This window comes from Nitrospirillum viridazoti CBAmc (assembly GCF_000730165.1).
Lineage (GTDB): Bacteria > Pseudomonadota > Alphaproteobacteria > Azospirillales > Azospirillaceae > Nitrospirillum > Nitrospirillum viridazoti.
In genome coordinates this window covers 690178-746280 of the sequence record NZ_CP022111.1, presented here as the reverse complement: position 1 = coordinate 746280, position 56103 = coordinate 690178, and the positions used below count along the sequence as shown (strand labels likewise).

The following is a 56103-nucleotide window of genomic DNA, read 5'->3' as shown; positions in this document are numbered from 1 at the left end:
GCGCCACGGCAAGCGGGCGGGCAAGAGCCGCGCCATCCGCACAGGCTGCCATGCCGCCAAGACCGACTGGATCATGATGGTCGACGGCGACATGCAGAACGATCCCCGCGACATCGCGCCCATGCTGGCGGCGGTGGAACGGGACGCGGAGGTGAAGGTGGTATGCGGCATCCGCCGCCGCCGCGACGACACCCTGGCCAAGAAGATCACCTCGCGCCTGGGCAACGGCATCCGCCGCGCCCTGCTGCGCGACGGATGCCCCGATACGGGCTGCGGCTTCAAGCTGGTCCATCGCGCGGCCATGCTGGAACTGCCGCAGTTCGACGCGGTGCACCGCTTCATCCCCACGGTCGCCACCTACAGCGGTTGGAAGATGGCCAACGTGCCCATCAACGACCGCAAGCGTCACGCCGGCCGGTCCAAGTACACCAACATCGGCCGCGCCTTCGTCGGCTTCTTCGACCTCTTGGGCATGCTGTGGATGCTGCGGCGGAACACCATGCCCGGCACGGTGCGGGAGGTCTGAGCCATGGTGTGGGACCATATCGCGCAGTTCCTGATGCACTGGTGGCAGGCAGCGCTGGGCAAGAACGGCTGGATCGCCGCCTTCGGCCTGTTCGGCCAGGCCATGTTCATGTCGCGCTTCATCGTGCAGTGGATTTCCAGCGAGCGCGCCGGCCGCAGCGTCGTGCCCGTGACCTTCTGGTATTTCAGCCTGGCGGGCGGCGCCCTGGTGCTGCTGTACGGCCTGCTGAAGCCCGACCTGGTCATCATCGCCGGCCAACTGCCCGGCCTGGTGGTCTATGCCCGCAACCTGCACCTGATCCATAAGCACAAGCGCGCCGAAGCCGCCGCCGCGACCTGACGGGACGCCCGATCGATGAACGACACCTTCCGCCCCGCCGTCCTGCGGCCCGTGCACTATGTCATCCTGGCGCTGCTGGCGCTGGCGACCTTCCTGCCGGGCTTCACCACCATCCCACCCTTCGACCGGGATGAGAGCCGTTTCGCCCAGGCGACGCGGCAGATGCTGGAAACCCGCGACTTCGTGTCCATCCGCTTCCAGGATGAGGCGCGCAACAAGAAGCCGGTGGGCATCCACTGGCTGCAGAGCGCCACGGTCACGGCCGTGCAGGCCATCACCGGCGAGCATGACCCCGAGACCACGCCCATCTGGGCCTATCGCCTGCCCTCGCTGATCGGCGCCGTCGCCGCCGTGCTGCTGACCGCCTGGGCGGGACAGCTGCTGTTCGGCGCCACCGCCGGCTTCGGCGCCGCCCTGCTGATGTCCGTCTGCGTCCTGCTGAGCGTCGAGGCGCGCATGGCCAAGACCGACGCCGTGCTGCTGGCCTCCGTGGTGGCCGCCATGGGCGCGCTGGGCCGCATCTACCTGGACCGGCGCAAGCCCATGCCCCCCACCTGGGGCCTGACGCTGACCTTCTGGATCGCCCTGGGCGTGGGCATCCTGATCAAGGGGCCGGTCATCCTACTGCCCGTGCTGGGCAGCATCGTCACCCTGGGCTTCGCCGACCGCGACTGGTCCTGGCTGAAGAGCCTGCGCCCCCTGCCCGGCCTGGCCATCGTGCTGGCCATGGTGCTGCCCTGGGCCATCCTGATCGCTATCGCCACCAAGGGGCAGTTCTTCGCCGACGCCATCGGGCACGAGTTCCTGGGAAAGGTGAATTCGGGCCAGGAGAAGCACGCCGGTCCGCCGGGTTATTACCTTATCACCTTCTGGCTCAGCTTCTGGCCGGGCAGCTTGCTGGTGGGCCTGGGTGCCGCCTGGGCCTGGCGCCGCCGCCATGACGACGCCGTGCGCTTTTGCCTGGCCTGGATCGTGCCCACATGGCTGATCTTCGAGGCGGTGGCGACCAAGCTGCCCCACTACGTCCTGCCCACCTTCCCCGCCCTGGCCCTTCTGGGCATGGCGGCGCTGCTGTCGCGCATCGACGCCAAGGCGGCGGCGGAAAAGGCGGCCAACCGCAACGTTCCGCGGGAAGAGCGTGTCCGGCCCCCGCTGGCCGGCCGCATCGGCCGCTGGGCTGTCATTGTCCTCTACCTCGTCATCACCGGCGCGCTGGCTGTGCTGGGTGCCGGCGCGCCGCTGCGGCTGGAGGGCACCAACCTGCCGGCGGGCTTCGTCGCCGGCGGCCTGGCGCTGGCCACCGGCATCGCCTTCGTGGTGCTGGAGCGCATCGGCTGCCTGAAGCGGCTGACCCTGGGCGTCGCCGCGGGCGGGGCCCTCAGCATGATCTCCATCCTGGGGCTGGTCATGCCCAGCCTGAAGGCCATGTGGCTGAGCCCCGCCATCGCCCAGGCTGTGGCCGACCACCGCCTGTGCCCCACCACCGTGCTGGCGGCCACCGGCTATACCGAGCCGAGCATGGTGTTCCTGGTGGGTACCAAGACCAGGCTGGGTGAGCCCGACATGGTGGCCAACCACCTGGCCGACGACCCTGGCTGCGCCCTGGCCCTGGTGCGCGACAAGGAAGAGCCGGCCTTCGCCGCCCAGCTGGCCGCGCGCGGCCTGTCGCCGGAGCTGATCAAGCACTTCCGGGGCTTCAACTATTCCCGCGGCAACTGGGCCAACCTGGCCCTGTACCGCGCCGGCGCCCCCCAGAACGCGCCGGCGGCGACCGAACCCGCGCCCCAACCGCCGGCAGCGGAACAGCCCGCAGCGGCGACGCCGCAGCCGTGAACCGCAGGACGTTGATGGCCTGGGCCGGCTTCCTGGTGCTGGAGGCCGGCCTGGTACTATGGGTCGACCAGCCCTTCACCCGGTGGGCGGCCGATCTGCCACCCTGGGTCAGGGCCCTCAGCCATCACCTGACACGGGCGGGCGACAGTCTCTACAGCCTGGTACCCTTGGGCCTGGCGGCCATCGCCCTGGTGACCGCCCGCGCCCAGGCGGAGGGGGCGCAACGCGAGCGGCTGGGCCGCTGGCTGGGGGCCGTGGCCTTCGTCTTCCTGGCGGTCGCCCTCTCCGGTCTGGCAGTGGACGCCGTCAAGGCCGTGGTGGGCCGCCCCCGACCGGTGGTGTTCCTGAGCGAGGGCGCCATCTGGCCCCAGCCCTTCCACATGGGCTTCCGCTACTATTCCTTCCCCTCGGGCCACGCCGACACGCTGGTGGCACTGGCCCTGTCGGTCGGCATCCTCTGGCCGCGCGGGCGGCTGGGGCTGCTGGCGCTGGCCTTGGCGCTGGCCACCACCCGGCTGTGGGTGGGCGCGCACTATCCCTCCGACGTGCTGGGGGGTGCGGCCATGGCGGTGCTGACCACCCGGCTTTTACGCGATAGCTTCACACGCCGCGGCTGGCTGCCGGCGCCGGATGGCGCTATGGTCCGGCCCCGAGAACCGTTTCAATCGTAACGACCCACTGGAGGACACACCATGGCTGGCCGTATTGACGCCCGTCTTAAAGAACTCGCCATCGAACTGCCGACCCCGGCCATCCCGGTGGCGGCCTATGTGCCGGCCGTGCGCACCGGCAACACCCTGTTCCTGTCCGGCCAGGTGACCTTCTGGAATGGGGAACTGCGCTGCGTCGGCAAGCTGGGCGACAATTTCACCGTCGAGCAGGGGCAGGAAGCCGCCCGCCTGTGCGCGCTGAATCTGATCGCCCAGGCCAAGGCCGCCCTGGACGGCGACCTGGACCGCGTGGTGCGCGTGGTGAAGCTGGTGGGCTTCGTCAACTCCACCGCCGACTTCACCGACCAGCCCAAGGTCATCAACGGCGCCTCGGAAACCTTCGTGCAGGTTTTCGGCGATGCCGGCCGCCATGCCCGCTCCGCCGTCAGCGCCGCCTCGCTGCCCCTGGGCGTGGCCGTGGAAGTGGAAGCGATCCTGGAAGTGGCCTGAAGCCGCATACCTGTTCGCCCGCCCTTGTTAAATGCCCGTCGGCACCCGACTATTTACGTCGGGTGCCGGTGGAGCGGGATAGCGTGATGGCGGATGGAAGCAGCGACTGGACGACGGGTCTCAAGGTGGCCGTGGCGCCGCGCATCGGTGCGCTGGACGCGACGGACTGGGACCGGCTCGCGGCCAGTGACGCCTATCCCGGCCATCCCTTCACCCGCCACACCTTCCTGCGCATGCTGGAGGACAGCGGCTCCGTTGGGCGCAAGACGGGCTGGCTGCCCCAGCATCTGACGGTGCGCGACGCCCAGGGCCGTCTGGTGGGCGCCGCCCCGATGTACCTGAAGTCCCATTCCTATGGCGAATACGTGTTCGACCAGGGCTGGGCCAACGCCTATGAGCGCGCGGGCGGGGAGTATTACCCCAAGCTCCAGGTCTCCGTCCCCTTCACCCCCGTGACCGGACCCCGCCTGATGGCGGATCCCGCCTGCCCCGATCCCGACGGCGTGCGCCGCCTGATGGTGGCGGCGTTGCGCGCGGCGGCGGTGGACAACAAGCTGTCGTCCGTCCACGTCACCTTCCCCACCCCGGAAGACAGGGCCGCGCTGACGGGCGCCGGCTGGCTGGACCGCCACGGCATCCAGTACCATTGGGAGAACCGGGGATACCGCGACTTCGCCGACTTCCTGGGCGCCTTCAGCAGCCGCAAGCGCAAGGCGGTGCGCAAGGAGCGCCAGGCCGTGGCCGACAGCGGTGTGGAACTGCTGACGCTGACCGGCGCCGAGCTGCGGGAGGAGCATTGGGACGCCTTCTTCCGCCTGTACAACGCCACCAGCGATCGCAAGTGGGGCTGGGCCTACCTGACGGAGGATTTCTTCCACCGGCTGGGGGCGGAGATGGCGGACAGCGTCGTTCTGGTCATGGCCCGCGACCCCGCCCGACCGGATGCGAAAGGCCGCCCCACCTGGGTGGGGGGTGCCCTGAACCTGATGGGCGATGACACCCTGTACGGCCGCAACTGGGGCTCGGCCGGGGACTATCCCTTCCTGCATTTCGAGGCCTGCTATTACCGCGCCATCGAGTTCGCCATCGAGCGCAGGTTGAAGCGGGTGGAGGCCGGCGCGCAGGGGGAACACAAGGTGCAGCGCGGCTATCTGCCCGTCACCACCTACAGCGCCCACTACATCGTCGATCCCGCCCTGCGCCGCGCCGTGGCCGATTTCGTGGAGCGGGAACGGGAAGGCGTGGCTGCCGACATCGAGACGCTGATGGCCGAAAGCCCCTACCGCCAGGGCGACGGCGGATCCGAATGAATCAGGTCCACCGGCTGTCCGTGGGCGCCCACGGCCTGAGCGTCCTGGCCGCCGGGCCCGATCCGGTGGAACAGGCCGCCCGGCCCATCATCATGGTGCACGGCACGCCGGGCAGCGCCGGCGGCTGGCGCTGGTTCCTGGGGCATGGCCCCAAGGGGGTGTCGCTGCTGGCGCCCGACCGGCCCGGCTTCGGCCGCAGCGAACCGAAACAGGCGCTGATCGGGCTGAAGGCGCAGGCCGGCCGCCTGGCGCCGCTGCTGTCGCTAAACCCGGCCAATCCGCCGGCCATCCTGGTGGGCCATTCCATGGGTGGCCCGGTGGTGGCCCGGCTGGCCCTGGAGCAGCCCCACCGCGTGGCGGCACTGGTGCTGGTCGCGACTTCCTTCGATCCGGACCTGGAGCACCAGCACCCGCTACAGCCCTGGGCGGACCGGGAGCCGTGGCGCCGCCTGCTGCCCCGCCCCCTGCGCAATGCCAACCGGGAACTGTTGACCATCGTGCCGGAGCTGCGCGCCCTGGCGCGCGACCTGGGCCAGTTGCGTTGCCCCGTCGTCATCCTGCATGGCACCGCCGACCGGGAATCGCCCTACGGCAACGTCGCCTATCTGCAGCGCCACCTGACCCATGCCATGGTGGAGGTGCGCACGCTGGAGGGCGCCGGCCACTTCCTGCCCTGGACCCGGCGCCGGGACGTGCTGGCCGCCATCGAGCGGGCGCGGGCGCTGTGCGCCGCGTGATCAGAAGGGCGCCCGGTCCAGCACGCCGAAAGCCAGGCTGAACAGCAGGGCGGCGTTCAGCAGCATGAGGGGCGGTGTGATCCAGGCGGCCAAGCCGGCGAACTGCCGCCCCACGGCGCGCCCCGCCACCGCCACGGTCATCAGGCTGGGCACCGTGCCGACGGCAAAGGCCGCCAGCACCAAGGCGCCACCCGCGGCGGAGCCGCTGCTGACCGCCGCCGCCAGGGCGGCATAGACCATGCCGCACGGAATGAAGCCCAGCAGCACGCCCAGGAAATAGCCGTTGAGGCCGCGCGGGTCGGCGAAAAGGCCCCGCAGGGGCCGCGCCAGCAAGGCCGTCAGGCGGGCGGCCCCCGCCGTCCCCAGGCTGAACCGTCCCGCCGGAACCAGGCGCAGCAGGCGCGGCGCCACCCGGCCCAGGCCCACCAAGCCCTGGCGCAGGAACAGCAGCGCGGCGATGCCCAGGAACAGGGCCAGCAGCCAGCGATATTCCGTCGCCCGCACCACCAGGCCGGACAGGCCGCCCGCCACCGCGCCCAGGCCGGCGTAGGTGGTCAAGCGCCCAAGGTGATACGGCAGCAGCAGGGCGCCACCGGCCCGCGCCAGCGCCGGGCCGGGCGCCTCCCCCGCCGCGCCCACCTGGGCCAGCACGAAGGGACCGCACATGCCCACGCAATGGCCGAAGCCACCGGTCAGGCCCGCCATGAATACAGCGGCCATCAGCGCGGGCAGGCTTAGAGGGGCGGATTGCAGCATGGACAGATGGTCGTGCATCGGGCGATGTCCGGATCAAGATCTGCCTCCAGCCATAAACCATGCGCCGGCCGCATCACTTGATCCGGATCAGTTGAAACGCGTTTTTGCGGGCGCCCGGCCTTACGGCGCGATCAGCCGCAGTTGCACCGCCACCGCGATGGCGTGGTACTTGCTGTGCACCCCCAGCTTGCGCATGGTGTTGGTCAGGTGGAACTCCACCGTGCGGTCGGAAACCCCCATGATATCGGCCGTCTCCGCCCGCGTCTTGCCCCGGCAGGCCCACACCAGGCATTCCCTCTCGCGGTCCGTCAGCGAGGGTGGGACCAAGGGTGGCAAGGCCACCTCGCGGCGCAGGTTCAGCGCCCGCTCATGATAGAAGGACCCGGCCAGCCGCAGCCAGGCGGGGCGGTGTTCCGGCCGGTCCAGCAGATCCGGTTCCTGGCGCCAGAACAGGCTGATCAAGGCGGAAGCGGGGAAGCCGTGGCCATCCACCGCATGCAACGGCAGCACGAAGCCCTGGCGGTAGCCGAAGTCCCGGGCGATCTCCATGACCTGCCGCGCGCGGTTGCGCGCGCCCCGGCCGCCGCCCCTGGCCGGCCGGAATTCCGGAACATCGGCCCAGGTGAAGGGCGCGTTGGTGGTGGCGGCCCGGTTCACCACCGGGTCGTACCCCAGAAGATCCTCTGCCAGATAGGTCTCTAGAAAATCCTTCCGTAACGACGTTTGGTAGAACGGTACAGGCTCCTCGGCAATCGGCAGACGCCGCACATCAACGTAGCTGGCGGCGTCGAAGCCCAAATTAGCGACCTGCCTGTCCAGGGCGTTCTTCAAATCGTCCAGGGTTCCGGCGGACGTGAAGGCCGACAACATATCCTCGATCTTTCGCATGGCCATCTCTTCATCGCGGGTGGATGCCTCGACACGGCCGGCGCGAGGGAATACCTCGGCATATGCCCAGCTTTTTCGAGGCCCCTAACGATGTCGTACTGACCCCGGAAAAACGGGCGGAGTTGGACCATGTCATCGTTGCGCGTCGTGAATTTCTCAGGCCCGGACTCGCCGGAGCTGCTGGCCCAAGCCTGGCGGTTGCGGCACCGGGTTTTTCGTGAAGGCTTAGGCTGGGACGTGGCCTCGGTCGATCTGCTGGAATTCGACGGATTCGACCGGAAGGCCTGGCACTGCGCGGCCCTCCAGGGGGGCCGCATGGTGGGTTATTGGCGGGCGCTGCCCACCACCGAACCCTATCTGCTGGAACGCGACTTTCCCATGTTGCTGGGGGATAGACCGGCCCCCCACGCCCCGGACGTATGGGAAATCAGCCGCTTCGTCATTTGCCCCGACGTGGCCAACCGGCGTGACGTGGGCAAGGTGCTGGTGCAGGCCATCGGGGCCTTCGGCGTGGCGCGCGCCGCCAACCGTCTGATCGCGGTGGTGGAACCAGCCTTCGGCCGCTTTGTGCGCCTGTGCGGCCTGCCGGTGACGGAGGAGACCACCCCCATCCATGTCGGCCAAGGCCACAAGGGCGACATCCACGCCGTGATCATCGCCCTGGACGTGCCGGCCTACGCCACCAGCCCCTCATCCCGGACCACCGCCGGCGCCGACCCGCGCGCCGCCTGACGGAGACCAATCCATGAGCTTCATCACCAACCTGCGGCGCGCCGTGCTGGGCGACCTGCCCGATTTCGCCGCCGATCCCATCGGCTTCGTCGAGCGCCACGGCATCGGTGCCGATGTCCCCGTGGCCCTGCGCCTGGGCCCCAAGCCTGCCTTCCTGATCAGCCATCCGGCGGGTTTCCAGCGCGTGCTCGTGGAAAACCGCGACGCCTATGGCAAGGGGGCCGAACAGGCGCGCCTGCGCCCCCTGTTCGGCGAGGGCATGGTGACCGCCAGCGGTCCGCGCTGGGATGCGGCCCGCCAGGCCGCCAAGGCCGCCTTTTCACAAAGCCGCCTGAACCATGGGCTGGAGCTGGCCCTGTGCGTGCTGGCTCAGGAAGCGGCGGGCCTGGCCCAGACCAGCGGGTCCGAGATCGACTTGCACGGCCTGATGGGCCGGCTGACCATGCGCATGGTGATCGCGGCCCTGTTCCATGAACGGCTGGAGGACGCGGCGGCCGCCGACGCCATCTACCGGGCGGGCTGCGTCGCCCACCGTCATCTCAGCCTGTCCATGTGGCGACTGGTGGATCTGGATATGTACCTGCCCACGCGGGAAGGCCGTGCCTTCCGCGGCGCCATCGCGGAAATGGAGCGCCAGATCGCTGGCTTCGCCCAGGCCCCCAAGGGCTTCCTGGCGGCCTTGCACCCCCTGGTCGCGGAGTATGGGCCGGCGGTCATGCGGGACGAGGCCATCACCGCCCTGGTGGCGGGATTCGAAACCACGGCCACCGCCGGCTGCTGGCTGGCCTACGCCCTGGCCCGGCGACCGGATCTGGCTGCCTGGCTGCGTCAGGAGGTGGAGGAGAATCTGCCCGCCGACGGGGAGCTGCGCCCCGGCCTGCTGCGCGATCTGCCTCGCACCCGTGCCATGGTGCAGGAGGTGCTGCGCCTTTACCCCAGTGCCTGGTGGTTCGCCCGCACGGCCTTGGCCGACGACGTGGTATCGGGTGTGGCCATCCCCAAGGGCGCCTCGATCCTGCTGTGCCCCTGGGCCCTGCACCGCCGGCCGGACCAATGGGCGGACCCGCTGGAGCTGAAACCCGCCCGCTTCCTGGAGGGCCCGCAGCCGGACAAGTTCGCCTACGTGCCCTTCGGCGCCGGCCCGCGCGCCTGCATCGGGGCACAGCTGGCGACGGCGGAGCTGACGGCCCTGGCGGCCATGCTGGTCACCACCTTCGACATCGAGGCGCTGTCCGGGCCGCTGGCGGCCCAGGTGCCGGAGGGTGGCATCACCCTGGGCGCCCCCCGCGCCGGCATGAAGGTGCGCCTGTCGGTGCGTGAGCCCCTGCGCAAGGTGGCTTGACCGCCCCTTGAGCAGGTTACGGGCAAGATGCCGGAACCAGGCGATAGAGCCCGACATCGATCAGGCCGGCGCGGAACCCCGCCTCGCAATACGCCAGATAGTAATCCCATAGCCGGCGGAAGCGGGGCGGGAACCCTTGGGCCTGGATGTCGGCCCAGGCGGCATGGAAGCGGCGGCGCCATTCCGCCAAGGTGCGGGCATAGCTGTCGCCGAAGGTTTCCGCCCCGTCCAGTCGCAGGCCGGCCGCCGCCGCCTCCCGCGCCAGGCGGCCGGGCGGCGGCAGCATGCCACCCGGGAAGACGTGGCGCTGGATGAAGTCGACATTGCTGCGGTAATGCCCAAAGCGGGCGTCGTCGATGGTGATGACCTGCAGCACCGCCACCCCGTCATCGGACAGGCGCTGGCGCAGCGTCCGGAAGTACAGCGGCCAGTAGCGTTCCCCCACCGCCTCCAGCATTTCGATGGAAACGATGCGGTCGTAGGTGCCGGTGACGTCGCGATAGTCCTGCAGGCGCAGATCCGCGCGGCAGCCCAGATCGGCCTCGATCAACCGGTCCTGCGCCGCCGCCAGCTGGGCGGGCGACAAGGTCAAGCCGGTGACATGGCAGCCTTCGCGCGCGATCCGTTCCGCCAAGCCACCCCAGCCGCAGCCGATCTCCAGCACCCGTTCCCCGCCGCTGATGCCCAGCAGCTGGACGATACGGTCCAGCTTGACCGCCTGCGCCGCCTCCAGCGATTGGTCGGGAGACGTATAGAGAGCGGAGGAATAGGCCATGCCCTGGTCCAACCAGCGGGCATAGAAGTCGTTCCCCAGATCATAATGGGCAATGATGTTGCGGCGGCTGCCGGCCCGGGTGTTGGCGCGGCCACGATGCAACAGCCGGTTCACCATGCGGGCCAGCGGTGTGCCGGCCATGGCGCCATCCAACCGGGAAATATTACGCGCCGCCAGTTCCAGCAAGGCCGGCAGGTCGGGGCTGGACCAATCGCCATCGGCATAGGCTTCGGCGAAGGCGATGTCACCGCCCAGCGCCAGCCGCCGCACGGCGCGCCAGCGATGTAGTTCCAGCACGCCTTCGGGCCCAGGCTGCGCCGCCCGCCGCGTCAGCCGGGTGCCGTCCGGCAACCGCACCGTGATCTGCCCCACCGCTAGCCGCGCCATCATGCGCGACAGCAGGGCGGCAGGCAGCCGTTGCAGAGACAGCCGTTGCAGGGATGGGGATGAGGCCACGGGGGAGGGAGAGATGTCCAATGACATGGGTGGTGAAGTCCTAGATGCCAGGATCGGCGGAGGTGACGATGGTGACGGACCGGGGCGGCGGCGGCGGGCTGGGCCGGAAGCCGACGCCCTTCAGCCACAGCTTCAGGGCCTGCCAGTGGATCGCCGCCACGACCTTCCAGGTCAGCAGCGGCTGCGCCGCCCAGGCGATCAGGACGCCGGCATCATCCAGCGCCAGGCGCCGTCCGCTGAAGCAGGCGGACAGGATGGGCGCGGATCGCTCGTCCCGGTCATCGCCAGGGCGCACCTGGATGGCCACGGTCAAGCCCTCTGCGGGCGGGGACACGCGGAACTCATAACGCGCGTCCATGTCCAGGAAGGGGGAGACGTGGAGATGTTTGGTGCAGTGCTGGCGCACCACGCCGCCAGCGGCCGCCCGGGCATCCACCGGAATGACGTAGCTGTGCCGCAGCCCGAAGGTGTTGTTCACCTCATGCACCAAGGCGCAGAGCGTGCCGTCGCGGCGATGGCAGAAATAAATGCTGATGGGGTTGAAGGCGTAGCCCAGGACGCGGGGCATGCACCACAGCCGGATCGCACCGCCGTCGTAGCCGGCTTCGGCCTCGGCCAGCAGCCCCGCCACCTGGTCCGCCAGGGGCCTGCCGGAACCGTCCCCATGATCGGCGTCATGAAAGGACAGCAGGTTGAAACTGTTGTGGGAGAAAAGCCGAAGCCGCAGGTGCAGGGCCGGCAGCTCATCCAGGTCCAGCAGCATGGACCAGACGCGATAACGCAGATGGTGGCGGCGCGGCCAGGTGCGGCGGTGGGCCACCCAGCCTCGGTAGAGGGCGCTGTGGCCGGACATTGGGGCGCCGGGTTTCCCCATATCCGCCAAGTCCGCATCCATGTCTGACATCGGCCCCATGCCTCCCACGCCTGGCAGTAAAAGCTTGCGACCCCTATACGCGCCAGGGTGAATGCTGGATCAGTCAATACAGCGGCTGATCCAAATCCGCCGTGGTTCGTATAGAGTGACATGCATGACGCCCGCACCCTTCGAACCGCATTACCCCGTCGCCGGCCATCGACCGGCCGGCCTGGCATGTCCTGGGCCCGGCCGGGGGACGGCCGCGTGAGCAGCGGCGGGGATGGTATCCTTCCGGAAGGCCGTACCGCAGCCGGCGCCACGGCTGACACGGTCGTGTTGGAGGACGTGCACGCCCGCCACCTGCGGGCCATCGCCACACAGGGCGACCGCGCCGCGTTCTCGGCCCTGTTCCGGCACTACGCCCCCCGCATCAAGAGCTATCTCTTGACCACCGGCCTGCCCTCCATGGAGGCGGAGGAGCTGGCGCAGGAGGTCATGTTGGCCGTCTGGCGCAAGGCCGCCATCTTCGACCCATCCCGCGCGCGGGCCGCCACCTGGATCTTCACCATCGCCCGCAACCTGCGCATCGACGCGGCCCGCCGCAGCCGCTCGGCGGAGGCCGCCGTGGCGCAGGAAAGCCTGACGCCGGCCGAGCCGGAACCGGCGGACGACCTGTTGTTCGCGGCAGAGGCGGCGGACCGCCTGCGCGCCACCCTTGACACCCTGCCCCCGGATCAACTGGCGGTCGTGCGGCTTTCTTTCTTTGAAGACGCGCCTCACCCGGACATCGCCCGCCGCCTGGGCATTCCGCTGGGGACGGTCAAGTCGCGCCTGCGCCTGGCCATGGCCCGCCTGCGCGGCGTGATCGATCCCGGGGGGGCCGAACGATGATCGCCGCCATGCGCCCGCCACCTTCCCTGCCCTGCCCCACCCACCATCCCGACGCCGACCTGCTGTCGCGCCACGCCGCCGGCACCCTGGCCGACGGCCCCGCGCTGGTGGTGGCCACCCATCTCGACTTCTGCCCCATCTGCCGCCACCAGGTGCGGGCATGGGAGGCGCTGGGCGGCGCCCTGCTGAACAGCCAGCGTCCTGTGGCGCTGGCCGATGACGCGCTGGAGCGCACGCTTGCCCGGCTTGATGGCGCCCGCCTGGAGGAGAAACGACCGCTGGCGGACGTGCCCACCCTCGACCCCGATCCGGCGCTGCCCGCCGCCTTGCGTCGCCAGCGGCTGGGCCCCTGGCGGTTCGTCGCGCCCGGCATCCGGGGACGCGCGGTGCGGGTCGACCCTGCCCAAGGCTACAAGGTCATGCTGTTCCGGGTGGCGGCAGGCATGGCCATACCCATGCATGGCCATCGGGGCCAGGAATACACCTGTGTCATCGACGGCGCCTTCAACGACGTCTTCGGCCGCTTCGGCTCCGGCGACATGGCGGCGGTGGATGCCAGCGTGGATCACCAGCCGCTGGCGGAGCCGGATGGCGACTGCCTGTGCCTGATCGCCGTGCACGGCCGGCTGCGCATCCACAGCCTGCTGGGCCGCCTGGTCCAGCCGCTGGTCGGGCTCTGACCCTTGGCGCCCGCCCTTCTGCTGGCGGTCGTGGCACTTGGCCAATGCGCCCTCATGGCCCTGGCCTGGGCCATCCAGCGGCGCACCCGCCAATCGGGTTGGGTGGACACGTGCTGGTCGCTGGCCGTCGGCGCGGGTGGCCTGGCCGCTGCCCTGGTTCCCGTGAACGGGGCGCCCCCCACCGCCCGGCAAATCCTGGTCGCTACGCTGGTGGGGCTGTGGTCGGCGCGCCTGGCCGCCCATATCGGGGTGCGTACCCGGGGCGGCGGTGACGATCCACGATATGCCGAGCTGATGCGCGTTTGGGGGCCGCGGGCCCCCGCCCGCCTGTTCTGGTTCCTGCAAAGCCAGGCCGTGGCCGCGGCCCTGCTGGGGGTGACCGTTTATGCCGCGGCCCGCAACCCCGCACCCGGCCTTGGCGGCGGGGACGTGCTGGGCACGCTGGTGCTGCTGGGGGGCATCGCCGGCGAAGGGGTGGCCGACGCCCAGCTGGCCCGTTTCCGCCGACGGCCCGATGCCCATGGCCGGGTCTGCGATGCCGGCTTGTGGCGCTGGTCGCGGCACCCCAACTATTTTTTCGAATGGCTGAGCTGGCTGGCCTATCCCTGCTTCGCCCTGGCACCGGGGCCGGAGGGGCTTTGGCCTTGGGGTTGGCTCGCTTTCGTCGGCCCCCTCATGATGTATGTCCTGCTGGTCCATGTCTCCGGCCTGCCGCCGCTGGAGGCCCATATGACCCGGTCCCGAGGGGCCGCGTTTGCCGACTACTGCCGGCGTACCAGCGCCTTCGTCCCCTGGCCGCCACGGCGGGCCCCATGGCGGGACACGGAATAGATCCTTGACCGTCCGCCCCACCGGACGATTAGCTGGCGGGAGCGATCGGCCGCCCCGGGGAGACTCCGAAGGGGCCCGGGGTATAGCATATTGGGGGATGGGCATGCGGCATGGGATGAAGATGGGGGCCGTCCTGGCCTTGGCCACCGGCTTGGCGCTGGGCGGGTGCTCCGGCGACGACCCCATGGGGCCCGGGCCGGACCAGAAGATGTTGCAGGCCGCCTGCGCCCTGGACCTGCACACGACCCGCCCCACGGGCACGGACGTGCTGACCATGTATCGGATCGAGTTGCCGCTGACACCGGTGGACGTGCGGCGTGTTGAATCCACCGTTCTGGCGGATGGGCGCGACACTTACTACGTGCGCGCCAAGTTCAACGGCCAGGTCTGCATCGGCGGCGATGTCACCCTGGTGTCATTGGCCGGTGGCAAGGTGCATGTGCACTATGAGATAGCGGATTTGGCGCACGTGGACATGATGGGAAAGCCCATCTTCGTGCGTCTGACCCTGGACGATACCTTCGACTATACCCCAGGCCAGATCGTGAACCGCACGGCCGGCGGCAATCATTATGGATTCTTGCTGAAATAGAGGGCGGCGGCACAGCCGGCCGCCGCCGCCACGGCGGTCAGAATCGTCCCCCACGCCATATCCAGCGCGCTCAGCCGGGCGGACCACAGGCGCAAGGTGGCGTGGTTGGTAAGGTCGTACGTGCCGTAGGTGAGGAGACCGAACACCGCGCCGCGCATCAGCGCCTGCATCAGCGGCGCCTCCGACCGCGTGGCCGGTTCCACGCAAAAGAAGACGATGCCGCCCGCCATGAGCAGGTAGAACAGGGCCGCCGGCCCCAGGCGCGGCTGGGGCGCCACCATGTCACCCATCACCTGGCGGTAAAACCCAACCATGCGGGTCAGCCAGACGGCATCCAGGGCCAGGAAGGCGATAAGGGTCGCCGCGTAGATCGCGGCCTGGCGCAGCAGTGGTCCCAAGGCCTTTTCCTCCCCGCAAAGCCAAAAAAAGAAAAACGCCCCGGGCCTGGACACGGGACGTTTCTCAATACGCGTCAGCGATGCGAACGGATCAGCCCGGCGCTCACCGGATCGGCGAGCGGGTCAGCGACTTGATGCGGCCACGCGGGTTGCCGGACATGGCGGCGATTTCGCGGTCCTGCGCCTCGATGATGGCGCGGGCGGGCTCGTCACCGTCCAGGCCGCCCAGTTCGGACGAGGGGACGCGGCGGTTGGACGACCGCGAACCATCGTCATACAGGACGTCGAACAGGACGAATTCGCTGACGGACTTGGATTTCGGCTTACTGCTGCGGCCCATGGGGACCTCCTCTTCCTAAAGAACCATCAAGACTGGAACTGGCAAGACTGGAACGGGATCAGCGGCGGCGGCGCGGACGGTTGCGATCCTCGCGGGCCGACGGCTGCTGATCTTCGTTGGCGTTCAAGGCCGCCACGAAACTGGAGAACTGGGTGCCACGGCCGTCCTGGGCGGGGCGCGGCGCGGCCGGACGGGGGGCGTTGGGACGCTGCCCCTGCGGCTGGGCCGGACGCTGGCCCTGCGGGCGCGCTTGCTGCTGCGGACGGCCGCCCTCGGGGCGCACCCCTTCAAGACGCGGGCCCTGCGGGCGGTTACCCTCCGTCCGGGTTGGCCGCTGGCCGTCGTTACGGGCAGGCCGCTGGCCATCATTCCGGGCGGGCCGTTGGCCATCATTCCGGGCGGGCCGTTGGCCCTGGGGCCGAGCCTCTGCCTGACCCTCGGCGCCACGCTGGCCGCGGGGCTGCCCGCGACCGCCGTTGCCGCCGCCGTTGCGCGGCTGGCGGGCCGGCAGGGGCGGACGGCTCATCGGGGCGGCGGCGGCCTGGGGCGTGGCCTCGGGCCGCTCACCCACCGGGATGGACTTGCGGATCAGCTTTTCGATGTCGCGCAGGTAGACGCGCTCATCCCCATCGGCCGTGCACAGCGACACGGCGACGCCGGAGGCGCCGGCGCGGGCGGTGCGGCCGATGCGGTGGACATAGGTCTCCGGCTCGTTGGGCAACTCGAAGTTCACCACGTGGGTGACGCCGTCCACATCGATGCCGCGCGCCGCGATGTCGGTCGCCACCAGCACGCGCACGGTGCCGGCGCGGAAGCCGTCCAGCGCCTTCTGCCGCGCGTTCTGCGACTTGTTGCCGTGGATGGCGGCGGCCTCGATGCCCGCCTGCTCCAACTGGGCCGACACGCGGTTGGCGCCGTGCTTGGTGCGGGTGAAGACGATGCTGCGCTGCATGCCGGCGTCACCCCGGATCAGGTCGACCAGCACATGGCGCTTTTCCGCCGCCGGCACGAAGATGACCTGCTGCGTGATGCGCTCCGCCGTCGTGGAGACGGGCGTGACCTCGACCCGCAGCGGGTCGCGCAACATCTTGTTCGCCAGCTCCGACACGTCGGCCGGCATGGTGGCGGAGAAGAACAGCGTCTGCCGGTTGGCCGGCAGCTTGGCCATGATCTTCCGCAGGCTGTGGATGAAACCCATGTCCAGCATGCGGTCGGCTTCGTCCAGCACCAGCACCTCGACCTTGTCCAGGCGCACGTGGCCCTGGGTCATCAGATCCAGCAGGCGGCCGGGCGTGGCCACCAGGATGTCGATGCCGTTGGCCAACGCCTTCACCTGGCTGCCCTGGCCGACGCCGCCCAGAATGACGGTGTGGCTGAGCTTCAGGCCCACGCCGTAGTTGGTGATGCTCTCGCCGATCTGCACCGCCAGCTCACGCGTGGGGGTCAGGATCAGCGCGCGGGGCATGCGCAGCGGCAGGGCCGAGGGGGCGGCCCCCAAGCGCTGCAGGATGGGCAGGGTGAAGGCGGCGGTCTTGCCGGTGCCCGTCTGGGCGATGCCCAGGATGTCGCGGCCCTCCAGCGCATGGGGAATGGCCCGCGCCTGGATGGGGGTGGCGGTGTGATGGCCCAGTTGGGCCAAGGCGGCCTGAATCTCAGGCCGCAGGGAGAGGGTGTCGAAAGCGGTCAATGTCTTGGAATCCCAGGGCGACGCGCCGGCCGCATTCGTTTCTCGCGGCCGCGGATCGCGGTCAAGCCCTTGCCCGGGCGCGTGCCGGCAGGCATGTGTCAGAAGGTCGAGTATGCCCTGGGTGCTACAGGGGCGATTTGGCCGCCACCGCTACGCGCCACCCGGGGGATACCGCCGGGCCCAGCGGCCCGGCATGGGAACGGATGATGCCATCCATTCCTTAAGACCGCATAAGTGGCTGTGACCGGTCTCAGGTACAAGGGAAATCGCTCGAAGCCCCCCGAATTGCTGCCATGCCCAGGCGTGGGTGGCCGTTGTCACACAACCGCCAAGCTTGTGCGCCAGGGTACTCACCCCCACGCCGCGACATCGCGTTTGCATGCGCCTGCAATTCACCGTAGAAAAGCCCTGACGGTTCCCGCCCTGACCGGGCGGGATGAAAAGGGAACGCGGTGGGGATCCCCTCCCCGATGCCGCGGCTGCCCCCGCAACTGTGAACGGCGAGCCCGACACCATATCCCGCACACGATATCGCGGCGGGGATCGAAGCCACTGGGAAACCGGGAAGGCGGTGCCAGGGTAATGACCCGTGAGCCAGGAGACCTGCCGTCACGCCGTGGTCACGCACGGGCACATTGGGCGGGGTGCACCAGTGGGGAAAGGCGCCCGCCGTCCCGGCCGTTTGGGGGATATCCAGGCTGGTGGTTGGGTGACCCGATCTTTGGCCCGTGGTGACGTGTCACGTTGCCAGAGGCTTACCAACCATGGTTCGTTTCGTTACCGGAATAACAACATCGCTGCTATTTCTGAGCTGCCCGGCCGCCCTTGCCGCCGGCATGGACGACGACCTGTCGTCCCCCACCACCCTCGATGACGTGGTGGTCACCGCCGCCCGCCGCGACCTGATCGGCACCGCCGCCACCTCCAGCCAGGGCGTGGTGGTCAAGGAGGAACTGGATCTGCTGCCCGCCTATCGCGTGGGCCAGATGCTGGAGACGGTGCCCGGCCTGGTGGTCACCAGCCACAGCGGCGAGGGCAAGGCCAACCAGTATCTGCTGCGTGGCTTCAACCTGGACCATGGCACCGACATGGCCACCAGCGTGGACGGCATGCCCGTCAACATGCGCACCCACGCGCACGGGCAGGGCTATACCGACCTGAACTTCGTGATTCCCGAACTGGCCAGCGGCATCGGCTACACCAAGGGGCCCTATTTCGCGGCGCAGGGTGACTTCTCCGCCGTCGGTTCCATCCAGATGGGTTACCTGGACCAGGTTCCGGCCCAGGTGGCGCTGACGGCGGGCACGCTGGGCTATCAGCGCGCCTTCGCCGCCGGCACCGCGGGGTTGGGCGCCGGCCAGCTGATGGCGGGGGGTGAGCTGGTGCATTATGACGGGCCCTGGGACCATCCGGACAATTTGCGCAAGGGCAACGCCGTGCTGCGCTACAGCCAGGGCGCACGGGACGACGGCTTCAGCGTCACCGCCATGTACTACCGCGCCCTATGGAACGCCACCACCGACCAGCCGGAACGCGCCATCGCGCAAGGCTTGATCGGCCGCTACGGCACCCTGGACCCGACGGACGGCGGCCAGGCCCGGCGCATGAGCCTGTCGGGCACCTTTGCCATGCCGGTCGAGGCCGGCTGGCTAGCTGGCGGCGAGGTGACGGCCAACGCCTATGTCATCAACAACCAGCTGACGCTATGGAACAACTTCACCCATTTCCTGGACAATCCCGTCCAGGGCGACCAGCACGCCCAGGATGAGAACCGCATGGTGGCCGGCGGCGCCGTCAGCTACAGCCGGCCGCTGAACTTGCTGGGCCTGGATCATGAGATCGTGAGCGGCCTGGACACGCGCTTCGACGACGTGCATGTCGACCTGCGGGCGACCAGGGCCCGCGTGGCCTATGGCCTGGCCGAGAACGACAACGTTCAGGAGGCCGGCGGCGGCGCCTATGTCCAGGCGACCAGTCATTGGACGCCCTGGCTGCGGACCGTGGTGGGCGTGCGCGAGGATTACCTGGCCGCGACCGACCACGGCAGCAACGCCGGCGTGGTGGCCGCCCGCCTGTTCCAGCCCAAGGGCAGCGCCATCGCCACCCTGTGGCAGGGAACGGAGGTCTACCTCAGCGCCGGGCGCGGCTTCCACAGCGACGACGTGCGGGGAGCATCGCAGGGGAACGCCCCCTTGCTGGCCAAGGCCGATGGCGAGGAGGTGGGCATCCGCAGCACCATTCTGCCCAACCTGACCGCCACGCTGACGGCCTTCCAGATGGATTTCGTGTCGGAGCTGACTTATGACGCCGATGTCGGCCAGACGGAGGCCGGGCGCCCCAGCCGCCGGCGCGGGGTGGAGCTGAACACCACCTACAACCCGTTCAGCTGGCTGGAATTCTACGGCAGCATGGCCTTCAGCCACGCCCGCTACACCGACAGCGATCCAGCCGGCAGCTTCATCCCCGACGCGCCCAAGCTGATCGGCTCGCTGGGCATCTATCTGCGTGACCTCGGCCCCTGGTCAGGTGGTGTGGAATACCGCTATTTCGGCGCCCACCCGCTGATCGAGGACAACAGCGTGCGCTCGTCGGGCAGCCAGGAATGGAACCTGACGGCCAACTACACGCTGCAAAGTGGCCTGCGCTTCGGCATCGGCCTCTACAACGTCTTCGACAGCAAGGACGACGCCGCCGACTATTATTACACCGACCGACTGAAGGGCGAGCCGGCGGAGGGTGTCGGCGATCTGCACGCCCACCCGCTGGAGCCCCGCTCCGTCCGATTCACCGTGGCCCAGAGTTTCTGATCACCATAGGTCGGCCAGCCCCTCCTCCGTCACCAGATCGGCGGGGAGCTGGCCTTCCCCTTCCAACCAGGCTGGGCCCAGCCAGGCCACGGCGGCCGTGTGGCCGCTGGGCAGGTCGCGCACCCACAGCCGGCAGGCCAAGTCAGACGGCAACGACCCGTCGTGACGGACCAGCGCGGGGCCTTCGGGTGCCATGGCGAAGCTGTCGGTGGGCAGCGACAGGCCCACGCCCAGGGCCTTGATGTAGGCTTCCTTCAGGGTCCAGAAGGTCACCAGATCCGGCCCACCGCGCCCGGCGGGGCGGGCATCCAGCCAGGCCAGTTCCTCCGCCGCGAACATGGCCGTCGCCAACTCCGCCCCGATACGGCGGTCGCGGCGTTCCACATCCACGCCTATCCGTGCGCCGGCATCCAGGGTCACGGCACAGGCCACCAGGCCATCGGTGTGCGATAGGTTGAAATCCAGCCCCGCCGGCGCGTCCACCAGCCCCGGCTTGCCCTGGGGCGTGAGGGGGGTGAAGGCCAGCGCCGCCGGCGGCCGGCCCAGCAGCCGGCCCAGCCACAGCCGGGCCAGGCCATGGGCCGCCACATATTCCCGCCGGTTGGCCTCGAACACGAAGCGACGGGCCCGCGCCTGCTCCCCCTCATCCAGTAGGGGCCACAGGCGGGCATAGGCCGCGTCATCCAGCGGGCTCAAGGGCAGGGTCCGCAGCAGCGGCATGGTCATCCGTTCAGGCGACAGGGAGCAGAAAGTCTGGCCAGAACAGGCGCCCGGCCGTGCCCTGTCAAGGGCCCGCTCCCCCGGCCCCTCAACCGACGCGGTAATCCATATATTGCCCCGCTACGGCTGGGGATATCCCCATCGCCAAAGGTATTGCCGCCCTATCCGGAAAATGATCCCCCGAATCCCCAAGGAACACGGCGTGCGGCCGGCCGATTGAAGCGCAGCATGACCGTGACCGGAGCCCCGACGACTATGCCCAACCGCCGCAACGCCCGCCGCATTCTGGCCGCCACCGTGGCGCTGGCGACCGTGTCCGCCGCCCTCGCCGCCCAGGCGCAGACGGCCGATCCGGCGGGCTCGGGTCCCTTGCTGAGCGTCGGGCCGGTGGTCAGCACCCTGGGCCTGGGGGCGGAGGTCGGCGCCCGCTTCAACGACCATTTCGGCCTGCGCCTCAACGCCAACGGCTTCAGCTTTTCCGCCAACCACACGGTGCGCGACGTGCGCTACGACGGCGACGCCACGCTGGAGTCCTTCGGCCTGCTGGCCGACCTGCATCCCTTCGGCGGCGGCTGGCGCGTGACCGCTGGCGCGCGGTTGAACCTGAACGAGGTCGATCTGAAGGGCACGCCGCAGAACGCCACCTACACCATCCACGGCATGACCTACACCGCCAGCGAGGTCGGCAGCCTGAACGGCAAGGTCGCCTTCAACCGCTTCGCTCCTTACGTCGGTGTGGGCTATGAGGGCGCGGTGGCCGACCGTTGGCGCTTCGGCGTCGACCTGGGCGCCATGTACCACGGCACGCCCAGGGTCTCCCTCGACGCCAGCGGTCCCGTCACGACCACTCCCGACTTCCAAAACCGCCTGGACGCCGAACGCCAGGAACTGCGCGACGATGTGAAGGACTACAGCTGGTACCCGGTGCTGAGCCTGACGGTGAAGTACGTGTTCTAACGCTCCTCTTTCTTCTTGGCGCTGCGGATGATTTCCGCAATGCCATGGACAACCGGCACCCTGGTCTCTTGCTTATACATGAGGATCCGTCCGTCCTGCTTCGCAATGGTGACGCGATAGATCGACGGCGCCCCGTCCTCATCCTCATCAGCGGCGACACCACTGGTCACCTCCCAAGTCTTTCCCTTGTCTTCCGCGGTCCAGGGACGATACCGCGCGGCCTGTTCCTCGCCATGCCGATGCTTAATCAGCAAATCGGCATAGTCCTGAGCGAAATCGCGGGAGACGATCATATCCCCCAACATAGACATAAGGATTTCGTCGCGCGTCCAGAGGCGCTTCTGGTTCCCATCATCATCAGATGAATTCATTTCATTCTCCATCTTAATTCAGTGGAATAAATCGTCCCAAGGCTTCGATCCCGGGGTAAATTCGTTGTAATGAGGCCAACTGTTGGCGTTTTTCTGGTACAGGCACATGACCGTTAATGCCGGAAAGGGCATTCCTGGCTTAAGGCCCAGATCACGCACTCGCTGGTCGTATGATGTGACATGCCCACCAATCTGGGCCAGCGGGTACACCCTCTTTTGACGGTAGGTATAGGGCGGATGACGTCCCGTCTTCACTTCGATCAGCGTCGGAAATTCCTCCCCTGGGAATAGAGCCAGGATGTCAGCCCGAGTAACCAGGCCATTCACACCGAGGATCCTAACCTCCGTGATGACGATTGCTCCCCTACTCCGCAAGAGCGCCGCGTGCTCCTTCACCACCTTGTCGTGGAAGGTGCCGGGATAGTCGATATCCCAAAGTGCTTCGTCGGGATCGTTGTCATAATCTTCGTTGCCGGCGAGCCAGGCCGCGAAAGATAGGCCGACCTCTTCGCTACTCTGCGTTTCACTTCCATCACTCGTCCAACGCCCATGCCAATCTCTGGGCTGGGCAGGATCGTATTTGGCCAAGTCCGCCCGAATGCCGAACAAGCGGTCCATGCCAGCGTCATCGACGTCCGGCAACGCCAAGTGTACGGCGGCGATCCTGGTCCGAACGCCATCCTGGTCGTTCAGCGCCCGCGCGACGACCCTCAGCCGACCAATCAGCGGCTCCACATCGGGATCGGAGACGCCATAGGCGGCGGCGATCAAAGGCTGCAGAATAGCGGCCGGCTGGGGTTCAAAGCCCGCCACCGTCTGCCGGAGCAATGGAATACCCGCCAGGCTCACGCCATTGTCGTTACACGCCAAGCCACGGGCCGTCGGTAGACCCGACACCCTGAACCATCGCTGCGCCAACGCCGTCATACCGCCTTCTCCTTCCAGTTGTCATGATCCGGCGGCTATGATGTTCTTGATTCGTTCTTTAACGCAAGCGCAACCTTCCCGCGCACCGCAAACGGGAACGGGCGCCGTCACCAGCGCCCGCTCCGCTTAAATCCGAACCCCTCGGCCACCTACTTCTGGGCGAGATCCAGCGCGCCCGTCAGGTCGCCCAGAGCCGGGCTGCCGTTGGCGGCCAGGGCGGCGTCGCGCTGCTTGATGCCTTCCAGCTTGGGCAGGTCGAAGCGGCGGGTGATGAAGCGCAGGATGGAGGTGGTGTCGTAGAAGGTGTGGTCGACGTAAGCCTTCTTGGCGTAGGGCGAGATGATGATGGCCGGGATGCGGGTGCCTGGGCCCCAGCGGTCGGCCTTGGGCGGGGCCACGTGGTCCCAGTAGCCGCCGTTCTCATCGTAAGTCACCACCACCAGCATGTTCTTCCACTGCGGCGAGGCCTGCAGGTGCTTCACGATGTCGGCGATGTGGGCGTCGCCCGAGGCCACGTCGGCATAGCCGGAGTGCTGGGTCAGGTTGCCCTGCGGCTTGTAGAAGGTGACGGCGGGTAGTTTGCCGGCATCGATGTCCTTGATGAAGGCCTTGCCCTCCAGCCCGCCGTCGCGCAGATGCTCCTTGCGCGCCTTGGTGCCCGGGGCGGTGCTGGCGAAATAGTTGAAGGGCTGGTGGTGGTACTGGAAGTTGGGCACCGGCTCGGCGTTGCCGTGGTCCAGCGTCGCCTGCCAGGCACCGCTGTACCAGGCCCAGCTCACCTTCTTCTGGCTCAGCAGGTCCCCGATGTTGGTCATGGTCTGCGGCGGCAGCGTCGTGGGGTTGGCCGGATCGGCCAACGCGGGATCGCCGCCCTGTGCCGGCTTGTTGGCGCTGGGCTGGTAGGGCGGCTGCATGGTGTTCACGGCATAGAAGTCGGGCGTCAGGTTGCCGCTGTTCACGAACTTCGGCACCCCCTCGATCGCCGACTTGGGCGAGTTGGGCGCCAGCGTCAGGCTGACGCGGTCGGGCTCCACCACCGAGATCGAGCCCTTGGCCGAGCCCTGGTCGGCATTGGGATAATAGGGCGCGCACGAGCAGATCAGGACGAAGTGGTTGAAGAAGGAACCGCCGAAGCCGCCCATGAAGAAGTTGTCGGCCAAGGTGTATTCGTGCGCCAGCGTCCACATCGCCTGCTTGGCGCCGTCGTAGTGGCCCATGACCAAGGCACCGCTGTCGGCATAGGCCACGAACTTGTCGTTCTTGCCGCCGTCGATCTGCATCTGGTTCTCATAGAACCGGTGCACCAGATCGCGGGTGATGACGCCCTGGCCCTGGTTGAAACCCTTGGGATCATCGATGGCGAAAGGCTGGTTGGGCAGGTGCTCCGTCTGGGCCTGGGTCACCTCCGGCGTCACGCCACGGGCGGTCAGGCCCTTCCAGATGGGGGGCAGTTCCTTGAGGACGGACCCGTCGCGGTCGCGCTGCGCCAGGCTGTCCTGGGGCGCGTCGGCGATGCCGTTGGCGCCGGGGAAGGTGCCGTACAGGTTGTCGAAGCCGCGGTTTTCCGCGTAAATCACCACCACGGTCTTGATCTTGTCCAGGTCATCGGCCGGCTTGGCCGCCATCGCCCGGTCACCAAACCCTGCCATGATGCCGGCGGCCAGCGCCACCGCGGCCACACCCTGACGCAAGCTTCCGCTCCGCCCCATGCCCACTGCCATGATGTTCCCCTTCTTCCTCGTTTCGCTTTTGCTGAAGGTCTTATACGCAGACACGAAAAAACACATCCCCCGGCGCGGCCGCGTCGCGCTGGGTGCGGCGATTTTCCTGGGCCTGGGGGCCGTCTGGCTGATGGGGACGCCCCCCGCCACGGCCCAGGGCCTGAGCCGGGCGGAGGTGCGCCGCCAGGCGGCGGCCCTGGCGGAGGTGGGGCGGCGGCTGTTCCTCGACCCCGGCCTGTCGGCCAGCGGCACCCTCGCCTGCGCCAGCTGCCACGACCCGGCGCACGCCTTCGGCCCACCCGACGGGGCCGCCGTGCGCCTGGGTGGCGCCGACGGCAGGACCCCGGGCCTGCGCGCCGTGCCGTCCCTCATGTACTTGCAGGATGTGCCCCCCTTCGCCGAGCATTACCGCACGCCGGAGGATGAAGGGGATGAGAGCATCGACAACGGCCCCACCGGCGGCCTGACCTGGGACGGCCGGGTGGACGGCCAGCGGGAACAGGCCCGCGTGCCCTTGTTCAGCCCGTTTGAGATGGGCAACACCGATCCCGCCGACCTGGCGGGCCGGCTGGAGCGGGCGGGCTATGGCGCCCAGTTGCGCGGCGCGGTGGGCGTAACGGCGGGGGAACAGGCGGATGTGGTGGACCTGGCGCTGCGGGCGCTGGACGTCTTCCAACAGGACGGGGCCCTGTTCCATCCTTACACCAGCAAGTACGACGCCTTTCTGGCAGGCAAGGCGACGCTGACGGACGACGAACGGCGCGGGCTGGAGGCGTTCGAGGATCCGGCGCGGGGCAACTGCGCCAGCTGCCATGTCAGCCGGCGGGGCAACGACGGCACGCCACCGCACTTCACCGACTATGGCTTGATCGCCATCGGGGTGCCGCGCAACCGCGACATTCCGGCCAACGCCGACCCTCGCTATTTCGACCAGGGCCTGTGCGGGCCGCTGCGCACGGATTTCACCGGCGTCGCCGATTACTGCGGCCGCTTCCGCACCCCCACCTTGCGCAACGTGGCGCTGCGCCAGGTGTTCATGCACAACGGCATCTTCCACACCCTGCGGCAGGTGATGGAATTCTATGCGGAGCGCGACAGCGCCCCGGGCAAGTGGTACCCGCGCCGAACCGACGGCAGCGTCATGAAGTTCGACGACCTGCCGGTGGCCGCGCAGGGCACAGTACCGGCGGCCATCAACATGGAGGCGCCCTTCGGCCGGCGCCCGGGCGACCCGCCGGCGCTGAACGAACGGGACATTCACGACATCATCGCCTTTCTGGGCACCCTGACGGATGGCTGGTCGGCCCCGAAAACGGCCGGACCATAGTCCAGACGCATCTCAAGATGATGACAGTTGGCCGCACTTGGGCGGTGGGCGGCTAACACCTAGGTAGGGATTACTGCATTGGGGTGGCGCCACCATGATCAGGCCCGTCGATGACGGGATGACGGGGCAACCGGCGATGGCCATCACAGTGAAATTGCACCATATGGGGCAGCCTGCGGGGCATGCCCGCACGATCCACGAGCATGCCATGTTCCTGCCCCTGCTTTCCCCCACCCGGCATGACAGCGGGTTGTTGAACCTGCTGGCCGGTGGCGCCCTGCTGGTCGTCCTGCTGGCCGTCCTGACCTGGGACGGCCTGCGCGACGTGGTGGCGGAGGCCACGGGCCTCAGCATGGCGCGGGGGGAAATGCTGAGCCTGCTGGCCCTGGTGGCCATCGCCGGCTTGGTCGTCTACCTGGCCCGCCGCATCTGGGACCTGATCCCCCACACCCGCTTCTCGACAGAGGAGCGGCGCATCCTGCGCAGCCTGCCCCAGGCGCTGGCGCGCGGCGAGATTCAGCCGCACTTCCAGCCCGTGGTGGACGCCGACACCGGCAAGGTGGTGGCGGTCGAGGCGCTGGCCCGCTGGGTCAAGGCCGACGGCACCATGCTTTCGCCCGGCCAGTTCATCGGCCTGGCGGAGCGTGGCGGCCTGATCCGCCTGCTGACCAAGGCCATCGTGGAACACGCGGTACGCACCGCCGCCACCTGGCGCGAGCAGCATGACCTGGACATCCCCATCTCCATCAACCTGTCGGTGGAGGATCTGGAGGCCAGCGACCTGGTGGACCACCTGATTGCCCTGTGCGACCAGTACGGCGTGCCCCATGGCGCCATTCGGGTGGAACTGACGGAAACCCAATCGATCGTGCATTTCGACGTGGTCGACAAGGCGGTGACCACCCTGCGCCAGGCCGGCATGGCCGTGTACCTGGACGATTTCGGCACCGGCTACGCCTCGCTCAGCGTGCTGCACCGCATTCCCTTCACCGGCATCAAGCTGGACCAGAGTTTCATCCGCACCTTGCGCGACGACCCCCGCGCCGACGCCATCGTGCGGGCCAGCGTGGCCATCGCCTGCGATCTGGGGCTGTCGCTGGTGGCGGAAGGGGTGGAGGATTGGGAGACGCGCGACCGCCTGGGCCAGATGGGCGTGCGCCACATCCAGGGCTATGTCTACGCCCGGCCCATGCCGGCATCCGACCTGATCGCCTTTGCCCAACAGGCTCAGCCAACGGCCCAGCCGGCCCTGACCTTGTCGCTGTAAGCGGATCTTTCCAGGCCGGCCCGGCGCGGCCCAATGTCGCCACACAGACGAACAAAAGGCCGCTGCCCCGTACAATCCAAGGGCGCCGGCGACGATCATGCTGGGCACCGTTGGATCAACCGGCCGCCTAGCCCCCGTGTCCGCGCGTGCCCAGCCCGTAGGAGATGACGTGAATGGCCCGCTATCCCGCCCTGTTCTGCATGACCTGCGGCCGCGTCGAATCCGTCCCCGGTCTGGCCGACGTCAGCCATCAACCCGCCGCCAATGACCGGGCGATGATGGCCTCAACGCCCAGCAGCCCAACGCTCAATGAAGGAGCACGCATCATGGCCAGCATGAACGCCCTGTTCCGGCTGTTGAGCCCCGCGCAGCGCGCCATCCTGATGGACGATGTCGCCGCCAGCATGCGGGGCATGCCCGCCGCCCTGCAACAGCGCCAGCTGGCCCATTTCGGCCGCACCGACCCGGCCTACGGAGCTGGTGTTGCCGCCCGCCTGGGCGTATCGCTGCCCACCCTGGTGGATGCCGGCAACCAAGCCGGGTGACCGAAAGGTCCCCAGCCTGGAATTTTCCGGCCGGGCCCCTCAATGCGCGTCGGCGGATGGCCCCTTGGGCGGCCCCACCTTGCGCATGGCGGGCACCAGCAGCGTGGCGATGACGAAGCACACCAGGATGACCAGGAAGGCGTCCGCATAGGCCATGGTCTGGGCCTCGCGGTAGGCCAGGGTCCACAGCTGCTTCAGGGCCGCTTCCTGCCCCCGCAGCGCGTCCCCGCCCAAGGTGGCGACGTCGGCGGCCCCCACCTTGGCCACCAGCGCGCGCATGGGGCCGCTGGCGGGCGTCAGATGTTCGGCCAGGCGTTCGAAGTGCAGGTTGGTGCGATCATTCAGGATGGTGCCGCACACGGCGATGCCAATGGCGCCGCCCAGGTTGCGCATCAGGTTGAACAGGCCCGACGCCTGCTTCAGCCGCGCCGGCGGCAGGCCGCCCAGGGTCAGGGTGACGATGGGCGCCACCGCGAATTGCTGGGAGAAGCCGCGGAAGGCCTGGGGCAGCAGCAGTTCCCGCCAGCCCCAGTCATGGGTGATGGGGGTGAAGTTCCACATGCTGAGCGCGAAGCCGGTCAACCCCACCATCATCAGCCAGCGCAGATCCACCCGCTTGGCCAGGATGGTGTAGAGGGGGATGGCGCTGACCTGGAACAGGCCGGTGGAGAACACGGTGAGGCCGATGTCCAGCGCGCTGAACCCCCGCACCCGGCCCAGGAACAGCGGCGTCAGGTAGATGGTGGCGAAGATGCCGATGCCGGTGATGAAGGAGAATAGGCAGCCCAGGGCGAAGTTGCGGCTTTTCAGCGCCCGCAGATCCACCACCGGGTTGGCGTAGGTCAGGCTGCGGACGATGAAGGCGACACCGGCGAGGGCCGAGATCCAGGCCGTCAGGCGGATGGTGTCGTCGTCCAGCCAGTCCCAGCGCGGCCCTTCCTCCAGCGTGTATTCCAGGCAGCCAAGGAAGATGGCCATCAGCAGCATGCCGGGATAGTCGGCACCCTTCAGCAGCGACCAGTCGGGTTCGTCGATGCGCACCATCAGGGGCACGGCGATGGTGACGAACAGGCCCGGCACCAGATTGATGAAGAACAGCCAGTGCCAGGAATAATGGTCGGTGATCCAACCGCCCACCGTCGGGCCCAAGGTGGGCGCCAGCGAGGACAAGGCCCCCACCGTGGCGGCGGCCACCACCACGCGGGGACCGGCGAAGAAGGCGAAGGCGGAGGTGAAGACCATGGGGATCATGGACCCGCCCAGGAAGCCCTGAAGCGCCCGGAAGGCGATCATGCTCTGGATATCCCATGCCCAGCCGCACAGCAGGCTGGTCAGGGTGAAGCCGGCGGCGGAGACGGCGAACAGCCAGCGGGTGGACATGATCCGCGCCAGCCAGCCGGACAGGGGGATGACGATGATCTCGGCGATCAGATAGCTGGTCTGGACCCAGGCCGTCTCATCCGTGCCGGCCGAAAGGCCGCCACCGATGTCGCGCAGCGAGGCGGAAACGATCTGGATGTCCAGCAGTGCTATGAACATGCCCACGCACATGATGGCGAAGGCGACGATCTTGCCCCGGGGGGAGAGTTCCTTCTTCCGCGGGGCGGCTATCGCCACCCCTGCCCCCCCGGCGGTGGCGGCAGTCATGGCGCCGTCTTTCCGGCGACGGCGACCGCCTTGGTGCCGTCCTCTTTCGTGTTGATGGCGGCGGTGACTGACAGGCCGGGCCGCAGGCTGCCCAGGAGGCTGCCCTCGCCATCCAGCAGGATGCGCACGGGCACGCGCTGCACGATCTTGGTGAAGTTGCCGGTGGCGTTCTCCGGCGGCAGCACGCTGAACTGCGCCCCGGTGGCCGGTGCCATGCTGACCACCCGGCCGTGGAACTGGCGGCCCGGCAGCACGTCGGCCTCGACCGACACCGGCTGGCCGGCCTTCAGGTCCGCGATCTGGCTTTCCTTGAAGTTCGCATCCACCCACAGCCCCTGCGCCGGCACGATGGCGATCAGCTGCGCGCCGATGGTAGCATAGGCGCCCGGCCGGGCGCTGCGGTTACCGACGGTGCCGTCGATGGGCGCCCGCAGCTCGGTATAGCTGAGGTTCAGTTGCGCGGTGTCGCGGTCGGCGATGGCGCCGGCAAGTGCTGCCTCCGCCTGACGTTTCTGGGTGTCGATGACATCGATCTGGCGCTGGGCCGCCTGCAGGGTGGCCGTGGCCTTCTCGCCGTTCGCCACCGCCTGCTTATAGGCGGCGTCTGCCTTCTCGAAAGCCTGGATCGAGGCGGCGGCCGTGGCCGACAGGGCGCGGTAGCGGTCCTGGTCGTACTTGGCCCGGTCGGTCTCGGCCTTGGCGGCGCCGACGCCGGCGGCTGCCTGGTTGATGACGGCCTGCTGCAGGCGGCGCTGCGCCTCCAGGTTGGCCAGCGTGGCTTCCTGCGCCTCCACCGCCGCGACGGCGCGGGCCAAGGCGGCGCGATAGTCGCGGTCGTCCAGCTTCAGCAACAGGTCGCCGGCGTGCACCGCCTGGTTGTCGGTCACCGCCACCTGCGCGATGAAGCCGGACACCTTGGGCGCGATCACCGTGACGTCGCCGCCGACATAGGCATCGTCGGTGCTTTCGATGAAGCGGCCGCTGGTCCACCAATCATAGCCGTAGGCTGCGGCGGCCACGCCTAGGCCGAGGCCCAGGACGGAAAGGAGGAGCGTGCGGCCCAGGCGCCGCGACTTCACCGGGCTGCCGGCAAGCCGGCCGTCCTGCTGCTGTTCATAGGTTTGGCTGGACATGGGATCGCATCCTTCAAGCGGCGGCGCCGGTCGGGGCGGCGGCGGATTCGGTGGGGCTGGGTGTGGGCGCGGTGGCGGGCCAGGTGGGATAGCGCGACTTGGTGCGGGCGTCGGCGGCGGGGCCGGCCACGACACGGAAGGCGGGGTAGGTCAGCGGCCGGCCGGTATGGCGATCGACCAACATCGGTTCGGCCAGCGCACCGGTGACACTGTCCACCAGCTGAATGGCCGGGCCTTCGGGTGCGAAATGCTGGTTGCCCCAGGCCATGATGGTCCAGAGCACGGGGCGGAAGTCCTGACCGGCGGCCGTCAGCACATATTCATGGCGCAGCGGCCGCGTGCTGTAGGGGCGTTTTTCCAGCAGGCCGTCGGCCACCAGCGTCTGCAACCGGCGGGTCAGCATGTTGGGCGCGATGCCCAGATTCTTCTGGAACTGGTCGAAACGGCTGGCGCCCAGGAACGCCTCGCGCAAAATCAACATGCTCCACCACTCACCCACCCGGTCCAGGCTGCGGGCGATGGGGCACTGCGGATTGATCGGGCTGCTATCGTGCATGATGACCGTCCTTGTGTTACTTTCATAATGAAAGCCACAGGACGCCATATAAACCTTGTTACTTTCATTATGCAAGTCACAAAGCCGGTCCATCCGGCTTGACACCCCTGCGAGCGGAGCAAACCACCCATGTCGGAAACGGCGACCACCTCCCCCACCGGCCCCAAGCTGTACCTGGACGACCTTTACCCCGGTCAGCGCCACGTGACCGGCACGCACATGCTGGACGCCCCCGGGATCAAGGCATTCGCGGCGCAGTTCGACCCCCAGCCCTTCCATCTGGATGAGGAGGCGGCAGGCCACAGCTTCTTCGGCGGGCTGGCGGCCAGCGGCTGGCACACGGCCGCCGTCACCATGCGGCTGATGGTCGATGGCCTGCCCATCGCCGGCGGCGTCATCGGCGCGGGTGCTGACATCACTTGGCCCGCGCCCACCCGGCCCGGCGACATCCTGCAGGCGCACTGCGAGATCCTGGAGGTAAAGCCCTCCCGCTCCCGGCCCGATCGAGGAATGATCACCATGCGGACCGAAACGCGGAACCAGCGGGGCGAGGTGGTGCAGCTGATGACCACCCGGGTGGTGGTGTTCCGCCGGCCTTCGGAAGGCTGAGATGGGGCGGCGACATCTTTCCGCCGCCCGTTCTTTTCGCCATAGTGGCCCGCCTTCCCATTGGGCGTCCGCCTGACAGCGTCCGCGCCCCCTTCAGGAGTAGCATCCCGTGCCCAAGAAAAGCGGAGTCGCCATCGTCGTCGGCTCCTTCCACAAGAACGAATGCGAGACGATGCTGGCCGCCGCCGCCGGGGCCATCAAGGAGCGCGGCATGACGCTGCGCGCCGTGGTGCGGGTGCCGGGCTCCTACGAAAAGCCGCTGGCCACCAAGCGCCTGCTGCAGCGCGACGACGTCGACGCCGTGGTGGTGCTGGGCATCATCGAGCATGGCGAGACGGCGCACGGCCGCGTCATGGGCCAGTCGGTCAGCGATGCCCTGGTCAACATGCAGCTGGAATTCATGAAGCCCATCGGCGTCGGCATCATCGGCCCCGAAGTCTTCCCCACCCAGATCCAGCCCCGCCTGGTGGGTCATGCCGTGGCCGCCGTGGCTGCCGTGGAGGTCATGCTGATCGGCGCCGAATCCCCCTACGAGGTCTGATCATTCAAGCCCGCCGCCCTGGCCTGGCTGGGGCGGCGGCATGGCACGCCAGCGCTTTCGGCGCGCCTGGACAGGGCCGACTTCGACTATCCCGGAAGCGGATCGATGACCGGAAGCCTGGGATAGGCCGATGACCGCAGACGTGATGGATACCCCCAAGCCGACGCAGACCGACGGCCTGCCCGACCGTCCCCGGTTCTGGGCCATGGCCGCCATCCTGACGGCGGTGGGCATGGCCACGCTGGACACGGCCATCGCCAACACCGCCCTGCCTACCATCGCCGGCGATTTCCACGCCACGGCCGCCGATTCCGTCTGGGTGGTGAACGCCTATCAGCTGGCGGTGGCCGCCGCCGTGCTGCCGCTGGCCTCGCTGGGCGACCTGCTCGGGCAGAAGCGCGTCTACCTGGCGGGCCTTGCCCTGTTCGCCCTGTCGTCGCTGGCCTGCGGGCTGTCCCCGACCCTGCCCCTGCTGGAAGTGGCGCGTGTGGTGCAGGGCCTGGGTGCCGCCGCCATCATGAGCGTCAACATCGCGCTGATCCGTCACATCTATCCGGCCCGCATCATGGGCCGGGGGTTCGGCCGCAACGCCCTGGCCGTCGCCATCTCCTTCGCCATTGGGCCCACCGTCACCTCAACCATCCTGTCGGTGGCGACCTGGCATTGGCTGTTCCTGGTGAACGTGCCGTTCTGCCTGCTGGCCTTGGGCTTGGCCACCGTCACCCTGCCCGCCATCCCACCCCTGGGCCACCGCTTCGACGGCGTGGCGGCGCTGCTGACCGCTGGCCTGTTCGCCCTGCTGGTGCTGGGGATGGGCGAGGCGGCACACGCGGCGTCCTGGCCGCAGGTGGCAGCGGAGCTGTCGGGGGCCGCCCTGTGCGGCTTCCTGCTGCTGCGCCGGCAGCGGGGTCACCCCGCTCCCATGCTGGCCATCGACCTGTTCCGCAACCGGGTTTTCGCCCTGTCGGCCTTGACATCCGTCTGCACCTTCATCGCGCAAGGGCTGGCCTTCGTCGCCCTGCCGTTCCTGTTCCAGTCGGTCATGGGCCGGACGGCGGTGGAGACGGGCCTGCTGATCACGCCCTGGTCGGTGGTGGTGGCGGTGATGGCCCCCATCGCCGGCAAGCTGTCCGATCGCTATCCCGCCGGCATCCTGGGCGGCGTGGGCTTGGGCGTCCTGTGCCTGGGCATGGCGCTGGTGGCGCTGATGCCGACCCATCCGTCCAGCCTGGACATCGCCTGGCGCCTGGGCGTCTGCGGCGCCGGCTTCGGCTTTTTCCAGTCGCCCAACCTGAAGGCCATCATGAGCAGCGCCCCCCTGCACCGCAGCGGCGGGGCCAGCGGCATCGTCGCCACCGCCCGCCTGTTGGGCCAATCGACCGGGGCCGCCTTGACGGCCGCCTGCTTCGGCCTGCTGGCCAACCATGACCTGACCTATGGCGCCACGCTGGCCCTGTGGCTGGGCGCCTTCGCCGCCGGGGCCGCCAGCGTGGCCAGCTTCCTGCGCCTGACGGTGAAGCCTCAGCCGGCGGCTTGAACCTGCTGGACCACCGTCTCGCACAGGCGGTGGGTTTCCAGCGCGTCGCGGGCGCTCAAGACGCGGCCGGCGCGCAGGGCGCCCAGGAAATGGTCGACCGCCTGGCGGATGCCGCGCTGGTCCGACACGGGCGTCCAGTCGCCCCGCCGGGTGCTGGTATGGGTGCCGGCCTCGGCGATGTGGATGTCGGCCATATCGACGACACGGTGGCGTACCGCCTGGCCATCGCGGCCCTGGCCAGAGACCTCCAGCACCTCTTCATTCACGCCGGCCACCCGGTTCATGGTCCCGATGGCGGTGCAGGCGGTGGCGCCATCGCCCCCCGCCAGGGTCAGCACCACATGGTGCAGCAGGCCGTCCCGCACGCGGGCGTCCACCCGCAGGTCACGCACCGGCGCCGGCATGAGGAAGCGCAGCGTGTCCACGACATGGATGAAATCGTCGAACACCACCGTGCGCGGAACGTCGGCCAAATCCACGCGATGCTTCTGCATCAACACCAAGTCCCGGGGGGCCGCCGCCAGGGCGGCATAGGCTGGGGCGTGCCGGCGGTTGAACCCGACCATGAGGCTGACGCCGCGCGCCTCCGCCAAATCCACCAGCCGCTCAGCGGCAGCGGCGGTATCGGCCAGCGGCTTGTCGACATAGGTGGGGATGCCGGCTGTCAACAGCTGGGTCACCAGTTCCTCATGCGCCGCCGTCGCGGCATGGACGAAGGCGGCATCCAGTCCATCGCGCAGCAAGGCGTCCAGGTCGCTGTGGGCGTGGGCCACGCGCCAGTCGGCGGCGATGGCCCGCACCTTGTCCGCATCGCGGGACATCAGCGACAGGGTGACGTCACTGCGCGCCGCCAGGACCGGCAAGTAGGCCTTGCGCGCGATATCCCCCAGACCGATCATCGCGACACGCATGCATCCCCCAGTAGTCCCTGAATATCCGGCGGGAACCTTAGCGCCGGGCGGGCCAAAAAAACCAGCCGCTGTCGGACATGATGCCGCACACAATTTCAAATTAGAGGGTGAATCATACAATCGGCGGCGGCGGAACAGCGGCACCCTGCGCCGTAAAACGGCCCCCGGGCGGGGACCTGACTGACGGGAGCCGCAGCGTTCATGGATAGCGATTTCCATCAGGGGAATATATCTCCGTCGTCCCGCCCGCAGGGCCCAATCCTGAAAACAGGAACACTCCGGAAGGCCCGGCTCGCGCCCCTTCCGCGACAACCCCTCAATCCCGGAAATGGCAGGCATGACGAAGAAATTGGCGGGCAAGGTGGCCCTGGTCACCGGCGGCTCGCGCGGCATTGGGGCCGCGACCGCGAAGGCCCTGGCCGGCGCGGGAGCGGACGTGGCGATCAGCTACCTGGCCTCATCCACCCTGGCCGACACTGTGGTGCGGGACATACGGGCGGGAGGTGCCCGCGCGGCGGCGTTCAAGGTCGACCAGGCCAACCCACGCGAGGTCGAGAGGCTGGTCGGCAGTGTCGTGGCCCAGTTCGGCCGTCTGGACATCCTGGTGAACAACGCCGGCATGTTCGCCACCGGTGACGTGGACGATCCCGACTGCGACATCGAGGCGCTGACCCGGCAGTACGCCGTGAACTTGACCGGGGTGGTCACCGCCATCCGCGCGGCGTCACGGGTATTGGCGGATGACGGCCGGATCATCGCGGTGGGCGCCTGCGTGGCGGCCCGCGTCGGCTTCCCCAGCCTGGCCGACTACACCGCCGCCAAGGCGGCCGTGGCCGGCTATTGCAAGGGGGCTGCCCGCGATCTGGCCCCCCGCGGCATCACCGTGAACGTGGTGCAGCCCGGGTCCATCGACACCGACCTCAACCCCGCCAGCGGACCCTTCGCGTCGGTGCAAGCCGCGATGAACGCCTTCGGGCGCTATGGCCGACCGGAAGAGGTGGCGGCCGGTATCCTTTTCCTGGCGAGCCCCGATGCCTCCTTCGTCACAGGCTCGGTCCTGACCATAGATGGCGGTTACGGGGCCTGATGCCCCCCAGCGAGCCGTGTCCTGCAGCAGATCCGCCCGCCTAGCAGGCCACGCCCGGGAAGGGAATGACCTCTCCATCCCGCCCCTCGCGCGCCGGCCAGGGCCGCGCGGGACCAACGGCGCCATCCAGCAGGCCGGACGCCAGCGGGCAGGCCATGTCCTGCACCAGGGTCACCATGAGGTCGCGGGCGGCCACCAGATCGGCTGTCAGCAATCCCTCGGTGAAGCGGCCATGGATGCCATACACCAGCGCGTGGGCATCGGCGGACCGGCCTTGGCTGCGCCAAAGCCGCGCCAGGCTGACGGCCGCGCGCAGCTCCCACGACAGGGCCTCCTGCTGCCGCGCCCAGGCCATCGCGTCGTGGAAATGGGCCTCCGCCGCTTGCGCGGCGCCCATGCGTACGGCGCTGGAACCATCCTCCCGCATCAGCAGCTCACCCTTGACGCGCAGCAGTTCCGGCATGGCCCAGCGGATACCGCGCGTCTCCGACCGGCTCAGCGCCTGATCGATGACCTGCAGCCCTTCACTCACCTGACCGGCCTGACCCAGGGCCTCCGCCCATTCGCCCAGATAGCCGATATAGCGTAGGGCGAAGTTGATCGCCTCCAGGTCCGCCATCGCGGCGCGCATTCCGGTCAGGCCGGCCGCGCGCTCACCGCGCAGGGTCTGCAGCCGATGCTTGAAATAGCGGCCCATCACCGCCCACGGCCCCAGGCCATGGCGGGTGGCCTGGTCCTGCAGCAACCCGACATAACGGTCGGCCGCGGCCAAATCCCCCACCAGCAGGGACACCTGGCAGGCCGCGGTGGACAGGGCATACCCCAGCGTCAGGGCATGGTCCATGGCTTGCGCCTCCTCCACCGCCATGGCCACCATGGCCGCCGCCTGGTCGGGAAAACCCTGGATCCATAGGATGACGGACAGGGGCACGCACGCCGCAACCCGCTGGTCGTACTGGTAACGCACCAGGTGACCGCGATGATTGGGTCGGACATAGCGGCGCAGCCCATCCTCGATATGCCGCCGGCCGGCGGCATGATCACCAATCAGATGCAGGGCGAAGCCCCGAATACGGTCGGCCGCCATCAGATCCACCGGGTCGGCCGACCGTACCGCCACGGCGCGAAACTGCTCGGAAATCTCCAGCGCCTGGCTGTAGCGGCCCTCATTGAAGATCTCGACGTACAGGCCCCACAGGGCACGCAACTGATAGTCGATGTTGTCCAAATGGCGCGCCAGGGTCAGCGCCTGGCCCAGCACCGCGCGGATTTCCGGCCCCGGCCCTTTGGTGTAGATCAGCGACAGGCCCAGGGCCGCCAGCAGGCGCAGCATCCGTTCCGCATCCGGGCCCGGCACCAGCTCCGCCGCCGCCGACGGCGGCACAATGTCCAGTGCACGGCGCACCGCTTCGCGGCACTCGTTCATCAGCGACAGCTGCATCCATAGCGGCACGGCCGCGGCGGTCAGGGAAAGGCCCAGGCTGGCGTCCCCCTCGGGCCCGAAAGCCCAGATGAGGGCGGCGCGCAAATTGTCGATCTGCCGGCCGTAGACCTCCAGCCATTCCGCCGTGGGCCGGTGATCCCATTCCTGTTCCGCCCGCACCAGCAGGTCGCGGTGGCATTCGGCATGCCGGCGCAGCAGGCGAGGCAGCTCCCCGCTTTCCATCAGCTTTTCCAGGGCGTAGGCCCGGGTCATCTCCAGCAACTTGTAGTGGACACAGTTACCGCTAACATCGGCGATCAAAAGCGACTTGGCCACGAGGTTCGACAACGCCACCAGAATGTCGGTCTGGCTGAGCAGCGTGTCGCCAGCCACGGTCGCGGCGGATTCCATGGTGAATCCGCCAGCGAAAACCGCCAGGCGATGCAGCACCGTCCGCTCCGCCATGGGCAGCAGTTCATAGCTCCAGTCCAGCATGGCGCGCAGCGTCTGGTGCCGGGGCAAGGCGGTGCGCCGGCCCCGTACCAAGAGGGCGAAGCGGTCGTTCAAACGGGTGGCCAAGCCGCGCAGCCCGAACAGGTCCAGGCGGGCGGCCGCCAGCTCGATGGCCAGCGGGATGCCGTCCAGGCCACGGCAGATCTCGGACACTAGCGACACGTCCGCATCAGTGAAGGTGAAGGTGTCGACACAGGCCGCGGCCCGCTCCACGAACAGGGCCACGGCGGAATAGCTCAGGGCCTGTGCGGCGTCGATGGAGGCTGTCACCGGCGGGGTTTCCAGCGAGGCCAGGCGCTGCACCCATTCCCCCTCAGCCCGCAGCGGCTCACGGCTGGTGGCCAGGATGTGGACGCCCGGCGCGCCCCGCAGCACGGTCTCGGCAAGCACCGCCGCCGTTCCCACCACATGCTCGCAATTATCCAGGATCAGCAGCAGGTTCTTGTCCTGCAGGATGGCGCCCAGATCGGCGATGCGGTCGACCGAGACGCCGAGGGCCCCGGCCAGCACACTGGCCGCCAGCGTGGCATCGCCCAGGGCGGCATCCGTCACCGGCGCGAAATCCACAAAGCGCGCGCCATCGGCATAACCGGCCGCGGCCGCCTCGGCCAGGGCCAGCGCCACCGTCGTCTTGCCAATGCCGCCCGGCCCGACAAGGGTGATGAAGCGACGGGCGGGCAGTTGTTCGGACAGGGTGCGGACAAGCGCTTCCCGCCCCACGACGCGGGTCAGCCGAACGGGCAGGTTATGGCCCGCCAAGTCCCCGCCCGCGCCGCCGGGCGCGGGGGGCGGCGCCAAGGTGACCGGTTCCGGCACCCCGTCCGAGCGCGTCACCGGCGCCACGAAGCAATAGCCCCGTCCGGGAACATTGGCGATGTAGCGGGCGCCGTCGCGGCCTTCGCCCAGGGCCTTGCGCAGGGCGGCGATGTTGACCCGCAGGTTGGCGTCGTCGACATAGGTGTCGGGCCAGACATTGGCCACCAGGTCGTCCTTGGCCACCACCTGGCCAGCGCGTTCCGCCAGCACGATCAGGATATCCAAGGCCCTGCTGCCGAGGCGCAGCGGGGCGTCACCGTCCAACAGGATCTTGCGACCCGGCGAAAGGCGGAAAGGGCCGAACGTGAGCAGCCGTTCGGAGCCTGAACCAACCGTCGTATCGGTCATGCCACGCCCCCCACGGTCCCACCCCCTTCGCGGCCAGGACCCGCCGCCAGGTCCCCGACAAAATGGCGATATCGGCCGCAACCCGGCCTACAACGCATCAATCCCAATGAAACCCGCCAAGCAATACCTTCATGGATAGAGATGTTCATGGAAACCGGAACAACAGGCGGAACCGTTTGAACATACGGCCGTATTCCATAAGACACGACCAGAGGAATGCCGGCCGGCCTGCCGCCAGCGGACGAAATGATGCTGGCGCATGAGATCGCGGCGGGCAATCCTCCAGGAGGCAATACCCCATCGAGACAGCCAGATTTTAAAAAATTCCGCAGTTTTCGCCTATTCGCCTCGTCCCCATGTCCATTTCGTTATTAGTGGGGCGCCGGTTGACGGCAACTTACAACAAATTACAGCACTTAATTCGCCATCAGGGCGGGCTAACGGCAGACTTCCCCCATCGTAAGGACGGCCTTCCGCGGTGTGCGGGGGCACCCATGACGGGGGCAGCCATGATGGACGCAAGCCAAGGGAATATCGAAACGCCGGCCGCCGCCGACACCGGGTGGATCGCCGCGATGGTGGTGAAGCTGCTGGACGACGCCGGCGACATCCTGGACAGCGACCGCGATGCGGCGCGCGCCTGCATCGCCCGCGCCGCCGCCTTCCTGCGAGGGGAGGCTACCCCCCTGGGCGTTCGGGCGGACGGGGCCGGCAAAATTGCCCAGACGACCCGAGAGGCGGCCAAAGGCACGTCACCCACCGCGTTGCCATCGCCAGCGACCACCGAGGCCATCCGCGGCGGCCTGGCCCCCTGGCAGATCCGCCGGGTGATCAGCCATATCGACGCCAATCTGGCCGGTACCATCCGCATGGACGACTGCGCCACCGTCACCCGGCTCAGCACCCGCTATTTCTCGCGCGCGTTCAAGAGCAGCTTCGGCGTGCCGCCGCACACCTATGTGGTGCAGCGTCGCATCCAGCAGGCGCAGCACCTGATGTTGACTACCCAGGAACCGCTGTGCCAGATCGCGCTGGCCTGCGGCCTGTGCGATCAGGCCCATTTCTCCAAGCTGTTCCGCCGCGTCGTCGGCCTCAGCCCCAGCACCTGGCGGCGGCAGTGGCGCGACGCCCCGCTGGAACCGGTTGACCAGACCGAGGCGGCCTAACCCCGCCCCTACAGGGGGACGGACTGGAAGCTGGCGCGGTACTGGCTGGGCGTCATGCCCATGTTCTTGACGAACACCAGGCGCATGCGGTTGGCGCTGCCGAAACCGCTACGGAAGGCGACCGTCTTCAAGGGAAGGTCGCCGCCCTCCAGCAGGTTGCGGGCGGTGTCCACCCGCGCCCGCTCCACGAATTCGGCGGGCGTCACCTTGGCCTGCTGCACAAAAACACGGGCGAAGTTGCGGGCGCTCATGCCGGCCACCCTGGCCATGCTGGCCACCGTATGCGCCTCTGCCACATGCTGCATGACATGGGTCTGCACACGGGCGACGGGGGACCCATCATCCGCCGGCAGCGTGAGATAGGGGCTGAACTGCGACTGGCCGCCCTGGCGCTGCGCCACGACCACCAGACGCTTGGCCGTCGCCAGCGAAATGGCGGCCCCGTGATCCTCCGCCACCAGGGCCAGGCACAAGTCGATGCCGGCGGTGACGCCGGCCGATGTCACCAGCGGCCCGTCGCGCAGGTAGATGCGGTCCAATTCCACCCGTGCGGCGGGGAAGCGGACCGCCAGCGCCGGCGCATCCTGCCAGTGGGTGGTGGCGGCGCGGCCGTCCAGCAGGCCGGCGGCCCCCACCACGAAGGCGCCGGTGCAGATGGAGCCGTAGCGCCGGCAGCGTGGCGCCGCCGCGCGCAGCCAGTCCGCCAGCGCAGGGTCCACCGGCCCCCTGGACAGATCCGGGCCACCCGCCACCAGAAGGGTGTCGAAGCGATCGGCGACCGGGTCGATGATCCGATCGGCCGCCAGGTACAAGCCGTTGGAAGCGCGCATCGGCCCAGCCGTCGTGCCCAGCACGGTCAGGGCGTAACGATCCTGCGGCGGCAGGAAGCCGTTGGCCTCCGCGAAGACATCCAGCGGCCCCGCCACGTCCAGGGCCTGGACGCCGGGAAAGATGGCGATGGCGACGGTACGCACGGCGGGACACCCGACTTCTGGTTCGATGGCTGGAACCTTGGCGGAAGAGATGCTTATCTTGGCAGGAAACGACGTATGGGTGCAATTGCTGCCAGAGCCGGACTGGCGTGAAATCGGCGGCGTCTCCACATCCTCTATAGGAACGCCGCAATGACTACCCTGCCCAACAACTCCCCCTCCTCCGGGCTGCTGCCCGTGGCCCCCGCCTCCTTCTTCGCCATGACCCTGGGCCTGGCCGAAACCGGCAACGCCTGGCGCAACGCCACCGATCTCTGGCGTCTGCCACCAGTCGTGGGCGAGGCCTTGCAGGGCCTGGCGCTGCTATCCTTCCTGTGGTGGGGACTGCTGTACGCCAACAAGTGGATCAGCCACCAGCCGGCGGCGCTGGCGGAATTCCGCGACCCGGTGCAATCGGCCTTCGTGGCCCTGATCCCGGAATCCATCATCCTGTCGGCGCTGGCCCTGCGCCCCTATGTGCCGGTGCTGGCCGTCGCCATCTTCGCCCTGGGCTCCGCCACCAACCTGGCTTACGGCGCCTACCGCCTGGCGCAGAACTGGAGCCGGGAGCGCGAGCCTGGGCACACCACGCCGTCGCTGTACCTGACCTATATCGCCAGCGTGCTGGTGAACGCGTTGGCCGCCGGCCTGTTCGGCTACACCGAACTGGGCTGGGCGCTGCTGGGCGTGGGCAGCCTGTCCTGGCTGGTGACCGACAGCGTCATCACCCAGCAATTGTTCGTGGGCGGCCTGGCGGCCAAGACACGCAATTTCATGGGCATCTACATGGCCCCGCCGGTGGTGGCCCTGGTGGCCTACCAGGTGCTGGCCGGGCGGGAGGCCAGCCTGCCCCTGACCTACATCCTGCTGGGCTACGCCCTGTTCGTTACCGCCGGCCTGACCCTGGCCTATCGCTGGCTGCGGGAGCAGGCCTTCGCCCCGGGATATTGGGCCTACACCTTCGGCGTCGCCACGCTGGCGCAGGGCCTGATGATTTTCTCTCCCCGGGCCGGCAGCCCGGTGGTCGACGGCTTGGCGGCGGCGGCACTGGTCGCCACCACCCTGCTGACCCTGGCGGTGGCCGTTGGCAGCATCGGACTGCTGGTCCGGCGCGCCTATTATCCGGCAGCGCCCGCACCCTCCCCCGCGCGTTGACCCCCGCCCCTTGATTCGCACGCCGTTTACAACATTTCACTGCACAACCGCGTCCGACGGCGCCACCATCGTCGCGCGACGGGCTTCCCCCACGGGACCGGGTGGCGCCGCGGCGCTTGCGATACACGGGTATGCAGCGGTGGCGACAACCTTCCGGCACCCCACCCAATTGACCAATAGATTGAAAATCTCTTGAGTTTTGCACGTCAAATCAGGGCATATTGCCGGGGCAAGAAAGGACCCCATGCAGATCACCAGCAACAGCTTCCGTGATGGCGGCCGCCTGCCCGATGCCTGCGCCTACGCCGTCGCTTCCAGCATCGGCCGCGTCCGGCCGGGACCCAACCGCAATCCCCATGTGGCGTGGAGCGACCCGCCGGCGGGGACGCGGTCCTTCGTGCTGACGGTGCACAGTCCCGACGCGCCGCACCGCTGGACCGACGCCAACCGGGAAGGCAGGACCCTGTCACCCGACCTGCCCCGCGTACCCTTCTATCACTGGATCCTGATCGACCTGCCCACCCGGACGCGGGAAGTGAAGGAGGGCCGGCACAGCGCCGGTATCACCAACCGCGGCAAGCAAGGCCCCTCGGCGCCGGAACCGCCGGGCGCCCGCCACGGCATGAACGACTTCACCATCCTGTTCCTGGAGGACAGGGCGCGGACGGGCGACTATTACGGCTATGACGGCCCCTGCCCGCCGTGGAACGACAGCATCTTCCACCGGTACATCTTCACCATCCATGCCCTGGACATTCCCCGTCTGCCGGTGGTGGGGCCCATCAACGGCACCTCCACCCTGCTGGCCATGGCGGGGCATGTGTTGGACCGGGCCAGCATCGTGGGCGGCTATTCCCTGAACCCGGCCCTGCTGGGCGCCAATTGACACCGGTCACCTTGGGACGCCCCCCTCAAGGGCCCGGCGTCTCCACCGCCACGCCGGCCGTCCGGCCCCGCAGCGGATACAATGCCGCCAGGCTGATGAGGGCGGCGCCAGCCAAATAGGCGCCGACATAGGGCAGCCCGCCCGACTGGGCCAGGGACTGCGCCAGCACGGGCGCGATGCCGCCGCCCAGGATGCCGCCCAGGTTGAAGGTCATGGACGTGCCGGTGTACCGCACCCGCGCCGGGAACAGGCTGGGCAGCCAAGCCCCCAGGGGACCGTAGACGAAGCCCATGACCAGCAGCGCCAGGCACAGGAACAAACCCACCACCGTCAGCGAGCCGCTGGCCATCATCGGGGCCAGGGCCAGGCCCACCAGCGCCGTCATGACGCAGCCGACCATCAACACCCGCCGGGGCGAGGCCAGGTCCGCCCACCAGCCGGCCGCGATGATGCCCACGGCCAGGAACAGGATGGCGCCCAACTGCACCCCCAGGAAGGCCGTGCGGCTGTAGCCCAGGGTGGTGGTGCCGTAGCCCAGGGCGAAGGCCGTGGCGAGGTAGAACAGGGCGAAGCAGGCGATGGCGGCGAAGGTGCCGCCCAAGGTCTGGCGGGGGAAATCGCGCGCCACCTCGGCCAACGGCACGGCGGGCGGCGGCCCTTCCTCCAGCGCCTTGGCAAAGGCCGGCGTCTCCGTCAGCTTCAGGCGCACCCACAGGCCCAGCAGCACCAGCACGGCGCTGCCCAGGAAGGGCAGGCGCCAGCCCCAGTCATGGAACTGCGCCGGCGTCAGAAATTCCCCCAGCAGCAGGAACAGCCCGTTGGCAGCGATGAACCCCACCGGCGCGCCGATCTGCGGGAACATGCCGTACCGGGCGCGGTGGCTGGGCGGCGCGTTCTCCACCGCCAGCAAGACGGCGCCGCCCCACTCCCCACCCAGGCCGAAGCCCTGACCGAAGCGCAGGACGCACAACAGGAAGGGGGCGAGCCAGCCGATGCTGTCATAGGTGGGCAGCAGGCCGATCAGCACCGTCGATCCGCCCATCAACAGCAGCGAGGCCACCAGCGTGGACTTGCGCCCGATGCGGTCGCCGAAGTGGCCAAAGACGATGGAGCCCAGCGGCCGTGCCAGGAAGGCGATGCCGAAACTGCCGTAGGCGGCCATCAACTGAGCGGAGGGCGACGCAACAGGGAAGAACAGCGGCCCGAAGACCAGCGAAGCGGCGGTGGCATAAATGTAGAAGTCATAGAACTCCACCGCCGTGCCCACCAGGCTGGCGACGAGGATACGCGCCGAAGACGGGGTACCGCCCGCTGCGTTTGACATTTTATTTCAACCCCGATTTTCAACCATTCTTATCCGTTCCTTGGGGTATGGCGGGCGGACGCCATGAGGTCAAGGCCAAGTCCTGAGACACTCCCGCACACGGGGCCATTGACAGAAGTTATGAAATATAACAGTGTTGGCCAAGCACGGTTCGCAGAAGGCCGGCGGGGAGGATACCAAGCATGGCTCCAGCACCAGACCGCGTTTGCATCTCCGACGGGCCCGCCACACGCTATGGCGGTCGACACCGCATCCGCACCGCGCAGTTTTAAGCACCGCCTGCACCCAAGTATCAAAACGTCGGCGCCCCGGGGCATCCGGAGGCCGCCCAATAAAATCCCAGGGAGGCATCATAAAATGGTAAAGGTTGCTTTACAGGTCCCTTCCGCGACGATGGCAACGGCCATGGCTTTGTGCCTGTCGGCATCGGCCCTGGCACAGTCGGCCCCTCAGCCCGCAAGCGACACGCTGCAGGACATCGTGGTGACGGCCGAACGGCGCACCGAGAACCTGCAGGACGTTGCCATCGCCGCCATGGCCATCAGTGGCGACAAGCTGGCCGACAAGGCCGTGACACGCCTGTCGGACCTGCAGTTCGCCTCGCCCGCCTTGACGGTGACGGATGCCGGCCTGACCCAGTCGGTCAATATCCGCGGTATCGGCCTGGCCAGCGGATCGCCCCAGGTGGCCAACGGTGTGGCCACATACATCGACGGCCTGTTCCAGCCGCCCATCGTCACCACCAACAGCTTCTACGACATCGCCAATGTCGAGGTGCTGCGCGGTCCCCAGGGCACGCTGGTGGGGTCGAACTCCACCGGCGGCGCCATGTTCATCACCAGCAAAAGCCCGGAGCTGGATCGGGTGGGGGGCTATGGCGAGGTGGCCTACGGCAACTACGCCACCGTGGCGACGCAGGGTGCCATCAACATCCCCCTGACCGATACGCTGGCGATCCGCCTGGCGGCCAACCATCGCGAGCACAACAGCTACTATGACGACGTCGGCCCCTATCACAACCAGCCCGGCGGCCTGAACGAGACGGATGGCCGCCTCGGGGTGCTGTGGCGGCCCGGCGCCTTCCAGGCCCTGCTGAAGGTGGAGGCGGCGAACAAGAACACCGGCGGTTACGCCTACCGCCCCATCCCGGGCACGCAATACGCCGACGACGCCGTGCCCGGCATCCGCAACCTGGACTACAACGCGCCGACGCAGAATTCCGAGCGCGCCATCATCAACAGCCTGGAACTGCGCTATGAGTTCGAGGACGGCATCACCCTGCGATCGTTGAGCGGTTTCCAGAACAAGCGCATCAACAACCTGTACGACAGCGACGCCACCGAGCCCGCGACCCAAACCGAGCAGCAGTACGTGCGCGAGCGGGAATGGTCGGAGGAGGTCAACATCCTCTCCCCCACCAATGGCCCCTTCAACTGGATCGTCGGCGGCTATTACCAGCGCAATAAGATCGATGTCGACATCCTGAACGAGAACGCGGGCTTCCCCACCAACATCGGCACCAAGAACAACAAGCTGACCACCGGCGTCTTCGCCCAGGGCGGCTACCAGATCACACCGGAACTGGAGTTGCAGGTGGGCGCCCGCGAAAGCTGGTTCCATGTCACCGGCGACGGCGGCGTTTACATCGGCCGCGGCATCCCCGTCTTCCCCGCCAACGGCCTGCAGGTGGCCGACACCGCCGGCCGCCACGACGACAGCATGCCCACCGGCAAGGTGGCGCTGAACTGGAAACCGGACGCCGACACCCTGTTCTATGCCTTCGCCGCACGCGGCTACAAGCCGGGCGGCTTCAACTCCTCCACCTCGGAATTCAGCCCCGAGACGGTGTGGGATTACGAGGTGGGCTGGAAATCCACGCTGCTGGACGGCCACCTGCGCACCCAGCTGGGCGCCTTTTACAACGACTACAAGGGCTTCCAGTTCGGCCGCATCGACCTGACCAACGGTCAGAACGGCGTCGTCAACTTGGCCGACGCCACCATCAAGGGCGTCGAGGGCCAGGTGCAGGCCAAGTTCGGCGCCTTCGGTGCCGACGCCGGCTTCGCCTATGTCGACAGCCAGTTGGGGTCCATCACCGTGGTCGACCAGCGCCTGCTGCCGCCCGGCACCCTGGGGCCGCAGTGCCCGGCGGGCACGGCCAGCAACCCGCCCGTCTGTTTCGACTACACCGGCTATCTGCGCACTGGCGGCGGCGGGCCCAACCTGTTCTCCCCCAAATGGACCGGCAACGCCGGTGTCGACTACACCATCGACCTGCCCAGCGGCATGACCCTCACCCCCCGCCTGAACCTCGCCTATGTCGGGCCCAGCTATACCGACATCCTATATTCCCGCGTGACCGACTACCTGGCCGCCCGCACCCTGTTGTCAGCCCTGGTCACGCTGCGGTCCGGGGACTGGACGGTGGAGGCCTACGCCACCAACCTGACCGACCGGAAGTATGTCACCGGCCAGTCCGGCAACAATGAGTTCTACGGCGCGCCGCGCGAATACGGCCTGCGCCTGCACCGCGAGTTCTGACGGAGAACACCTATGCCCCTGTATTCCCGCGCAGCCCTGGGCCTGGCCGCCGCCACCAGCCTGCTGGCCCTTTCCGCTGGCGCCCGTGGTGCGGCGGAACCCGACCTGAAGGGCCGTTGCCTGGCGCTTGAAAAGACCATGGCCGGCCATTGGCCGGACGCCAGCACCCACATCGTGTCCGCCACGCCCCAAGCGGCTGGCCCCTACACCCTGTCACCGACGATGCCAGGCGCGTTGGGCGGTCCCGTGCAGTTGCCGGAACACTGCGAAGTCTACGGCGTGATGCATGAACGCACCGGCGCCAACGGCCAGGCCTACGCCATCCGCTTCCATGTCCGCCTGCCCGCCGCCTGGAACCAGGGCTTCTTCTTCCAGGGCGGCGGCGGCACCAACGGCGATGTCGGCAACGCCATCGGCCCAACGGGCTCGGACACGATGCCGGCCATTCTGCAAGGCTATGCCGTCGTCAGCCAGGATTCTGGCCATGACAATCAGCGCAACATGGATCCGAGCCATGGCGGGATCGCCGCCTTCGGCTTCGATGCCCAGGCGCGGGCGGACTACGGCAACGCTTCACTGAAGCCCGTGGCCGACGCCGCAAAGGCCCTGGTGGCGGCCTTCTATGGCGCCGCCCCGCACCGCTCCTACTTCGTCGGCTGTTCCAAGGGCGGTGAGGAAGGCATGGTTTTCGCCCAACAGCATCCGGAGGAATTCGACGGCATCCTGGCCAGCGCCCCCGGCTTCGCCCTGCCCCGCGCCGCCCTGGCCCAGGCCTGGGACGTCCAGGCCTTTGCCCCCCTGGCCAAGGGACCGGACGGTCAACCAGCCCTTTCGCGATTGCCTGTGACCTATAGCGAGGCCGATTTGGCCCTGGTGAACGACGCGGTGCTGGAGGCGTGCGACGCCGATGACGGTGCCAAGGACGGCATCGTCGGCGCCTTCGCCCAATGCACAACGGCCAAGGTGATGCCAGGCCTGAAGGCCCGCACCTGCGCCGGCGCCAAGGCTGATGGCTGCCTAAGTCAGGCGCAGGTAAGTGCTCTGGTCCAGTCCCTGAACGGCCCCCGCACCAAGGCGGGCCGGCCGATCTATAGCGACTGGCCGTGGGACAGCGGCATCGCAGCCCGCGGCTGGCGCGCGTGGAAGCTGGGCTTGCCGGAGCAAGGCATGGGCCCAACCCTGAACGTGGCCCTGGGCGGCGTCTCTCTCGCCTCCATCTTCACGACACCGCCCACGCCCCTGCCGCCGGATCCGCAGGCGCTGCTGCGCTGGCAGATGGGGCTGGACATCGACCAGACCGCGGTGCGGCTGACGGCCACCAGCGCCGCCTTCCCCCGCTCCGCCTGGCAGGACGTGTCGGCACGCTCGCCCGACCTGTCCGGCCTCAAGGCGCGGGGCGCCAAGCTGATGGTGCCGCACGGCGCCTCCGACCCCGTGTTCTCCATCAACGACACCCTGGCCTGGTGGCGGGAGGTGGATGGCCGCGAGGGGGGCAAGGCCGCCGCCTTCGTCCGTGTCTTCCCCGTGCCGGGCATGAACCATTGCGCCGGCGGCCCGGCGACCGCCCATTATGACGCCTTCAGCGCCCTGGTGCGCTGGGTGGAGCAGGGCCAGGCGCCGGACCGCATCCTGGCCAGCGCCGGGCCGGACACCCCCTGGCCCGGCCGCACCCGGCCCCTGTGCCCCTACCCCAAGGTGGCGCGCTACAAGGGCGCGGGTGACCTCAACAGCGCCGACAGCTTCGACTGCGCGTTGTGAGGGCCTTACGCCGCCTCCGGGGCCACGGCCTCGGGGGCGGCGTCTTCCGGCCGGCGATGATGCCGGCCGACGCACAGGCCAACGCTGGCGATCAGGGCCAGGATGGCCAGGCCCTCCAGCACGGTGGGCCACCGCGCGTCCCAAAGAAATCCGTACAGCAGGGCGAACAGCGTCTCGAACAGGATCATCTGCCCCGTCAGGGTCAGGGGCAGCAGGCGGCTGGCCCGGTTCCAGAGGGCGTTGCCGACCACGCTGGCGCCGATGGCCACACCCGCGCTGACGCCCCAGAACAGGGCCCAATCGCCAACGGCATGGGGTGTGGTGTGCCAAAGGAAGGCGGGCACGGCCAGCAGCAGGGCCAGGGCCCCGGTGGCGACACCGGTCAGCAGCGACCAGTCATGCGCCGACACGGCGGGCAGACGGGCCAGCCAGCGGCTGTTCAGCACGGCGTAGATGGTCCAGCAGGCCAGCGCCCCGCCGGCACACGCCAAGCCCAGCAGTCGTTCCGCTATCGAAATGTCGCTGACACCCGGCCGCCCCATCAGGTCGACGCCGATGAGCGATACGCCGGCCACCCCCAGGAGCAAGGGCAGGATCAATGCCCGCAGGGGAACCGCCCCTTGCTCCCGGCTGCCCACCAGGGTGACGGCCATGGGCAGTAGGCCGATGACCAGCGAGGTGGCGGCGACGCCGGCCAGGTGCACGGCGCTGGCCAGGAAAATGTAATAGACGATGTTGCCCAGCAGGCTGAGGCGCAGCAGCGCCAGCCATTCCCCACGCCCCACCTGGGCCTTGAGCACCCGCCAGCGCGGCAGGATCAGCGCCCCCGAAACCAGGCCGTACAGCAGATAGCGCGATGCCGCCAGTTGCAGCGGGGAAAAGGCTTGGAGCACCCGGGGGCCCAGGAACACCACGCCCCAGAACGCCCCCGCCATCACGCCACAGCCGATCCCGGCCAGTATGGTCCTATCCGTCTTCATGACCCTTCCCCTTTCATCGTCCTGAAAATGGCGACGGGGCGGCCAAACCTATAGACGGTTCCTCCAATTGTTTGGGCTCGGACTATTGCCGCTCAAGGATAATCCTGCCGCGTGTGCAGAACGGCCAGCACCTCAATGTGCGTGTCCAGCACCTGATAAATCACGATGTAGTTCGGATGAGCGACGATCTCACGTGTGCCAGGAACCCGGCCGGGACGGAAAAGATACGGATGCTCGGCTGCCGGAAGGACGGCATCCTCAATGATCTGCCGCATCCGACGGGCAGCAAAAGGGTTACGGTCGGCAATGAATTGAATGATATGCGCCAAATCATTCCGGGCTGAGTCACGCCAGGAGATGATCAGCATCAGAAGGGCCTACGTTGCAGACGTGGCATTGCGCTTGGCGACACGCTCTTCAGCGCGGCGGATAATCTCATCCATCTCCGCCATAACAGCGTCATGCGGAATAAGTGGGCGGCCGTCTTCCTGGCTAGCGCGCACCTTCTCCCGGAACCAACGGTCGTAGCGGGCCGCTGCTTCTTCGGATTCATGTTCCGACACAATGGGAGATAGAGCGCTCATGAGCATAGAATAACAAAATTTCGGCCGGGGGCACAGGCCGTCTTTGGAACCAGGCGCGTCCCTTACTGTCCCCGCCCATGCTGGCGGCGGTAGGCGGCAGGGGTCAGGCCGACGGCGCGGCGCAACGCGCGGGTCAGCGCGCTCTGGTCGGCATAGCCGGACTGATAGGCGATCTGGGCGATGGGCAGGGTGGTGCTGGCCAGCTGGTCCATGACGCGGGCCAGGCGCAACGACGCGACGTAGGCCTGGGGCGTCTGGTCCAGTTCCTCCCGGAACAGGGCATGCAGCCGGCTGGCGCTGAGGCCCGCCGTACGCGCCATGACCTCCACCGTCCAGGGCCGCTCCGGCGCCGCCTCCAACCGGGCCAGCAGGGCATGCAGGCGGGAGGCCGGGCGGGCCGGTTCCGCCATCAGCGTATCCAACAGCAGGGGCGTCCAGTGCCGGGCGAGGCCGTCCAGGTTCCGGCCGCCCCCATCGGCATTGCCAGCGGTCAGGGTAATGAAGTCCAGCAGGCGGCGCACGGCCGGCGTCATGGGCAGGAAAGTACGGCGGCCCAACCGTTCCAGCATGCGCTCATCCGGCGCACCTGCCCCCTCACCGCCGGCGCAGTCCACGATCAGGAAGCGGTTGTCGCCCTCGGCCCGCTGGCAATGCACCTCCCCCGGCAGGACGAAGGCGGCGACGGCGGCATCCACCCGTCCCCCACGTCCGCCCACCTCCATCTCCAGGGTTCCCTGACAAGGCAGCACGATCTGCGCATGGTCATGGGCATGGCAAAACCCGGCCGACCGATACCGGCGGAAGCTGAGATGGCTATCGGCGGAGGAGGCGGTCATGGCATGCGGGCGCAAGTGGGCCAACGGGGGTTGAGAGGTCAACCCATCGTGTCACGGTTGGCGGCCCCGGGAAAGCGCCACCAAGAGCAAAGCCGTCCATACCAGTCACGCCGATCAGGGCCCCTCGGCGCAGAGATCCGGGGCGGGAAGAAAAAGATGACTGATGCGGCGACGATCGCGAGCATCAGTCTGGCAACTATCTGTTAACCAATAATTTTCCGATGGATCCCCGGATATTGGCGCAGTACCGGAGATTAAAAATAATTTTAGACTCTTGAAAGCGTATTTAATTTCTTAAAATGCCATCACGCCCTCTAATCAAATGATCAGCGATACTGATGGGGATCGGCATTGGAAAAGGCCGACCTGGATGACGCTAGAGAAACGAAGCCAAGTTCTCAAGCTTTAGTCTTTGAGAAATGTATCCCGTCAGCCCGAAATCAGCTGCCGGGCGTGGCATTTCCATGCCGCGGACAAGAAAAACCGTCAAATGTGGGAGGGTCTCTCGTGACCTTGACGATGAACTATGCCTTGGCACCGGCATACCGGGCGCCCTGCGGACGCATGACGCCCGCGACCGGGGGCCTGTGGGCCATGACCGCCGTTTGTGCCCTGCTGGCCTTGGCACCGGCCACAGCCCGCGCCAGCGACGCCGACGAACTGCGCAAGCTGCGCCAGCAGATGCAGGAGGCCCAGGCCCAGATGGCGGCCCAGGCCAAGGCCATGCAGGCGATGCAGGACCGGCTGAACACGCTGGAGGCGCAGCAGACCCAGACGGCGGGCCAGACAGCCGCCAGCACCCAGACGGCGGCACAGGCCGCGCAACAGGCCCAGGCCGCCCAGTCAGCGGCGCAAGCGGCGCAGAAGGTGGCGGACGCGGCCGCCCATCCTCAGTTGCCCAAGGACGGCAGCCTGACCTTCTACGGCATCACCCTCTACGGCGCCGTCGACATGGGCTTTTCCTATCAGTCGCACGGCGCGCCACTCAGCCCCTATTATCCGCCGGGGCTGGACTATCTGGTCAGCAAGAACGGGAACAAGGGCATCGCCTCACTGGCCCCCAACGGGCTCAGCCAATCCAAGGTCGGCCTGCGCGGGTCGGAGGAATTCGCCGACGGATGGTCGGCCCTGTTCAAGGTGGAGACGGGTTTCAACCCCCAGTCGGGCCAGTTGGCCGATGGACCGCATTCTATGGCCGCCAACAACGGCCTGGCGCTGACCAAGCAGACGGCGAACGGCGATTCCAGCCACGCCGGCCAGGCGTTCAACCGCGCCGCCTATGTAGGGGTCAGTTCCCGGGAGTGGGGCACCGTCACCGTCGGCCGCCAGAACACCCTCCTGGCCGACAACATCTTCGCCTATGATCCCCAGCAAGCCTCCTACGCCTTTTCCGTCATCGGCTTCTCCGGCCTGACCGGCGGTGGCGGCAGCACGGAGGATTTCCGCCTCGACAACACCGTCAAGTACACGAACCAGTTCGGCCCTCTGCGGGTCGGCGCGCTGTACCAGTTTGGCGAGGACAATGGCGGCATGCATGGCAACGCCCTGCAACTGGACGCGGGCGCCGATATCGGTGGCCTGTCCTTCGATGCGACCTACGCGCAAAAACAGGACATGGTGTCAGCCGGCAGCCTGAGCGCAGCGCAGGTGACGCAGGCGACGGCGCTGGGCTACAACCCCGGCAACTCCCTGGCGGCCACCATTTCCGACAACACCTCGTACGCGCTGATGGGCTCGTACACGCTGGGCCCGCAGTGGAAGCTGTTCGCGGGGTATGAGTACATCGATTTCGCCAATCCCTCCGTTCCCTTGCGGGCCGGGGCGACCGACATCGGCGGGTATACCCTGGCCTTCGTGAACAACAGCGCCTTCGTCCACGACAAGATCATCCAGGTGACCTGGGCCGGCGCCCGCTATGCCGTCACGCCCAAGGTGGATTTGTCGGCGGGCTACTACCACTATGGCCAGAACAGTTTCGGCACCAAGAGCTGCGCCGACGCCAGCGCGGCCACCTGCTCCGGCACGCTCAATGCCTATTCCCTGGTGGCAGATTATCGCTTCGCCCGCCGCTTCGACGCCTATCTGGGCGTCATGTATTCCGAGGTTGCGGGCGGCATGGCAGCGGGTTACCTGCACACCGACAACATCTCTCCCACAACGGGTGTCCGGTTCAACTTCTAGGACCTGCCCCAGAGCGAAGCGGGCGGCGAAAGCCGCCGCCCGCTGTCCGGCGCCTCAGTAGCGGTCCTCATCGATCCGCTTGTCCATGATGGCGTGCTCCACCGCGTGCCGCGCCTCTTCCAGGTGATGGAAGGCGGCATTGCGCCAACCCGCGGCGTGGGGATTGTCTTCCTCGGACCGCAAGTCGCGCTCGGCGGTGGCGATCAGGTCCAGTGCCTTGGTGAGACGGCCCCGGTGGTTGATGTTGGTGTCGATGGGCGGGTTCCAGTTGGGGTCCTTGCCATCGTCATAACTGGCGTGGCGGATTTCGCCGATGGCGCCGTTCACATGGTCGATGGCGGCGAACTGGTCACGCACCACGTTGTATTCCGCCGGGCGATCCAGCAGGGCGCGGGCCATGCGCAGATCCGACAGGGCGTGCAGATAGGCGGGGTGGGCCGGCTGTGCGTGCGCCGGACCGGGTGCGGTGGCGCAGGCCGACGCGGCCATCAGAACCAGGGCGGCGCCCAAAACTTTGACATGCTTCATGATGGTTTGCTCCTTCCTTCCAGGCGGCGGTTACCCCCAACCGGGCCCGTCCGTCCTTTCGTCCGCCCACGGTCGCGGCGGATTGGAGCCGAAATGGGGCGCGGCGGCGGCGTGTCCACGGCACGTCCCGCGCCAAAACCGCGCACCCGAAAGATGCATGACCTATAGACCAGCACGCCACCAGCAACGTTAACTTGCTGAAATCTATAGATTATTGACAAAAGCCCAGGCCGTGCCTGCCGCAGCGGCCAAGCCTTCCGGCGGCGACGGGTCGCCCTATTCCCGCCGTATCACCCAGCGAGAACCGGTCCACGACCTGATCAACGCGAGGTGCCCGGCACCATGGAAAGCACTGTAATATTGGGCAGCCTGTCCGGGATAATGAGCGCCTACAACCTGTCCCAGGGCCAACTGGGCTGGTCCATGCTGCTGGCCCTGAAGCAGACCCTGGACCGGCATCTGGCCCAGGATGAAGCCGAGGACGGAACGCCCGCCGACGGCGGGCTGCCCGGCACGTCCTCTTAACCCCCGCTCAGGCGGTCAGGCGACCGCCGGCGCTGGCCTTTTCCCACAACAGGGGCGCCGGCTTCCAGAACTGGCTCTGATAGCCCTCCAGGAAGCCCTCCATCAGGCGCAGCACATTTTCCAGCCCCAGGCTGTCGGCGTGGAACATGGGCCCGCCCTTGTGAGCGGGGAAGCCGTAGCCGTTGAGATAGACGACATCGATGTCCGACGCGCGCTGGGCGATGCCTTCGCCCAGCAGGGCCGCCCCTTCGTTGGCCAGCGCCAGCAGGCAGCGGGCCACAATCTCCTCATCTCCGATGACACGGGGGCTGAGGCCGAATTCCTGGGCAACCTCCTTGGCGTGGGCTTGGGCCAGGGCATCGACCTCCGGATCCGTTTCCCGCGCCCGGCTGGCCGGGTCGTACTGGTAGTAGCCCTTGCCCGTCTTCTGCCCGAACCGGCCCAGCGCGCAAAACTTGTCGGGGAAGGTGGAATAGGGGCGTTCATCGCCCAGCGCCTTGCGCCCGGCGCGGATGGCGCGGCCGATGTCGTTGCCCGCCAGGTCCATCATGGCGAAGGGCCCCATGGCCATGCCCCAGCGTTCCAGGGCGCCGTCCACCTGCCAGGGCAGCACGCCTTCATCCACCAGGAAGTAGGCCTGGCGCAGGTACTCCTCGACCATGCGGTTGCCGATGAAGCCGTTGCAGACGCCGGCAACGACGCCGACCTTGCCCAGCTTGCGCGACAGCGCCATGGCCGTGGCCAGCACCTCGGGCGCGGTCTCGGCCCCCCGCACCACCTCCAGCAGGCGCATCACCGGCGCCGGGCTGAAGAAGTGCAGGCCCACCACGCTTTGCGGCCGGCTGGTGATGGCGGCGATGGCGTCCAGGTCCAGGGTGGAGGTGTTGCTGGCCAGGATGGTGTCCGGCCCGCAGACCTTGTCGAGCGTGCGGAAGATGTCCTGCTTGACGCCCATGTCCTCGAACGCGGCCTCGATCACCAGGTTGACGGCGGCGCAGGCGGCGAGGTCGGTGGCGGTGTGAAGGCGGCCCAGGCGGCGGTCCCGTTCGGCCCCATCCATGCGGCCCTTGGCCACCGCGGCGTCATAGCCCTTGGTGATGCCGGCGACACCCTTCTGCACCCCGGCTTCATCCCGATCCAGCAGGATGACTTCCAGCCCGGCATTGACGGCCACGGTGGCGATGCCAGCCCCCATGGTGCCGGCGCCAATGACCGCCACGCGCTCGATGGCCCGGGGTTGCACGTCGGGGCTCAGCCCATCGATGCGGGCGGCGCGGCGTTCGGCGAAGAAGGCATACTGCAACGCCTTGGACTCCGGCGTCACCACCAGTTCGCGGAACAGGTTGAATTCCCGCTGCAGGCCCTGGCTGAAGGGCAGCTCCACCGCCGCCCGCACCGCCTCGATGCAGGCCAGCGGCGCCGGCAGCGGTCGCTTCAGCCCATCGATTTGACGCTGGAACCAGTCCGCCCCGGCGTCAGCGGGCAGTTCCGCCCGCAGCAAGGACAGGCGCGGCTTGCCACCGTCGCGGGCCGCTTGCCTGGCCACGGCCACCGCGTCCTCGACCAGGTCACCGGTCGACAGGGTGGCTAGGCCCAGCTTGGCCGCCTTGGCGCCGTTCACCGGCGTGCCGGACAAGATCATGTCCAGGGCGGCCTTGACCCCGATGGCGCGCGGCAGGCGCTGGGTGCCCCCGGCGCCCGGCAGGATGCCCAGCTTCACCTCCGGCAGGCCCAGGGTGGCATTGGCGGCGACCACGCGGTGGTGGCAGCCCAGCG

The 56103-nt window shown here is 68.2% G+C and carries 53 protein-coding genes and 1 riboswitch (2 of these 54 cut by a window edge); of the genes, 29 read left to right on the top strand and 24 right to left on the bottom strand.

Annotated features, from left to right (window positions below):
- The 7 genes from Y958_RS16685 to Y958_RS16655 all read left to right on the top strand — a co-directional run.
- On the top strand, positions 1-526 hold the 3' portion of the coding sequence (locus tag Y958_RS16685) for a glycosyltransferase family 2 protein (RefSeq protein ID WP_244909558.1). The gene continues 188 nt to the left of window position 1, outside the view; 526 of the gene's 714 nt are visible here — the last part of the coding sequence; the start codon falls outside the window, past its left edge; its stop codon occupies positions 524-526.
- A 3-nt stretch (positions 527-529) separates the two neighbouring features.
- Complete coding sequence (locus tag Y958_RS16680; protein ID WP_088873140.1) at positions 530-865, top strand: lipid-A-disaccharide synthase N-terminal domain-containing protein; 336 nt, start codon at positions 530-532, stop codon at positions 863-865.
- A 15-nt stretch (positions 866-880) separates the two neighbouring features.
- Positions 881-2698: an ArnT family glycosyltransferase gene (locus tag Y958_RS16675; RefSeq protein WP_088873139.1), complete on the top strand. Its 1818-nt coding sequence runs from the start codon at positions 881-883 to the stop codon at positions 2696-2698.
- Positions 2699-2712: 14 nt separating this feature from the next.
- A complete protein-coding gene (locus Y958_RS16670; protein WP_088873138.1) occupies positions 2713-3369 on the top strand; it encodes a phosphatase PAP2 family protein in 657 nt (218 codons plus the stop codon).
- A gap of 21 nt (positions 3370-3390) precedes the next feature.
- Positions 3391-3858, top strand: a complete 468-nt coding sequence (locus tag Y958_RS16665; RefSeq protein WP_088873137.1) for a RidA family protein — start codon at positions 3391-3393, stop codon at positions 3856-3858.
- Between the two features lie 86 nt (positions 3859-3944).
- Positions 3945-5168 carry a GNAT family N-acetyltransferase gene (locus Y958_RS16660; RefSeq protein ID WP_088873136.1) on the top strand — a complete coding sequence of 408 codons (1224 nt, stop codon included), beginning with the start codon at positions 3945-3947 and terminating at the stop codon, positions 5166-5168.
- Positions 5165-5905 carry an alpha/beta fold hydrolase gene (locus Y958_RS16655; protein WP_088873135.1) on the top strand — a complete coding sequence of 247 codons (741 nt, stop codon included), beginning with the start codon at positions 5165-5167 and terminating at the stop codon, positions 5903-5905. Before Y958_RS16660 ends, Y958_RS16655 begins: the two co-directional genes overlap by 4 nt.
- Here Y958_RS16655 and Y958_RS16650 read toward each other — a convergent pair whose 3' ends face one another.
- Positions 5906-6679, bottom strand: coding sequence for a sulfite exporter TauE/SafE family protein (locus Y958_RS16650; RefSeq protein WP_088873134.1), 774 nt, complete (start codon positions 6677-6679; stop codon positions 5906-5908).
- A 102-nt stretch (positions 6680-6781) separates the two neighbouring features.
- Positions 6782-7549 carry a helix-turn-helix transcriptional regulator gene (locus Y958_RS16645; RefSeq protein ID WP_186291442.1) on the bottom strand — a complete coding sequence of 256 codons (768 nt, stop codon included), beginning with the start codon at positions 7547-7549 and terminating at the stop codon, positions 6782-6784.
- A gap of 129 nt (positions 7550-7678) precedes the next feature.
- Between Y958_RS16645 and Y958_RS16640 the strand changes: the two genes are divergently transcribed.
- The gene (locus tag Y958_RS16640; RefSeq protein ID WP_088873132.1) at positions 7679-8281 is read left to right on the top strand and encodes an acyl-homoserine-lactone synthase; all 603 of its coding nucleotides are present in this window, start codon (positions 7679-7681) and stop codon (positions 8279-8281) included.
- Between the two features lie 13 nt (positions 8282-8294).
- Positions 8295-9623: a cytochrome P450 gene (locus Y958_RS16635; RefSeq protein ID WP_088873131.1), complete on the top strand. Its 1329-nt coding sequence runs from the start codon at positions 8295-8297 to the stop codon at positions 9621-9623.
- Positions 9624-9639: 16 nt separating this feature from the next.
- Here Y958_RS16635 and Y958_RS16630 read toward each other — a convergent pair whose 3' ends face one another.
- Positions 9640-10881 (bottom strand): SAM-dependent methyltransferase, encoded by a 1242-nt coding sequence (locus Y958_RS16630; protein WP_244909557.1) that lies wholly within the window; start codon positions 10879-10881, stop codon positions 9640-9642.
- 13 nt (positions 10882-10894) lie between these two features.
- Complete coding sequence (locus tag Y958_RS16625; protein WP_088873129.1) at positions 10895-11707, bottom strand: DUF1365 domain-containing protein; 813 nt, start codon at positions 11705-11707, stop codon at positions 10895-10897.
- Positions 11708-11974: 267 nt separating this feature from the next.
- Here Y958_RS16625 and Y958_RS16620 point away from each other — a divergent pair, with 267 nt between their 5' ends.
- The 4 genes from Y958_RS16620 to Y958_RS16605 all read left to right on the top strand — a co-directional run bounded on the left by Y958_RS16620 (position 11975) and on the right by Y958_RS16605 (position 14704).
- Positions 11975-12601, top strand: a complete 627-nt coding sequence (locus tag Y958_RS16620) for a sigma-70 family RNA polymerase sigma factor (protein WP_244909556.1) — start codon at positions 11975-11977, stop codon at positions 12599-12601.
- Positions 12598-13281: a ChrR family anti-sigma-E factor gene (locus Y958_RS16615; RefSeq protein WP_088873127.1), complete on the top strand. Its 684-nt coding sequence runs from the start codon at positions 12598-12600 to the stop codon at positions 13279-13281. The genes Y958_RS16620 and Y958_RS16615 overlap by 4 nt, the downstream gene beginning before the upstream one ends.
- Positions 13282-13284: 3 nt before the next feature.
- Positions 13285-14112, top strand: coding sequence for a DUF1295 domain-containing protein (locus Y958_RS16610; protein ID WP_244909555.1), 828 nt, complete (start codon positions 13285-13287; stop codon positions 14110-14112).
- A 103-nt stretch (positions 14113-14215) separates the two neighbouring features.
- Positions 14216-14704 carry a hypothetical protein gene (locus Y958_RS16605; RefSeq protein WP_145727569.1) on the top strand — a complete coding sequence of 163 codons (489 nt, stop codon included), beginning with the start codon at positions 14216-14218 and terminating at the stop codon, positions 14702-14704.
- Here the strand turns inward: Y958_RS16605 and Y958_RS16600 are convergent.
- The 3 genes from Y958_RS16600 to Y958_RS16590 form a co-directional block, all read right to left on the bottom strand.
- The gene (locus Y958_RS16600; RefSeq protein ID WP_244909554.1) at positions 14683-15102 is read right to left on the bottom strand and encodes a DUF2177 family protein; all 420 of its coding nucleotides are present in this window, start codon (positions 15100-15102) and stop codon (positions 14683-14685) included. The two genes, Y958_RS16605 and Y958_RS16600, sit on opposite strands and share 22 nt — an antisense overlap.
- A gap of 103 nt (positions 15103-15205) precedes the next feature.
- Positions 15206-15442, bottom strand: coding sequence for a hypothetical protein (locus tag Y958_RS16595; RefSeq protein WP_088873124.1), 237 nt, complete (start codon positions 15440-15442; stop codon positions 15206-15208).
- 58 nt (positions 15443-15500) lie between these two features.
- Positions 15501-17129 (bottom strand): DEAD/DEAH box helicase, encoded by a 1629-nt coding sequence (locus tag Y958_RS16590; RefSeq protein ID WP_244909553.1) that lies wholly within the window; start codon positions 17127-17129, stop codon positions 15501-15503.
- Positions 17130-17524: 395 nt separating this feature from the next.
- A riboswitch (cobalamin riboswitch) is annotated at positions 17525-17754 on the top strand.
- 139 nt (positions 17755-17893) lie between these two features.
- On the opposite strand from Y958_RS16590, the gene Y958_RS16585 reads away from it, so the two are divergent.
- Positions 17894-19936, top strand: a complete 2043-nt coding sequence (locus Y958_RS16585; RefSeq protein WP_244909552.1) for a TonB-dependent receptor — start codon at positions 17894-17896, stop codon at positions 19934-19936.
- Here Y958_RS16585 and Y958_RS16580 read toward each other — a convergent pair whose 3' ends face one another.
- Complete coding sequence (locus Y958_RS16580; protein ID WP_145727570.1) at positions 19937-20656, bottom strand: 4'-phosphopantetheinyl transferase family protein; 720 nt, start codon at positions 20654-20656, stop codon at positions 19937-19939. It abuts the gene before it with no gap.
- 228 nt (positions 20657-20884) lie between these two features.
- Between Y958_RS16580 and Y958_RS16575 the strand changes: the two genes are divergently transcribed.
- A complete protein-coding gene (locus Y958_RS16575) occupies positions 20885-21613 on the top strand; it encodes a hypothetical protein (protein ID WP_145727571.1) in 729 nt (242 codons plus the stop codon).
- Here Y958_RS16575 and Y958_RS16570 read toward each other — a convergent pair.
- The 3 genes from Y958_RS16570 to Y958_RS16560 all read right to left on the bottom strand — a co-directional run bounded on the left by Y958_RS16570 (position 21610) and on the right by Y958_RS16560 (position 24602).
- A complete protein-coding gene (locus Y958_RS16570; RefSeq protein WP_088873120.1) occupies positions 21610-21984 on the bottom strand; it encodes a hypothetical protein in 375 nt (124 codons plus the stop codon). The genes Y958_RS16575 and Y958_RS16570 overlap by 4 nt on opposite strands.
- An 18-nt stretch (positions 21985-22002) precedes the next feature.
- A complete protein-coding gene (locus Y958_RS16565; protein WP_088873119.1) occupies positions 22003-22911 on the bottom strand; it encodes a hypothetical protein in 909 nt (302 codons plus the stop codon).
- A 149-nt stretch (positions 22912-23060) separates the two neighbouring features.
- The gene (locus Y958_RS16560; protein ID WP_425600685.1) at positions 23061-24602 is read right to left on the bottom strand and encodes an acid phosphatase; all 1542 of its coding nucleotides are present in this window, start codon (positions 24600-24602) and stop codon (positions 23061-23063) included.
- A gap of 160 nt (positions 24603-24762) precedes the next feature.
- Here Y958_RS16560 and Y958_RS16555 point away from each other — a divergent pair, with 160 nt between their 5' ends.
- From Y958_RS16555 to Y958_RS16545, 3 genes are all read left to right on the top strand, one after another.
- A complete protein-coding gene (locus Y958_RS16555; RefSeq protein WP_088873118.1) occupies positions 24763-25959 on the top strand; it encodes a cytochrome-c peroxidase in 1197 nt (398 codons plus the stop codon).
- 163 nt (positions 25960-26122) lie between these two features.
- A complete protein-coding gene (locus Y958_RS16550; RefSeq protein WP_186291441.1) occupies positions 26123-27226 on the top strand; it encodes an EAL domain-containing protein in 1104 nt (367 codons plus the stop codon).
- Positions 27227-27399: 173 nt separating this feature from the next.
- Positions 27400-27771, top strand: a complete 372-nt coding sequence (locus Y958_RS16545) for a catalase-related domain-containing protein (RefSeq protein WP_088873116.1) — start codon at positions 27400-27402, stop codon at positions 27769-27771.
- 39 nt (positions 27772-27810) lie between these two features.
- Here the strand turns inward: Y958_RS16545 and Y958_RS16540 are convergent, their stop codons facing one another.
- Genes Y958_RS16540 through Y958_RS16530 form a run of 3 tightly spaced genes read right to left on the bottom strand, consistent with a single transcriptional unit; the run spans position 27811 to position 31107 of the window.
- Positions 27811-29418 (bottom strand): DHA2 family efflux MFS transporter permease subunit, encoded by a 1608-nt coding sequence (locus tag Y958_RS16540; protein WP_088873115.1) that lies wholly within the window; start codon positions 29416-29418, stop codon positions 27811-27813.
- On the bottom strand, positions 29415-30551 hold the full coding sequence (locus Y958_RS16535) for an HlyD family secretion protein (RefSeq protein ID WP_088873114.1): 1137 nt from the start codon (positions 30549-30551) through the stop codon (positions 29415-29417). Before Y958_RS16535 ends, Y958_RS16540 begins: the two co-directional genes overlap by 4 nt.
- A 13-nt stretch (positions 30552-30564) precedes the next feature.
- Positions 30565-31107: a winged helix-turn-helix transcriptional regulator gene (locus Y958_RS16530; RefSeq protein WP_088873113.1), complete on the bottom strand. Its 543-nt coding sequence runs from the start codon at positions 31105-31107 to the stop codon at positions 30565-30567.
- Between the two features lie 129 nt (positions 31108-31236).
- On the opposite strand from Y958_RS16530, the gene Y958_RS16525 reads away from it, so the two are divergent.
- The 3 genes from Y958_RS16525 to Y958_RS16515 all read left to right on the top strand — a co-directional run bounded on the left by Y958_RS16525 (position 31237) and on the right by Y958_RS16515 (position 33794).
- The gene (locus Y958_RS16525; RefSeq protein WP_088873112.1) at positions 31237-31716 is read left to right on the top strand and encodes a MaoC family dehydratase; all 480 of its coding nucleotides are present in this window, start codon (positions 31237-31239) and stop codon (positions 31714-31716) included.
- Positions 31717-31825: 109 nt separating this feature from the next.
- A complete protein-coding gene (locus tag Y958_RS16520) occupies positions 31826-32257 on the top strand; it encodes a 6,7-dimethyl-8-ribityllumazine synthase (RefSeq protein WP_244909551.1) in 432 nt (143 codons plus the stop codon).
- 130 nt (positions 32258-32387) lie between these two features.
- A complete protein-coding gene (locus Y958_RS16515; protein ID WP_088873111.1) occupies positions 32388-33794 on the top strand; it encodes an MFS transporter in 1407 nt (468 codons plus the stop codon).
- On the opposite strand, the gene Y958_RS16510 is transcribed toward Y958_RS16515, so the two are convergent.
- Positions 33779-34705 carry a Gfo/Idh/MocA family protein gene (locus Y958_RS16510; RefSeq protein ID WP_088873110.1) on the bottom strand — a complete coding sequence of 309 codons (927 nt, stop codon included), beginning with the start codon at positions 34703-34705 and terminating at the stop codon, positions 33779-33781. The two genes, Y958_RS16515 and Y958_RS16510, sit on opposite strands and share 16 nt — an antisense overlap.
- A 337-nt stretch (positions 34706-35042) precedes the next feature.
- On the opposite strand from Y958_RS16510, the gene Y958_RS16505 reads away from it, so the two are divergent.
- Positions 35043-35792, top strand: a complete 750-nt coding sequence (locus Y958_RS16505; protein WP_088873109.1) for an SDR family NAD(P)-dependent oxidoreductase — start codon at positions 35043-35045, stop codon at positions 35790-35792.
- Between the two features lie 40 nt (positions 35793-35832).
- On the opposite strand, the gene Y958_RS32805 is transcribed toward Y958_RS16505, so the two are convergent.
- Positions 35833-38892: an ATP-binding protein gene (locus Y958_RS32805; RefSeq protein ID WP_088873108.1), complete on the bottom strand. Its 3060-nt coding sequence runs from the start codon at positions 38890-38892 to the stop codon at positions 35833-35835.
- A 509-nt stretch (positions 38893-39401) separates the two neighbouring features.
- On the opposite strand from Y958_RS32805, the gene Y958_RS16495 reads away from it, so the two are divergent.
- Positions 39402-40058 (top strand): helix-turn-helix domain-containing protein, encoded by a 657-nt coding sequence (locus tag Y958_RS16495; protein WP_050898752.1) that lies wholly within the window; start codon positions 39402-39404, stop codon positions 40056-40058.
- 8 nt (positions 40059-40066) lie between these two features.
- On the opposite strand, the gene Y958_RS16490 is transcribed toward Y958_RS16495, so the two are convergent.
- Positions 40067-41032 (bottom strand): GlxA family transcriptional regulator, encoded by a 966-nt coding sequence (locus tag Y958_RS16490; protein ID WP_088873107.1) that lies wholly within the window; start codon positions 41030-41032, stop codon positions 40067-40069.
- A 150-nt stretch (positions 41033-41182) separates the two neighbouring features.
- Between Y958_RS16490 and Y958_RS16485 the strand changes: the two genes are divergently transcribed.
- Together Y958_RS16485 and Y958_RS16480 are read left to right on the top strand one after the other, a co-directional pair.
- Positions 41183-42184, top strand: coding sequence for an SLAC1 family transporter (locus Y958_RS16485; RefSeq protein ID WP_088873106.1), 1002 nt, complete (start codon positions 41183-41185; stop codon positions 42182-42184).
- Between the two features lie 244 nt (positions 42185-42428).
- On the top strand, positions 42429-43070 hold the full coding sequence (locus Y958_RS16480; RefSeq protein ID WP_088873105.1) for a YbhB/YbcL family Raf kinase inhibitor-like protein: 642 nt from the start codon (positions 42429-42431) through the stop codon (positions 43068-43070).
- Positions 43071-43095: 25 nt separating this feature from the next.
- Here the strand turns inward: Y958_RS16480 and Y958_RS16475 are convergent, their stop codons facing one another.
- Positions 43096-44394: an MFS transporter gene (locus Y958_RS16475; protein ID WP_088873104.1), complete on the bottom strand. Its 1299-nt coding sequence runs from the start codon at positions 44392-44394 to the stop codon at positions 43096-43098.
- A gap of 405 nt (positions 44395-44799) precedes the next feature.
- Between Y958_RS16475 and Y958_RS16470 the strand changes: the two genes are divergently transcribed.
- Entirely contained in the window at positions 44800-46935 is a 2136-nt protein-coding gene (locus Y958_RS16470) for a TonB-dependent receptor (RefSeq protein ID WP_186291440.1), read from the top strand.
- Positions 46936-46947: 12 nt separating this feature from the next.
- On the top strand, positions 46948-48693 hold the full coding sequence (locus tag Y958_RS16465; protein ID WP_088873102.1) for a tannase/feruloyl esterase family alpha/beta hydrolase: 1746 nt from the start codon (positions 46948-46950) through the stop codon (positions 48691-48693).
- 5 nt (positions 48694-48698) lie between these two features.
- On the opposite strand, the gene Y958_RS16460 is transcribed toward Y958_RS16465, so the two are convergent.
- From Y958_RS16460 to Y958_RS16445, 4 genes are all read right to left on the bottom strand, one after another.
- Entirely contained in the window at positions 48699-49673 is a 975-nt protein-coding gene (locus Y958_RS16460; RefSeq protein ID WP_088873101.1) for a DMT family transporter, read from the bottom strand.
- Positions 49674-49765: 92 nt separating this feature from the next.
- Positions 49766-50041 carry a type II toxin-antitoxin system RelE/ParE family toxin gene (locus Y958_RS16455; RefSeq protein WP_088873100.1) on the bottom strand — a complete coding sequence of 92 codons (276 nt, stop codon included), beginning with the start codon at positions 50039-50041 and terminating at the stop codon, positions 49766-49768.
- 9 nt (positions 50042-50050) lie between these two features.
- Positions 50051-50257 (bottom strand): type II toxin-antitoxin system RelB family antitoxin, encoded by a 207-nt coding sequence (gene relB / locus Y958_RS32940; RefSeq protein WP_088874040.1) that lies wholly within the window; start codon positions 50255-50257, stop codon positions 50051-50053.
- Positions 50258-50319: 62 nt separating this feature from the next.
- Positions 50320-51093, bottom strand: a complete 774-nt coding sequence (locus Y958_RS16445; RefSeq protein WP_088874039.1) for an AraC family transcriptional regulator — start codon at positions 51091-51093, stop codon at positions 50320-50322.
- Between the two features lie 594 nt (positions 51094-51687).
- On the opposite strand from Y958_RS16445, the gene Y958_RS16440 reads away from it, so the two are divergent.
- The gene (locus Y958_RS16440; protein WP_244909550.1) at positions 51688-53274 is read left to right on the top strand and encodes a porin; all 1587 of its coding nucleotides are present in this window, start codon (positions 51688-51690) and stop codon (positions 53272-53274) included.
- A 54-nt stretch (positions 53275-53328) separates the two neighbouring features.
- Here Y958_RS16440 and Y958_RS16435 read toward each other — a convergent pair whose 3' ends face one another.
- Positions 53329-53802 carry a hypothetical protein gene (locus tag Y958_RS16435; protein ID WP_004271953.1) on the bottom strand — a complete coding sequence of 158 codons (474 nt, stop codon included), beginning with the start codon at positions 53800-53802 and terminating at the stop codon, positions 53329-53331.
- A 342-nt stretch (positions 53803-54144) separates the two neighbouring features.
- Here Y958_RS16435 and Y958_RS31470 point away from each other — a divergent pair, with 342 nt between their 5' ends.
- Positions 54145-54327, top strand: a complete 183-nt coding sequence (locus tag Y958_RS31470; RefSeq protein WP_145727572.1) for a hypothetical protein — start codon at positions 54145-54147, stop codon at positions 54325-54327.
- A 7-nt stretch (positions 54328-54334) separates the two neighbouring features.
- On the opposite strand, the gene Y958_RS16430 is transcribed toward Y958_RS31470, so the two are convergent.
- On the bottom strand, positions 54335-56103 hold the 3' portion of the coding sequence (locus tag Y958_RS16430; RefSeq protein ID WP_088873097.1) for a 3-hydroxyacyl-CoA dehydrogenase NAD-binding domain-containing protein. Its footprint extends 328 nt past the window's final position; only the last 1769 of its 2097 coding nucleotides appear in the window; its start codon lies beyond the right edge, outside the window; it ends in the stop codon at positions 54335-54337.

Excerpts from the sequence above, each read along its gene's own strand:
- Y958_RS16615 (WP_088873127.1), top strand. The coding sequence starts at position 12,598 with ATGATCGCCGCCATGCGCCCGCCACCTTCCCTGCCCTGCCCCACCCAC.
- relB (WP_088874040.1), bottom strand. The coding sequence starts at position 50,257 with ATGAGCGCTCTATCTCCCATTGTGTCGGAACATGAATCCGAAGAAGCA.
- Y958_RS16510 (WP_088873110.1), bottom strand. The coding sequence starts at position 34,705 with ATGCGTGTCGCGATGATCGGTCTGGGGGATATCGCGCGCAAGGCCTAC.
- Y958_RS16515 (WP_088873111.1), top strand. The coding sequence starts at position 32,388 with ATGACCGCAGACGTGATGGATACCCCCAAGCCGACGCAGACCGACGGC.
- Y958_RS16630 (WP_244909557.1), bottom strand. The coding sequence starts at position 10,881 with ATGTCATTGGACATCTCTCCCTCCCCCGTGGCCTCATCCCCATCCCTG.
- Y958_RS16475 (WP_088873104.1), bottom strand. The coding sequence starts at position 44,394 with ATGTCAAACGCAGCGGGCGGTACCCCGTCTTCGGCGCGTATCCTCGTC.
- Y958_RS16470 (WP_186291440.1), top strand. The coding sequence starts at position 44,800 with ATGGCTTTGTGCCTGTCGGCATCGGCCCTGGCACAGTCGGCCCCTCAG.
- Y958_RS32805 (WP_088873108.1), bottom strand. The coding sequence starts at position 38,892 with ATGACCGATACGACGGTTGGTTCAGGCTCCGAACGGCTGCTCACGTTC.
- Y958_RS16480 (WP_088873105.1), top strand. The coding sequence starts at position 42,429 with ATGCAGATCACCAGCAACAGCTTCCGTGATGGCGGCCGCCTGCCCGAT.
- Y958_RS16540 (WP_088873115.1), bottom strand. The coding sequence starts at position 29,418 with ATGACTGCCGCCACCGCCGGGGGGGCAGGGGTGGCGATAGCCGCCCCG.
- Y958_RS16530 (WP_088873113.1), bottom strand. The coding sequence starts at position 31,107 with ATGCACGATAGCAGCCCGATCAATCCGCAGTGCCCCATCGCCCGCAGC.
- Y958_RS16645 (WP_186291442.1), bottom strand. The coding sequence starts at position 7,549 with ATGCGAAAGATCGAGGATATGTTGTCGGCCTTCACGTCCGCCGGAACC.
- Y958_RS16655 (WP_088873135.1), top strand. The coding sequence starts at position 5,165 with ATGAATCAGGTCCACCGGCTGTCCGTGGGCGCCCACGGCCTGAGCGTC.
- Y958_RS16525 (WP_088873112.1), top strand. The coding sequence starts at position 31,237 with ATGTCGGAAACGGCGACCACCTCCCCCACCGGCCCCAAGCTGTACCTG.
- Y958_RS16460 (WP_088873101.1), bottom strand. The coding sequence starts at position 49,673 with ATGAAGACGGATAGGACCATACTGGCCGGGATCGGCTGTGGCGTGATG.
- Y958_RS16435 (WP_004271953.1), bottom strand. The coding sequence starts at position 53,802 with ATGAAGCATGTCAAAGTTTTGGGCGCCGCCCTGGTTCTGATGGCCGCG.
- Y958_RS16545 (WP_088873116.1), top strand. The coding sequence starts at position 27,400 with ATGGCCCGCTATCCCGCCCTGTTCTGCATGACCTGCGGCCGCGTCGAA.
- Y958_RS16635 (WP_088873131.1), top strand. The coding sequence starts at position 8,295 with ATGAGCTTCATCACCAACCTGCGGCGCGCCGTGCTGGGCGACCTGCCC.
- Y958_RS16575 (WP_145727571.1), top strand. The coding sequence starts at position 20,885 with ATGACCGTGACCGGAGCCCCGACGACTATGCCCAACCGCCGCAACGCC.
- Y958_RS16580 (WP_145727570.1), bottom strand. The coding sequence starts at position 20,656 with ATGCCGCTGCTGCGGACCCTGCCCTTGAGCCCGCTGGATGACGCGGCC.
- Y958_RS16440 (WP_244909550.1), top strand. The coding sequence starts at position 51,688 with ATGACCGCCGTTTGTGCCCTGCTGGCCTTGGCACCGGCCACAGCCCGC.
- Y958_RS16680 (WP_088873140.1), top strand. The coding sequence starts at position 530 with ATGGTGTGGGACCATATCGCGCAGTTCCTGATGCACTGGTGGCAGGCA.
- Y958_RS31470 (WP_145727572.1), top strand. The coding sequence starts at position 54,145 with ATGGAAAGCACTGTAATATTGGGCAGCCTGTCCGGGATAATGAGCGCC.
- Y958_RS16625 (WP_088873129.1), bottom strand. The coding sequence starts at position 11,707 with ATGTCCGGCCACAGCGCCCTCTACCGAGGCTGGGTGGCCCACCGCCGC.
- Y958_RS16535 (WP_088873114.1), bottom strand. The coding sequence starts at position 30,551 with ATGTCCAGCCAAACCTATGAACAGCAGCAGGACGGCCGGCTTGCCGGC.
- Y958_RS16640 (WP_088873132.1), top strand. The coding sequence starts at position 7,679 with ATGTCATCGTTGCGCGTCGTGAATTTCTCAGGCCCGGACTCGCCGGAG.
- Y958_RS16505 (WP_088873109.1), top strand. The coding sequence starts at position 35,043 with ATGACGAAGAAATTGGCGGGCAAGGTGGCCCTGGTCACCGGCGGCTCG.
- Y958_RS16465 (WP_088873102.1), top strand. The coding sequence starts at position 46,948 with ATGCCCCTGTATTCCCGCGCAGCCCTGGGCCTGGCCGCCGCCACCAGC.
- Y958_RS16650 (WP_088873134.1), bottom strand. The coding sequence starts at position 6,679 with ATGCACGACCATCTGTCCATGCTGCAATCCGCCCCTCTAAGCCTGCCC.
- Y958_RS16455 (WP_088873100.1), bottom strand. The coding sequence starts at position 50,041 with ATGCTGATCATCTCCTGGCGTGACTCAGCCCGGAATGATTTGGCGCAT.
- Y958_RS16565 (WP_088873119.1), bottom strand. The coding sequence starts at position 22,911 with ATGACGGCGTTGGCGCAGCGATGGTTCAGGGTGTCGGGTCTACCGACG.
- Y958_RS16665 (WP_088873137.1), top strand. The coding sequence starts at position 3,391 with ATGGCTGGCCGTATTGACGCCCGTCTTAAAGAACTCGCCATCGAACTG.
- Y958_RS16660 (WP_088873136.1), top strand. The coding sequence starts at position 3,945 with ATGGCGGATGGAAGCAGCGACTGGACGACGGGTCTCAAGGTGGCCGTG.
- Y958_RS16550 (WP_186291441.1), top strand. The coding sequence starts at position 26,123 with ATGGGGCAGCCTGCGGGGCATGCCCGCACGATCCACGAGCATGCCATG.
- Y958_RS16445 (WP_088874039.1), bottom strand. The coding sequence starts at position 51,093 with ATGACCGCCTCCTCCGCCGATAGCCATCTCAGCTTCCGCCGGTATCGG.
- Y958_RS16670 (WP_088873138.1), top strand. The coding sequence starts at position 2,713 with ATGGCCTGGGCCGGCTTCCTGGTGCTGGAGGCCGGCCTGGTACTATGG.
- Y958_RS16585 (WP_244909552.1), top strand. The coding sequence starts at position 17,894 with ATGGTTCGTTTCGTTACCGGAATAACAACATCGCTGCTATTTCTGAGC.
- Y958_RS16675 (WP_088873139.1), top strand. The coding sequence starts at position 881 with ATGAACGACACCTTCCGCCCCGCCGTCCTGCGGCCCGTGCACTATGTC.
- Y958_RS16595 (WP_088873124.1), bottom strand. The coding sequence starts at position 15,442 with ATGGGCCGCAGCAGTAAGCCGAAATCCAAGTCCGTCAGCGAATTCGTC.
- Y958_RS16555 (WP_088873118.1), top strand. The coding sequence starts at position 24,763 with ATGGGGACGCCCCCCGCCACGGCCCAGGGCCTGAGCCGGGCGGAGGTG.
- Y958_RS16495 (WP_050898752.1), top strand. The coding sequence starts at position 39,402 with ATGATGGACGCAAGCCAAGGGAATATCGAAACGCCGGCCGCCGCCGAC.
- Y958_RS16605 (WP_145727569.1), top strand. The coding sequence starts at position 14,216 with ATGCGGCATGGGATGAAGATGGGGGCCGTCCTGGCCTTGGCCACCGGC.
- Y958_RS16570 (WP_088873120.1), bottom strand. The coding sequence starts at position 21,984 with ATGAATTCATCTGATGATGATGGGAACCAGAAGCGCCTCTGGACGCGC.
- Y958_RS16485 (WP_088873106.1), top strand. The coding sequence starts at position 41,183 with ATGACTACCCTGCCCAACAACTCCCCCTCCTCCGGGCTGCTGCCCGTG.